At 64.3% G+C, this 47,608-nt stretch carries 51 protein-coding genes; 11 read left to right on the plus strand and 40 right to left on the minus strand.

The genetic code is table 11. The features are described from left to right. Positions 1-220: 220 nt before the first annotated feature. Both ABEA30_RS15605 and ABEA30_RS15610 read right to left on the minus strand, forming a co-directional pair. On the minus strand, positions 221-448 hold the full coding sequence (locus tag ABEA30_RS15605; RefSeq protein ID WP_345584496.1) for a hypothetical protein: 228 nt from the start codon (positions 446-448) through the stop codon (positions 221-223). 3 nt (positions 449-451) lie between these two features. Next, positions 452-1,456, minus strand: a complete 1,005-nt coding sequence (locus ABEA30_RS15610; RefSeq protein ID WP_345584498.1) for a DUF932 domain-containing protein — start codon at positions 1,454-1,456, stop codon at positions 452-454. A 234-nt stretch (positions 1,457-1,690) separates the two neighbouring features. Between ABEA30_RS15610 and ABEA30_RS15615 the strand changes: the two genes are divergently transcribed. Further along, positions 1,691-2,104, plus strand: a complete 414-nt coding sequence (locus ABEA30_RS15615) for a hypothetical protein (protein ID WP_345584500.1) — start codon at positions 1,691-1,693, stop codon at positions 2,102-2,104. A 123-nt stretch (positions 2,105-2,227) separates the two neighbouring features. Here ABEA30_RS15615 and ABEA30_RS15620 read toward each other — a convergent pair whose 3' ends face one another. Continuing rightward, positions 2,228-2,863 carry a CpaE-like family protein gene (locus ABEA30_RS15620; protein ID WP_345584502.1) on the minus strand — a complete coding sequence of 212 codons (636 nt, stop codon included), beginning with the start codon at positions 2,861-2,863 and terminating at the stop codon, positions 2,228-2,230. A 459-nt stretch (positions 2,864-3,322) separates the two neighbouring features. Here ABEA30_RS15620 and ABEA30_RS15625 point away from each other — a divergent pair, with 459 nt between their 5' ends. Next, the gene (locus ABEA30_RS15625) at positions 3,323-3,766 is read left to right on the plus strand and encodes a hypothetical protein (RefSeq protein WP_345584504.1); all 444 of its coding nucleotides are present in this window, start codon (positions 3,323-3,325) and stop codon (positions 3,764-3,766) included. 7 nt (positions 3,767-3,773) lie between these two features. Here ABEA30_RS15625 and ABEA30_RS15630 read toward each other — a convergent pair whose 3' ends face one another. The 8 genes from ABEA30_RS15630 to ABEA30_RS15665 form a co-directional block, all read right to left on the minus strand. Next, positions 3,774-4,265, minus strand: a complete 492-nt coding sequence (locus tag ABEA30_RS15630; protein WP_345584506.1) for a hypothetical protein — start codon at positions 4,263-4,265, stop codon at positions 3,774-3,776. Positions 4,266-4,336: 71 nt separating this feature from the next. After that, positions 4,337-5,059 (minus strand): helix-turn-helix domain-containing protein, encoded by a 723-nt coding sequence (locus tag ABEA30_RS15635; protein WP_345584508.1) that lies wholly within the window; start codon positions 5,057-5,059, stop codon positions 4,337-4,339. Positions 5,060-5,062: 3 nt separating this feature from the next. Further along, positions 5,063-6,700 (minus strand): hypothetical protein, encoded by a 1,638-nt coding sequence (locus ABEA30_RS15640; protein WP_345584510.1) that lies wholly within the window; start codon positions 6,698-6,700, stop codon positions 5,063-5,065. Further along, on the minus strand, positions 6,697-7,218 hold the full coding sequence (locus ABEA30_RS15645; protein WP_345584512.1) for a hypothetical protein: 522 nt from the start codon (positions 7,216-7,218) through the stop codon (positions 6,697-6,699). Before ABEA30_RS15645 ends, ABEA30_RS15640 begins: the two co-directional genes overlap by 4 nt. A gap of 239 nt (positions 7,219-7,457) precedes the next feature. Further along, the gene (locus tag ABEA30_RS15650) at positions 7,458-10,097 is read right to left on the minus strand and encodes a DEAD/DEAH box helicase family protein (RefSeq protein WP_345584514.1); all 2,640 of its coding nucleotides are present in this window, start codon (positions 10,095-10,097) and stop codon (positions 7,458-7,460) included. Positions 10,098-10,101: 4 nt separating this feature from the next. Then, positions 10,102-12,234: a site-specific DNA-methyltransferase gene (locus ABEA30_RS15655; protein WP_345584516.1), complete on the minus strand. Its 2,133-nt coding sequence runs from the start codon at positions 12,232-12,234 to the stop codon at positions 10,102-10,104. 163 nt (positions 12,235-12,397) lie between these two features. Beyond that, positions 12,398-12,769, minus strand: a complete 372-nt coding sequence (locus tag ABEA30_RS15660; protein WP_345584518.1) for a helix-turn-helix domain-containing protein — start codon at positions 12,767-12,769, stop codon at positions 12,398-12,400. A 257-nt stretch (positions 12,770-13,026) separates the two neighbouring features. Further along, a complete protein-coding gene (locus ABEA30_RS15665; protein ID WP_345584520.1) occupies positions 13,027-13,242 on the minus strand; it encodes a hypothetical protein in 216 nt (71 codons plus the stop codon). Here ABEA30_RS15665 and ABEA30_RS15670 point away from each other — a divergent pair. After that, positions 13,226-14,281, plus strand: a complete 1,056-nt coding sequence (locus ABEA30_RS15670; protein WP_345584522.1) for a hypothetical protein — start codon at positions 13,226-13,228, stop codon at positions 14,279-14,281. The genes ABEA30_RS15665 and ABEA30_RS15670 overlap by 17 nt on opposite strands. Here ABEA30_RS15670 and ABEA30_RS15675 read toward each other — a convergent pair. From ABEA30_RS15675 to ABEA30_RS15780, 22 genes are all read right to left on the minus strand, one after another. Then, a complete protein-coding gene (locus ABEA30_RS15675; protein WP_345584526.1) occupies positions 14,244-14,825 on the minus strand; it encodes a hypothetical protein in 582 nt (193 codons plus the stop codon). The two genes, ABEA30_RS15670 and ABEA30_RS15675, sit on opposite strands and share 38 nt — an antisense overlap. After that, the gene (locus ABEA30_RS15680) at positions 14,822-16,330 is read right to left on the minus strand and encodes a M23 family metallopeptidase (protein WP_345584528.1); all 1,509 of its coding nucleotides are present in this window, start codon (positions 16,328-16,330) and stop codon (positions 14,822-14,824) included. Before ABEA30_RS15680 ends, ABEA30_RS15675 begins: the two co-directional genes overlap by 4 nt. Then, positions 16,327-18,285, minus strand: a complete 1,959-nt coding sequence (locus tag ABEA30_RS15685) for a hypothetical protein (protein WP_345584530.1) — start codon at positions 18,283-18,285, stop codon at positions 16,327-16,329. The genes ABEA30_RS15680 and ABEA30_RS15685 overlap by 4 nt, the downstream gene beginning before the upstream one ends. Beyond that, positions 18,282-20,795, minus strand: a complete 2,514-nt coding sequence (locus ABEA30_RS15690; protein ID WP_345584532.1) for an ATP-binding protein — start codon at positions 20,793-20,795, stop codon at positions 18,282-18,284. The genes ABEA30_RS15685 and ABEA30_RS15690 overlap by 4 nt, the downstream gene beginning before the upstream one ends. Beyond that, a complete protein-coding gene (locus tag ABEA30_RS15695; RefSeq protein ID WP_345584534.1) occupies positions 20,792-21,310 on the minus strand; it encodes a hypothetical protein in 519 nt (172 codons plus the stop codon). Before ABEA30_RS15695 ends, ABEA30_RS15690 begins: the two co-directional genes overlap by 4 nt. A gap of 12 nt (positions 21,311-21,322) precedes the next feature. Next, positions 21,323-21,562 (minus strand): hypothetical protein, encoded by a 240-nt coding sequence (locus ABEA30_RS15700; RefSeq protein ID WP_345584536.1) that lies wholly within the window; start codon positions 21,560-21,562, stop codon positions 21,323-21,325. Between the two features lie 35 nt (positions 21,563-21,597). After that, positions 21,598-22,617, minus strand: coding sequence for a conjugal transfer protein (locus tag ABEA30_RS15705; protein ID WP_345584538.1), 1,020 nt, complete (start codon positions 22,615-22,617; stop codon positions 21,598-21,600). Positions 22,618-22,876: 259 nt separating this feature from the next. Beyond that, positions 22,877-23,581, minus strand: coding sequence for a hypothetical protein (locus ABEA30_RS15710; RefSeq protein ID WP_345584540.1), 705 nt, complete (start codon positions 23,579-23,581; stop codon positions 22,877-22,879). A 223-nt stretch (positions 23,582-23,804) separates the two neighbouring features. Then, positions 23,805-24,371 carry a hypothetical protein gene (locus ABEA30_RS15715; protein WP_345584542.1) on the minus strand — a complete coding sequence of 189 codons (567 nt, stop codon included), beginning with the start codon at positions 24,369-24,371 and terminating at the stop codon, positions 23,805-23,807. A gap of 359 nt (positions 24,372-24,730) precedes the next feature. Then, positions 24,731-25,381: a hypothetical protein gene (locus tag ABEA30_RS15720; protein ID WP_345584544.1), complete on the minus strand. Its 651-nt coding sequence runs from the start codon at positions 25,379-25,381 to the stop codon at positions 24,731-24,733. After that, positions 25,382-28,621, minus strand: coding sequence for a LysM peptidoglycan-binding domain-containing protein (locus ABEA30_RS15725; protein ID WP_345584546.1), 3,240 nt, complete (start codon positions 28,619-28,621; stop codon positions 25,382-25,384). Further along, entirely contained in the window at positions 28,618-29,031 is a 414-nt protein-coding gene (locus tag ABEA30_RS15730; RefSeq protein ID WP_345584548.1) for a TadE family protein, read from the minus strand. The genes ABEA30_RS15725 and ABEA30_RS15730 overlap by 4 nt, the downstream gene beginning before the upstream one ends. Beyond that, positions 29,028-29,447 (minus strand): TadE/TadG family type IV pilus assembly protein, encoded by a 420-nt coding sequence (locus ABEA30_RS15735; protein WP_345584550.1) that lies wholly within the window; start codon positions 29,445-29,447, stop codon positions 29,028-29,030. The genes ABEA30_RS15730 and ABEA30_RS15735 overlap by 4 nt, the downstream gene beginning before the upstream one ends. Next, a complete protein-coding gene (locus tag ABEA30_RS15740) occupies positions 29,447-29,830 on the minus strand; it encodes a TadE/TadG family type IV pilus assembly protein (protein WP_345584552.1) in 384 nt (127 codons plus the stop codon). The genes ABEA30_RS15735 and ABEA30_RS15740 overlap by 1 nt, the downstream gene beginning before the upstream one ends. An 11-nt stretch (positions 29,831-29,841) precedes the next feature. After that, the gene (locus ABEA30_RS15745) at positions 29,842-30,030 is read right to left on the minus strand and encodes a hypothetical protein (RefSeq protein WP_345584554.1); all 189 of its coding nucleotides are present in this window, start codon (positions 30,028-30,030) and stop codon (positions 29,842-29,844) included. A 149-nt stretch (positions 30,031-30,179) separates the two neighbouring features. Then, positions 30,180-31,076, minus strand: a complete 897-nt coding sequence (locus ABEA30_RS15750; protein WP_345584596.1) for a type II secretion system F family protein — start codon at positions 31,074-31,076, stop codon at positions 30,180-30,182. 5 nt (positions 31,077-31,081) lie between these two features. Then, positions 31,082-31,921, minus strand: coding sequence for a type II secretion system F family protein (locus ABEA30_RS15755; protein ID WP_345584556.1), 840 nt, complete (start codon positions 31,919-31,921; stop codon positions 31,082-31,084). 8 nt (positions 31,922-31,929) lie between these two features. After that, positions 31,930-33,483, minus strand: a complete 1,554-nt coding sequence (locus ABEA30_RS15760; RefSeq protein ID WP_345584558.1) for a CpaF family protein — start codon at positions 33,481-33,483, stop codon at positions 31,930-31,932. Next, positions 33,480-34,130, minus strand: a complete 651-nt coding sequence (locus tag ABEA30_RS15765) for a hypothetical protein (RefSeq protein ID WP_345584560.1) — start codon at positions 34,128-34,130, stop codon at positions 33,480-33,482. The genes ABEA30_RS15760 and ABEA30_RS15765 overlap by 4 nt, the downstream gene beginning before the upstream one ends. Positions 34,131-34,260: 130 nt before the next feature. After that, the gene (locus tag ABEA30_RS15770) at positions 34,261-34,914 is read right to left on the minus strand and encodes an SAF domain-containing protein (RefSeq protein WP_345584562.1); all 654 of its coding nucleotides are present in this window, start codon (positions 34,912-34,914) and stop codon (positions 34,261-34,263) included. A gap of 3 nt (positions 34,915-34,917) precedes the next feature. Beyond that, positions 34,918-35,238, minus strand: coding sequence for a hypothetical protein (locus ABEA30_RS15775; protein WP_345584564.1), 321 nt, complete (start codon positions 35,236-35,238; stop codon positions 34,918-34,920). A 308-nt stretch (positions 35,239-35,546) separates the two neighbouring features. After that, complete coding sequence (locus tag ABEA30_RS15780) at positions 35,547-36,467, minus strand: ParA family protein (protein ID WP_345584566.1); 921 nt, start codon at positions 36,465-36,467, stop codon at positions 35,547-35,549. A 376-nt stretch (positions 36,468-36,843) separates the two neighbouring features. On the opposite strand from ABEA30_RS15780, the gene ABEA30_RS15785 reads away from it, so the two are divergent. From ABEA30_RS15785 to ABEA30_RS15800, 5 genes are all read left to right on the plus strand, one after another. Further along, positions 36,844-37,689, plus strand: a complete 846-nt coding sequence (locus ABEA30_RS15785) for a hypothetical protein (RefSeq protein ID WP_345584568.1) — start codon at positions 36,844-36,846, stop codon at positions 37,687-37,689. A 4-nt stretch (positions 37,690-37,693) separates the two neighbouring features. Beyond that, entirely contained in the window at positions 37,694-37,870 is a 177-nt protein-coding gene (locus ABEA30_RS15790; RefSeq protein ID WP_345584570.1) for a hypothetical protein, read from the plus strand. Next, a complete protein-coding gene (locus ABEA30_RS15795; protein WP_345584572.1) occupies positions 37,867-38,487 on the plus strand; it encodes a prepilin peptidase in 621 nt (206 codons plus the stop codon). Before ABEA30_RS15790 ends, ABEA30_RS15795 begins: the two co-directional genes overlap by 4 nt. Before the next feature lie 85 nt (positions 38,488-38,572). After that, entirely contained in the window at positions 38,573-38,965 is a 393-nt protein-coding gene (locus ABEA30_RS16010; protein ID WP_386084605.1) for a WhiB family transcriptional regulator, read from the plus strand. Positions 38,966-38,969: 4 nt separating this feature from the next. Beyond that, positions 38,970-39,593 carry a hypothetical protein gene (locus ABEA30_RS15800; protein WP_345584574.1) on the plus strand — a complete coding sequence of 208 codons (624 nt, stop codon included), beginning with the start codon at positions 38,970-38,972 and terminating at the stop codon, positions 39,591-39,593. On the opposite strand, the gene ABEA30_RS15805 is transcribed toward ABEA30_RS15800, so the two are convergent. The 6 genes from ABEA30_RS15805 to ABEA30_RS15830 form a co-directional block, all read right to left on the minus strand. Beyond that, a complete protein-coding gene (locus tag ABEA30_RS15805; protein WP_345584576.1) occupies positions 39,590-40,390 on the minus strand; it encodes a phosphoadenosine phosphosulfate reductase family protein in 801 nt (266 codons plus the stop codon). The genes ABEA30_RS15800 and ABEA30_RS15805 overlap by 4 nt on opposite strands. Continuing rightward, the gene (locus ABEA30_RS15810) at positions 40,362-41,081 is read right to left on the minus strand and encodes a hypothetical protein (protein ID WP_345584578.1); all 720 of its coding nucleotides are present in this window, start codon (positions 41,079-41,081) and stop codon (positions 40,362-40,364) included. Before ABEA30_RS15810 ends, ABEA30_RS15805 begins: the two co-directional genes overlap by 29 nt. Then, positions 41,078-41,767, minus strand: a complete 690-nt coding sequence (locus tag ABEA30_RS15815) for a hypothetical protein (protein WP_345584580.1) — start codon at positions 41,765-41,767, stop codon at positions 41,078-41,080. Before ABEA30_RS15815 ends, ABEA30_RS15810 begins: the two co-directional genes overlap by 4 nt. Positions 41,768-41,883: 116 nt before the next feature. After that, positions 41,884-42,291 carry a hypothetical protein gene (locus ABEA30_RS15820; protein WP_345584582.1) on the minus strand — a complete coding sequence of 136 codons (408 nt, stop codon included), beginning with the start codon at positions 42,289-42,291 and terminating at the stop codon, positions 41,884-41,886. 172 nt (positions 42,292-42,463) lie between these two features. Further along, a complete protein-coding gene (locus ABEA30_RS15825; protein ID WP_345584584.1) occupies positions 42,464-42,700 on the minus strand; it encodes a hypothetical protein in 237 nt (78 codons plus the stop codon). Further along, positions 42,697-43,197: a hypothetical protein gene (locus tag ABEA30_RS15830; RefSeq protein ID WP_345584586.1), complete on the minus strand. Its 501-nt coding sequence runs from the start codon at positions 43,195-43,197 to the stop codon at positions 42,697-42,699. Before ABEA30_RS15830 ends, ABEA30_RS15825 begins: the two co-directional genes overlap by 4 nt. 472 nt (positions 43,198-43,669) lie before the next feature. On the opposite strand from ABEA30_RS15830, the gene ABEA30_RS15835 reads away from it, so the two are divergent. The 3 genes from ABEA30_RS15835 (at position 43,670) to ABEA30_RS15845 (ending at position 46,594) form a co-directional block, all read left to right on the plus strand. Further along, entirely contained in the window at positions 43,670-43,834 is a 165-nt protein-coding gene (locus tag ABEA30_RS15835; RefSeq protein WP_345584588.1) for a hypothetical protein, read from the plus strand. 268 nt (positions 43,835-44,102) lie between these two features. Beyond that, positions 44,103-45,476 carry a replicative DNA helicase gene (dnaB, locus tag ABEA30_RS15840; RefSeq protein WP_345584590.1) on the plus strand — a complete coding sequence of 458 codons (1,374 nt, stop codon included), beginning with the start codon at positions 44,103-44,105 and terminating at the stop codon, positions 45,474-45,476. Between the two features lie 128 nt (positions 45,477-45,604). After that, on the plus strand, positions 45,605-46,594 hold the full coding sequence (locus ABEA30_RS15845) for a hypothetical protein (protein ID WP_345584592.1): 990 nt from the start codon (positions 45,605-45,607) through the stop codon (positions 46,592-46,594). Positions 46,595-46,950: 356 nt separating this feature from the next. On the opposite strand, the gene ABEA30_RS15850 is transcribed toward ABEA30_RS15845, so the two are convergent. Next, on the minus strand, positions 46,951-47,608 hold a 658-nt coding region (locus ABEA30_RS15850), incomplete at its 5' end, for a hypothetical protein (RefSeq protein WP_345584594.1).

A 47,608-nucleotide genomic window follows, 5' to 3' on the forward strand; every position in this document is an offset into this window, starting at 1 on the left:
CGGGGGGGGCAGGTGGCGCGCAAGCGCGCCACCGTGCGGGCCGCAAGCGGCCCGCTGTCGAGGCGCGGCCTAAAGGCCGCTTGACTAGTCTTTACGGCTGCCGGTTGGGTGGTGGGGTGTCGGCCCTTCGGGCCTCCCGCGAGGGGCCGGCCCGGCCCGCAAGCGGGCCGAACCGGTCTTATGGTTGCGTGTGTACGCGTATATGGTGCACGCAAGCGCGCTACTGTTGCGCTGTTATGCGGTGGTGTGTGTCGGCGGTCGTGTGGCCGGCGACGGCGTCGAGGTAGGCCACCAGCTCGGCGGGTGGGTGGCCGCCGCGAGCGGCGATCAACTCCCGCAGCCCCTGGGTGGCTTCTGCGATGCGGTCCAGCCGCTCCCGGGCCGCGAGCCCGTAGAACTGCTCAGCAGAGCGGTAGCCGGCCCTGTAGCCCTCCTGATAGGTGTCCACGGTTCAGACCGTCGCGAGGAGCTCGAGGGTGCCGGCATCGAGGGTGTTGTAGCGGCCGTGCACCATGAACTCGGCGTTGCGGGTGACGCGGTCGGCGCCCCTGATCGGCGCTTCGTGCTGGGTGTAGGTGTTCACGCCAGCCACCACGCCCCACGCGGTGCCGCGCCACGGGGCAACGCGCTCATCGGTGCGCCACAGGCCGCGCAGCGCGTCGCGCTTCCCCTCCGCCAGCGTCTGCGCCCGCTTGCTGTCGCTCTTGGTGTCAGTCCACGCGGTGAGGAACTTCTCGAACCGGGCCTCGCTGACAGGCTGGGCGATCAGCTCGCGCACCTGAGCGTTGAACGCATCGCCAGCGCTGAGCACGAGCTGCAGCGCCTCGCGCACGTCCCCGAGCCTGCCCAGCGACTTCGACGAGTGCCGCACCTTCACCGAGTTCACGAACGAGCCGAGCGCCACGCTGAGCGTGTTGTCGCACACCACAACCTGAGTGCCCACGCCGTAGGTGGTGGCGATGGATCCGTCCATCGACGTGGCGGCCGTCAGGAACGGGCGGTGCAGGACGCCCTCAACGCTCTGGGTGGCCTCGGTCTCGATCTGCACCCAGCCCTGAGCGCCACCGCGCAGCAGACCGGCAGAACCGATCTGCAGGTCATCATCATCGAGGATGATTTCCACGTTGCGCACAAGCCATTCGTCGTAGCCGTGCACCTGATAACCCGACTTGAACACCCCCAGCACCGCACCCGTGTTCGGGTGCACAATCTGCTTGCGCGTCTCATCCACGATGGTCTGCACACCCTCATCAGTCATCACGATCGCCGCCGACATCGCTTCGACCGGCTCCCACCCGAACAGCCGACGCCGCACATCCTCCACCGGAATCGCGCCGATGTAGTGGTTGGGCTCATCGCCCTGCATCTCCTCGCGGTAATGCCACGCCTCACCGCGCTTGTCGGTAAAGCCAATCAGGGTATTGGCGTTCAGATCCTCGAGAGTTTCACGAGACATTTCGACCCCTTCCAGGTCTAGCGGGGAGCTGGTCGGGCTCCCCTTGTTTGGATAGCTCCATCATACCGCCAGACAGCCACAAAACCCCCAGCCAAAACCCATTTCCCCACCGGCACGACCCGGTTAGGGGTCGTGCCGGTGGGGAATGAAGAAGCGAATAGGCGCTCGCCTTTGTTGCCACCGAGGCGTCTTGGGCACAGTTGGAAGAGCCAACCAAGGAGTAGAGACTGAATCATGCACACTCCCAACCCTGACGAACGCCTTCCCGCAAAGACCAGCCCCTATCTGGACTCACTCGGGCCCACCATCGATCCCAGTCTCAGGAAATGGGTAGAGCGGGTGGACAAGAAGCTGTTCAAAGAATGGGAAACGGAAGGTATCGCTGATCGGACAGAGTTCCGCATCGCCCGCGCCACAGCCTTGAAGGTGCACGGGCCTTCATTCATCTCTCTCATCAGCTCGCTGGGGCCGGCGGTGGCTTTCTTCATCCTCGCTTTCACTGGCGCGCTCGAGTGGGGGCCGTCAGTAGCGGCTGGACTCGTGGCAGCTCTGTTTCCGCTGGTAGCCAAGGGGCTCATCTACTTTGAAGACCTCAGCGAGGCCGCGGCCGCGGCCATCATCGCCCATCGCGCAGCCCGCGACGACTGATTATCCCTGTGGGGGCGCGGTCAGGGGACCAACCCTTTCCGCGCCTCCACACGTCGCTCGGCCGACGACATCCCTGCCGTGGTTGCTCCGAGGACGCTGGGGGCCTTTCGGCCGTCTCTCATGTTAGATCAGAAGTTCCTCGCGAAGCCACTGCGCGGCCTCTGGCCACACCAGGACGCTGTCGATCGGGGGCCGGTGGCTGTTGGATCGCTTGATCGTGTCGACGGCCAGCTCCGGTTCGACGATCACGTAGAGGCGGGGCCGTGCCAGCAGCTCTGGCAGCTCGGGCAGCGCCGCGGGGGTCACGATCACGACACGGGCCGTGGTCCAGCGCGCCGCGAGATCCTCGAGGTCCGCGATCCGTTCGACACCGTCCAGGTCGGCCGGCCACCAGCTGCCGGCCGGTGCGTAGCCGATCGCTTCTTCCGTGGGCCTGGTCCAGACCCACGGCGACAGTTCGTAGCCAGGGATCCTCATCGCGGCAGCTTTCGCGACGGCGTCGACGACGCGCTGTTCGTTCGAGCCCACCCACAGCCTGGTGTCCCGGTAGGCGAACTGGGCAGCGTGGCAGGCCTTCATCACGTCGCGCACGTCCAGGGGCCCTTCGACGGACCGGTAGCGGTACCCGCCTGGCTCCACGAGCTGGTTCCGCAGGAACAACCCCGTACCGAGGCGTTGGGCCATGGCAGTGACGACTTGCTGCGGCCGCGGCGTGCCGGGAGGTGCGCTGATCACACCGAACGAGATCGCGGAAGTCATGATCAGATCGATGTGATCGGCCGGCAGAGATCGGAGCTGGTTGAGGTTCATCGACGTTTCCTTCGATGTGGGGAGCTGGTCAGACTCCCGTGGTGGATGAAGATGTCTCCATCCTAGATCCTCGCGGTTTCGGTGTAGCGCAACGCCATATAGGGCCCCATATAGGGGGTTGCCGAAGCCCTGGTCAGGCCGATCACTATTGCATCCTGCAATAGTGGACCTTGGCTCGATGGCGGGCGCACAGCAGAGAAGCTCTTCACAGAGGTGAGTGGATCAGGGATCTGAACCCGCCCGCGTCGAGTAGGCATCTGGTGATGTAGTTGACGATGCTGCGGAGCCCTCGGCTGTGCCTCGCAGGTGTTCGAGTAGGCCGTAGCCTCCGTGACCACCGATCTGGGATTCGGTCTCTGCTAAAGGGACATACATGTCAGCGTTGGGTGGGTTCATCTGGGGGGTGAAATGTTCGCCGGCGGTCTCGTTACTGGCCGTGGAGAACCGGAAGATGAGGTGCTCGAACACCTGCCCCATCGCCATGTTGTCGACCACATCGGGGTGCAGGTCGGTGACCCGAGGATGGTGCTGTTGGCGGAACTGATCGAACGGCTCAACGAGCAGTTCGCTGGTGAGGATTTCCGCAACGACCAGATCCAGTCGTGGGCCTCCTCCCTAGTCGAAGCCATGAAGGTCGATGACGACCTACGCGCACAAGCTGAGGCCAACAGCATCGAACAGTTCCTCGCCTCACCTACCTTGAAGGACGCACTGCTGCTGGCCGTCGCCGAAACCGACGACGCCCACTCCCGCATGACGCAACTGTTCAACGAGAAGGGTTCAATCGAGAAAGCGATGCTTGAGCTGCTTGGTCGCCTGCTCTACATCGAGATGCGCGACACGGAGCGGTGATGTCAGGCTAACCGGGGTCGCGCACCAGTCTGATCACGCCGCCAGCTTCGTCTTCGACGTGTAGTCCGGGCATGTCCCGCAGATATTGGTTTGCCAAGGCCGGCACTTTCGTAGCTGTACGGACAACAACCCCCGCACGGTCCGCCTCGCGCGCCAGGTGGGGCCACACCACGGCACGCAGCTGCGCTCCCCAACCGGGGCCGCGGCGCCGAGCATGATGCTCACTCAGCACCCACTGGCCGTTGTCAGGGTGCACGAGCTGGGAAGCATGTGCGGTGAAGTAGCCCACCAGCCAGCCGGATCGTTTCCAGCGGCGCAGCGTGGCCAGGTGCGCCGCGATGGTGCCGGCAGCAACCAGCAGGTAGAACACGGCCAGCCCTGCGACCAGCAGCGCGATCACCGGGGCGCTTCCGAGCGGCCACGCGACCGTAGCGATCGCTGCAGCGGTGGCGGCAGCGAGGAGGGAGGTCGACGGCTTCTTGAGGTGTTCTCGGGTCACCCACCATGCCAGCTGCGCCCCGGTTCGCCGGTTGTAGGGCTGCGTGCCAGGGCAGGGAGCAGGTTGAGCGATCACCACACGTCCAGGTCGAACCCGACCACTGTGAAGCCACCCTCGAACTCGGGGTAGCGTCCTTGGATCTGACCATCGACCCACTCGAAGGAGTCGTCTGGGTTGGCACTGATGGAGTCGTAGATCGATTGGGCGGAGTAGCCGCCGTGCCCACCGATCTGCACCGGGATTCGGTCTCTACTGCCGTCCTTGCGGCGGATCTCGGCCCACACGGTGCCGGAGATCCGCCGGCCGGCGGCCGCAGCCCTACCCACCACATCGGTGATGATCTTCGAGCCTTCCGACCTGTTGCTCGCCCGGTCTGATTTCGGCACCGTGACTCGGTGCAGCTCGCGCCCGTTGGGCAGCGTGTTGGCCTGATGGGACAACCGGTTGCGTTGGCCGCGCGGCTGCTTCTTCGGCAGCGCGGCGGGTTGGGCGGTGGATTTCGTGACGGTACGGACACGCTGGCCCCGCGGGACCGGGGGGACAACAGCGTCGTGGCCCTTGGTTGCACGGACCCTGGCCAGGGTGCCATCGGAGGTTGTGCGGCGGAAGGGCGGCGTTTTGACCTCGCCTCCGGTGACAAGCTCAGTCAGTGCCTGCTGCAGGTTGCGGCCGGGTTTGGATCCTCTGGCGATCTGTCCGATCAGGGAGCTGTCGCGCCCGAGCCGGCGGCCGATCTCGGCGTTGCTGAACCCTTGGGCGCGGAGTTCGGAGATCAGCTCTTTAGACGTTGCCATGGGCTACTCCCAGCCTTCCACTTCTGCCCTGTTGGACAGCTCTTGGCGGGCGTCAACGGTGGCCGGTGCGGTGATCGGCCCCGGCAGGTAGCCCTTGAGCCGGATACGGCCGTTGGCGCCGTCGTCAGCACCTCCGCGGTCTTCGGGGAGCGTCCACGGCTGGATCTCGGTGGTGTAGATCGCATCGCCTTGGATCCCGACCAGTTGGGCCGGTTCGATCTGCAGCGCCCCAAAGAGCACTTTGGTCTTGGTCGGGCGCGCGTCGCGCAGCACGCGGGTTCGTGCTGCTCCCCACACCAGTGCGGCGATCTCGGGGTGCCAGGTCTCGGCGTCGTCGGGGCGCGGGTTGGAGGGCACCTGGTAGACGAATCCCCCGTTCGCGGCTGGCTGTACACGACCGACCGCGTTGGAGGCGACTTGCTCGAAGGTTGCCGCGAAGCGGGTGGTGTTGCGGCTGCGGCGGGAGAACGAGCCGATCGTGACACGGAACATATGTTTCAGAGCTGACGATGCTGCCGCGTGGGCGCCTGGGCCGATCGCTCCGCGTTCCAGGCCTGTGTCGAGCATGGAGATCATGGAGCCGGTGGCGTTGGCGAAGGGTTCGATGGCGTTGGATTTCTTGGTGAAGGCGATGCCTTCGAGGATCTCGATGGTCCAGTCGCTTTCGATGGTGGCGGTTCGCAGCTCCACGGAGTTGATCCACGTCTCGCCGGTGAAGCCTGGGCGGTTGGGCCAGTGCCAGCCGCGGCCGGCACCGTCGAGTTTGATGGGGAACAAGCCGATGTGGTCCCACCAGTCGGAGACCCTGTAGCGGATCTTGTAGCGGGCTGGATGGTAGGGGTCTCGTGCGAACAGCTCTTGGGCTTGGCCGGCGGTGAGCATGGTGGCCGGCGCTGAGCCTCGCAGCCCTCTGCATACTCCGTGGTACATGAACCTGCCGTCAGCGTAGGCGAAGCCAGGAAGCTCTGTCCCAGCGGCCACGAGTGCCACGCAGTCACCGCAGTCGCATAGTCCGGGGCCGTCGACGTAGTGTTCGAACCGGTGCTGCGGCTCAGTGGCTTGGATGAGGTGGCCGATGTCGGGGTCGATTGGTTCCATCAGGAAGTCGCGCACGCCGTCGAAGCGCTGCTTCCAGATGTTCAGTCCCGTGGCTGAAGGGCTGCGCATCAGTCCCCAGTCGGGCTTGTTGAGGGTGTGGGCGATCACCCGGGTCAGGGTCTTGTAGGCGAACTCGGCTTCGATGGGCGACAAGACGCGGTCACCGAACCATTCGGCCGTGGTGGTTACGGTGATCCGGTGCTGGGTGTCGGTGTGTATGAACCGGCCGCGGGGTGGGTCACCGAGGTAGTGGCCCACATCGGTCCAGCCAGGGGTCGGGTCGATGTGCTTGGCGATCTGGGTTTCGGTGGGTAGCAGCCAGGTGTAGCCGGCAGGCACCCCGCCACACAGCATGATTCGGGTGGCACGGGCGAAGCGAGCGGTCTCGAGGAGGTCGAACAGGGTGGGCTTCTTGCGTCGCCCGCCGAGGATGGGTGAGATGGCCTGGCCGGCCGGGTCGAGGCCTTGGCCGGTGTGGAAGTCGAGCCAGATGATGGCTTCGTCGGGGGGCCTGACGGGAGTGGGCCGCTGGGGTCCGCTCACGGGGTTTCTCCCTTGCTGCCGGCGGCGTTGCGGATCTCGGTGAGCAGAGCGGTGTCGTCAGCGCCGAGGTCGTCGGTGCGCATCCTGTAGATCGCGTGGCGGCCGCGGCCGGAGATCTCGGCCAGCTCTTGGATCCGCATCCCTCCGGTGGTGCCGGCGGCGTTGATCGCCAACCGCCAGGCGCGGTCGACGGCAGCAGCATGGCGGAGGGTGTCCTCGCGCAGCGCGGTGGCGTCTCGGATGATGCGTTCCCAGTCGTAGGGGAACAGGTCGTGGAGGACGAGGGTGCCGTCTTTGCGGGCACGGGGCCATCGTTCGGTGGAGGTGATCCAGCCGTGGGCGCGGGCCGATTCGGTGATGGCTTGCTTGCGGTGCCGGGGCTCAGGGGCCGGCTCGTGCCAGCGTTGCGTGGGCAGCCAGTCATCGCCGAGCTGGTGCTCGATGGTCAAAGTCAGCTCGTCGTGCCCGGTGACGACCAGGCGCCAGCCCAGTCCGTCGTGTTCGACTGTCTCTGTCATGGGTCCACTCTAGGCCGAGTGTTGCGTGCTAGCGACAGGTTGTAGCGCAGGCGGGTTGATTGGGGAACTCGCCTCACCACCCCTGGCCAGCAGGGTTGGTCTCGTTCGCTGGACCGACTGAGACGACATCCCACGGCACCCGTGCCCAAATCCCATCGCGGGGAAACGCGGAGCGCCGAACTCGTGAAGCGCGGTCAGCGGTCACCGATGGTCTGGACGCCGCGGTCCTCGTCCGGTGCTCACCCGTACTTCTTGGCGTGCTTCGACTTGAAGAGCACCTTGGCGTCGTCGTGGGTACGGATCGCCTCTCTGACCTCGGCCGACTTCAGGTTGAGGTAGACGTACCCACCATCCATATCCGTCACTGCCTCGATCCGGGGGAACACGTCGGCGTACTCCTCGGCGAAGCGAGCCAGACCCACGAGCTTAGGCATCGAGTCCGACAGTTGGGCGCCGTGTGGGTCGACGATCGCGGGTACGACCTTGCCGTCCTTGTCGAAGAAGAAGATGAAGTCGGGGTGCATGTGGCTGTAGCGGTCGCCACGCTGGTAGACGATCCGCAGCGCCTCTTTCACGCCACGGGAGGGGTTGCGGTACCAGGCCAGGAACCCGGTGCGCTTCTGCTCGGTCGCAAGGACGAACTTCTCCGCGTTGTTCGCCTCCCACGGGTACTTCCCGTCGGCCATGGCGAGGACGTGGTGCTCGAAGGTGTCGATCGGCGTCTTCATCTCGCCGACCTGGATCATCGTGGGCTCCTCGGCGCTGACAACCTCGCCGATGCTCGATGCCTGGATCTCCTTGCTCTGGGTCTTGATGTCCGTGTAGACCTGCTCACGGGCAGCGGGGAGCATCGCGATGTCGGCCTCGTGCTCGTCCAGCCACTTGGCCACGAGCTTCTCCGCGGACTCCTCCAGCTCGGTCACCAGGTCAGGCTGTCGACCGATGGCCGCCACCTTCGTGCGGATCGACGCAAGGGCGGGGATCTTCTCGTCCTCGGGCAGCTTCTGCAGAAGGTACGTGACGTGGGAGTCGGCAGTGGAGGTGCCCAGGTTGCGCCGGGCGACCGAGAATGCGTCGTTGAGGGTCTTCGCGTCGGCCTTGACCGTCGCACCCTCGGACTTCAGGTCGTCGATACTCCCGCCCATCCTGGCGGTGACCTCGATGAGCTCGACGTTCTCGATGTCGTGCACGGCGTCGTCGATCGCCTCGTCGTTCTTGACCGCCAGCGCCTCGATCTCCTTGTTGATCAGCAGCGTGCTGGCCTTGACTCCGTCCTGGACCAGCTCGTCGCGGGAGAGTTCCTTGGCCAGGGCCAGGAACCTCGGGATCGGGCGCAGCGCGCGTGCCGGTGCGTGCTCGGACGGTACGTCCGCCAGAGCCTGGAACACCTCGTCCAGCTTCTCCGCGCCGAGCTGCTCTTCGAGCTTCGGGTTGCGGACCACGTCGGCGGGGTCCACGAGCACGCGCCCGATCGGCAGCGGGTCCTCACCCTCGATGCCCTGTGTGATCAGCTTGACGACCTTCTCGACGGTATCCTGGTTGAACTCGGGAAGCGCACAGAACACCGCGTTGAGCATCCCGTGGCCGGCGATACGCCGCCGCAGAGGACTGCGGACCAGGCGGCCCAGGAGCTGCGTGATCGTGACCGGTTCCTTCACGCCACGGAACGAGACCATGACCTCGGCGCGGGGACAGTCCCAACCGGTCGAGATCGCGTCCTTGGCCAGCAGCACACGCACCTTCTCCGTGTCCTGCACGTCTTCCGGTGAGATGTAGGGGATAACCAGGTCGCCGAGGACGAGGTCGCCGTGGTCGCCGCCGAAGACGTGCGCGAAGTTCTCCGGCTGCAGGTCCGGCCACTCCTCCAGAACCGTGTTGACCCACGAGGTGACGTTCTTCGTCCAGGTCCCGGCCTGGGACTCCTTCGTCGGCGTGTTGGGCACCTGCAGCACCATCAGCGGCGTGACGGATCGGTCGCCCTGGCCGGTCGTGTACTTCTCCCACGCCTCACTCATCTCACGCAGGCGCTGGACACCGCGACGGAGCAGGACGGTGTCGTACTTGCCCTTCTCGTCCAACCCGGTGAGGATCACGTCGTCCTTGACGAGCCCGGAGTCGAGGACCGCCTGGCGGTCGACCTCCACATCGTCCAGCGGCATGCGGTTCTTGGAGCCCTCCATGACGTTCTGGAACCGCTCGATGGTCGCGCTGATCCCGAAGACGACGGGCACGGGCGGCACGTCGCCGTGTCCGTTGATGAGCCGGCGGATGATGGTCGGCTGGTCCTCACGGTCCGACTTGCTGCGGTTGCCGCCCATCCCCTGGTGCGCCTCGTCGACGATCAGGTAGAGCCGACGGTCGGGGTCGTTGATGGTGTTCCGAATCGTGTCCCAGATCGTGTAGCGGCGAGCATCCGGACGAGCCTTACGGTCCAGTCCCGGGAGCTCGTTCCCGGTGTCTTCGACCTCGTGACCACGGACGAGGGTGGAGTGCTTCGAGAACTTACCGGTGTTGATGAAGAAGACCTTGCCGGCGTCGAACTTCTCCGCGACGAAGGTGTTCTCGATGATGACCATGCGGTTGCCGGTGACCAGGTCAGACGCTTCCCCGATCCTGTGCTTGGTCTGCCTGTTGAGAACGGGGTCCTGGGAGAACCACAGGACCACGGCCTTGTCGTCGGCGTCGAACTTGTTCTGCTCGTCGCCGAAGAAGAGCGCCTCGATCACGGCCGCGGCGATGACGGTCTTGCCGGCTCCGGTGGGCGCAGTCAGTCCGAACGAGGAGGGGAAGTTGTTGTCGAGGGCCTGTCGGGCCCGGCCCATGCTGGTGAGGACGTCACGGACTGCGTCAGTCTGGTAGCCGGTGAGGGTGTATTCCACGATTTCACTCCGAGTTCGAGATGCGGAAGTTGGTGAGGTACGAGCGGTAGAGCATGACCTTGTCGAAGCCGCTGGGGAATCGCTTGGCGACCTGCTGGAAGTTGTACTGATCGCTGGTCACGACGTAGATCGCACGGACCCCCTCGGCTGACTCCACAGCCTTCACGAACGCGTTCTCCTGGTCGATGTCGAACAGGATCGCGTAGGAGTCGGCCACCTCCCACCCCTTGTTGGGGATGTCAGTGATGATCCGTCCGACCGAGCCGGCCCGCATCCACAGCAGGGGAGCGATGCGTCCGAACGCGAGGTTCTGGTCGACGACATCCTCGCGCTCGTAGGTCAGCGTGAAGAAGCGCGCGTTCGCCTCGAAGCCATCACTCATCGGGAACTCACCGGTGAACTTGTAGTCGCCCTTGATCGGTGCCCCGTCAGGGGTACGCCCTGTGATCGCTGCGGTGATGCGGGGCTTGGTGATGTAGTCACAGATGCCGAACTTCTCCCAGTCGGGGTCACCCGGGCGCAGGTTCTGCTTGACCAGACTGGCCTCGACGTCTCCGACCTCGTTGTTCGTGACCGAGATGCACTGACGTCGCCCTCCGTCCTGCTTGTTGAGGCGCATGACCGCATGCGCTGTGGTGCCAGACCCAGAAAAAAAGTCTAGGACGACCGCGTCGGGCTTACCCTTGACGAAAAAGCGAAGGGTGTCTTCGACAGCGTACAGAGACTTCGGGAACGGAAAGTCGCGGCCAGGCAGAAACTCGTTCAGCAAGTCGGTCCCGTAGGTTCCAGCATTGTGTGACTTGAGATACCACACTGTCTTGGGGGTGCGACCTCGAGGATTGTCCTTGTCGTTCGACAAGATTAGAGCACCCCGCGGGTCTTTACCTTCAACGACGATCTCCCCGGTCTTAATGCGCTGAATCGTTCCAGTCCGAATGTAAGTGATCGGCCAGCGTCCATCTTTCCCCTGGCGCCCAACCCTGATGTAGCCTTCGGACAGCCGGGACAGAAACTCTGGCCGGGCCATCTGCCATCGTCCCTCGGACCCCGCCTTGCTCATGGGCCACACGGCGTCGCACCCGGTGGGAACGGGATCGGTTTCGCTCGGGTGGCGGTCCGCGGGAATGGGGTGGCCGACGCTGTCGATAGCACCTGTTTCGCGGTTAATATACACGGGGAAAAAGCTTTCATTGGACTTCGACCTCACGCCCGACTTGCCACCGCGAATCAGGGGAAACCAGATGCGCTCTGCCCCCACCTGAGACTGGTTGTCGTCTGACAGGAGTGTCTCAATGGGTGCCGGCACGGGCCGAGCAGCTCCAAAGTAGGCGAAGTAGATGTACTCATCCACTCTGGACATAGCGTTCTTGCGTGCGGAGCCCTGACCGTTGATCACGACGCTGACCATCTGGATCCGTGCCTCAGGGAACATCTGGTCGAGCAACATCCCGAGCCGGAGGTACTCCTTCTCGTCGATCGTGACGATGAGGACCGAGTCGTCAGGGTTGAGCAGCTGCCTGGCCACGCCGAGACGACGCTCCATCATCGCGAGCCACTTGCTGTGACGGTACGCGTCCTCCTTGTCGACGTAGTCGTTGTTGTACTTCCAGTCCTTGTCGCGAGTGTTGTACGGCGGGTCGATGTAGATCGCGTCGACCTTGCCCGCGTGGGTGTACGTGAGGGCCTTCAGGACGTGGTAGTTCTCACCGTTGATGACCGTGTGGAAGGGTGCGTTGTCGGGCCCGTTGACGACCTCGCCGGTCTGGACGAGGCCCGGGTAGATGTCGTCACGGAACTCGGCGACGACGACCAGGTCCTCGACCTTCGCGGTCTGCTCTACCGGTTCACCGTGGGCACGGTCACGGATCAGTTTGGCGGTGTCGCCTGCGATCGACACGACGTGCCACAGCACGGGGTTCGCCGTGACGGTGCTCTTCCCGCGTGGTGGCAGCAGGTGGACCTTGTCGCCGACCAGGACCGGCTGGCCGAAGAGGCGCACGGACTCGGGACGGTGGCGCTCGAAGTGGAGGCCGAAGGGGACGTCGCGCTTCAGTGCATTGACGTGCTTGGCGAGGTCGGAGCCGAGGCTGGGGTTGAGCTCGCTCACCTGTCGAAGGAGCTGGCTGAGCGTGGACATCAGCACCACGTCCCGTTGTGCGTGCTCAGTCTAAACCCTGCCTGAACCATCCTGTCGCCCTGCTTCCTCGCACCGTCATCTGTCTATTTCGACAGTCATCTGCAACCTACATGCCGCGATGGTTGCCCTCACCATGAACATGCCGCGATTCGGGGAGGTGAGCTCAGGACGGGCCGGCGGCGCTCTTCTGGTCGTCCTCGGACCGGGCGAAGGCTGGGACTAGTCGGCCCTGGTCCGTCTGGGAGGTGAGTGCACGCAGGTGTGAGACGAGGTTCACGCGCAGCGCCTGTGAGATGACGATCGCGTCGTGCAGCTCCATCCAGGACCGACCGTGCAGGAGCCGGGAAAGCGTCTTCGGGTGTATGCCTACGTCCCGCGCCAACGCGGCCTGGCTCTTCCGCATCACCGCCATCCGACGAAAGATGGCTCTGGCGATGTCCGACTGGGCCGTGGCGGCACGAGCGTCCTCGTCACGCCAGTCGGCGTCACGCTCCTCGGCCCGCACCAGCGCGACGGGTCCCGTACCGAACAGCATCGGCTCATGCAGTCACGGGGGTGGGGGAGCCTGCGCGTGTTACGTGGTGGCACGTCTGGGAACGTAGGCCAGCCTCACGCGCGGTCGCCCCAGGCACGCGAATCGAGGACCGAAAGGGGGCACACATGTCTGATGGGATCACACCTGTCCTCATCTGACGTGTGGTGACTCGAATCGACCGACTCGGCTCCACCTGAGCGGTCACAGGGACGGGTGTGAGCGAGAACTCTGTCTGGACCCCGCAGGACCGTGTCGCCCTACGTGGTGCCCCGCCCCGCGGCCGAGCCGTCACCGTCACCGACCTGCTCGGTTCCTTCGCCGACTACTACGTCCGGCGTGGCGGCGACATGCGTCCCGGCAGCCCTCACGACGGGCCACAGGCTCGCTTCCAGCCCACGCTCCAGGCGGGCCAGGGTTCGGGTGTCCGGCCACGAGGCACCGGCCAGTACCTTGCCGATGGCTGCGTGGTTCACACCGGTCACTTCGGACAAGGCGATCCTGGGCAAGCCGGCGCTGGTCACCGCCACCCGCGACTACCGGGTGGGTGACGAGACCGGGAAGCGCATCACCCGCGACGTCTGGTACGAACGCATCGTCGCGCGAGCCAAGTACCTGCTGCAGCCCCGCACCAGCATGGCCCGGGACGGCTCCCAACAGGTTCGCTGCCCGGCGACCGGGCCGAACCCCACCCTGGCCTGCCCGCTGCGCCCCGGAGCCTCCGCCCAGCCAAGCCTGATGCCCGTCGCCCGCCGGTCCCTGCCGCTGGTCGACCTGCGCGGGTCGGTCTGCAACAACGCCGGCGGAACGCAGGTCCTCGACGGGGAGCACTGGAACCGTCACGCGATGGGGATGCAGTTCGGCACCGACCGCTGGGCCCGGCACTACACCTCGCTGCGCCAGACCGTCGAGTCGTTCAACCGCTACGTGAAGGACTCCGCGTTCGTCGGCCTCGCCAACCCTGACCGTCGCCGGGTCCGCGGGTTCGCCTCGTGCTTCCTGCTGGTCACGACCCTCCTCATGGCCGGCAACACCCGCAAGGCGTCACGCTGGCTGTCCAAGCCGGTCAAGGTAGACAGCCGTGGCCGCGGCCCGCTGAAGCGTCGTGCGGACGAGGAGGCGACCCCGAGGCGACGTGACCTGACCTACGGACGGGAACGCCGAGCGCCGGGACGACCACCACCGATCTCGCCAGATGCGCCGGCACCCTTGCCGTGGGTGTCACCGGCAGCTGAACCAGCACCACAACATCACCGAGCAAGACCGAAGGCCCTGCCCCGAGACGGGCAGCCGGGGCCTTCTGCTGCCCTCTCGGTCGCTGTTGATGTCCGTCAAGTCTCCGTAAGGGGTGTATCTGACCCCTCCGACGGCGTTCATCGTCCCCTTGGCCTGTCCGGGACCGCGGGACCGTCGCCGCGGTCCAGTTTCCGAATCAAGATGAGCGAGTTCGCCAATCAACCCCAGGCATTCGCAGTCACTATTGGGGTTTCAATGGTGCGGGGGCGATGTCGGTGACGATCCAGCCGGTGGAGCTGCCCGGTTCGACGATGAGCAGCAGGTCAATCGCTCGGCCGTCAGCAAACGTTTGGCGCAGCATGGCGTTGGTGGAGACCAGTTCCATGATGAGCGGGGGTCCTTGGGGGGTGGTGGCCCAGATCCTCAGATCGGGAGCTGCCAGCTCAGCGACCAGCGCTTCGGCCGCGACGGATTGGATCTGCTGGGTGCGCTGGGTGGGGTCAGGGTTGAGCCAGCCGGCGATGAAGGTTTCGGCGGTGTCAATGGCATGGTTCCGTTCGGCCGGCGGGACGGTCCAGTCTGGGTCTTCTCCCCCGTCGTAACTGGGAGTAATCACTACGGGCGCCTCTGGTCCATGGTCGCCTTCATCGGCCTCCTCGTGGGTGTGGGGTGGGGTGGGGTGCTGGTGGGCGCTGGGTGTGTGCATGGCGGTGCTAGGGGTGGGGGTGGCTGTCGGGGTGTCGTCGGGGTTGATCCGGCCTCCGAGCAGGATTCCGACGGCGACGATGACGACCACGCCGATGGCTGCGGTTTTGAGGTTCATGGTGCAACTCCTCGTGTGGTGAGCCAGGTTTCCGGGTTGGTGTGGCGGCCGCCGATGCGTACTTCGAGGTGGAGGTGTGCGCCGAAGCTGTTGCCGGTGTTGCCGACGGTGCCGATGAGTTCGCCGGCGGTGACCTTCTGGCCGAGTGTGACGTAGCGGCGGGCTTGGTGGGCGTAGTAGAAGACGGTTCCGTCGTCGGCGGTGATCGTGGTGAGGTTGCCGTAGGCGGAATGCCAGGAGGTGTCGGTGACGGTGCCGGCGGTGATGGATCGTAGGGGTGTTCCTTCGGGGGCGGCGAAGTCGAGTCCTGTGTGGTACCCCGATGACCAGTTGCTGCCCTTCTGGTTGTAGCGGGCGGTGAGTCGGTAGCTGCCGCGAGCAATTGGCAGTGACACTTCCCCGGATGAGCTGGCTGCCCCGGTGGCGGGGATTCCGGTGCCCATGGCGCCGAGGAAGCTCAGGTGGAGGTGATCGAGGTGGGCGGCGCTGGGGTCAGAGCCGGAGTAGCACGATGCGGCATCGGTTCCGCATGTGCGCCATCCTTCTGAGGCTCGTTCCACCGACCAGATCTGCTTTCGCCAAATGACGTACTTGATGCCGAGACCTTCGGCGTTGGCCCTGGCCCATTCTGCGATCTCTGTGCCCAGGGCGATGCCGGTGGCGCTGGTGTAGTTGGGGATCATTGGGTCGAGCGCGTCACCTGTGTGGTGGTCGGAGTCGGGGTCGTTGCGGACGCCGCCGATCACGTCGATCTGGGGCCAGAACTGTTTGATGCATCTGAGCCCGCGCAGCGCGTCGGCGTTGAGTCCGGCTTCGCTGCTCAGCCCGCTGGCTGGGCAGTCCAGTGATCCGCCGACTGCGCCGGCGCACAGGATCTGGCCGGCTTCCCCTTCCCCGAGTCGTTGGACCAGGGCTCGGGCGAGGGCTTCGTGATCGGCGTAGGCGTATGGGAACGCGGAGCGCTGCACGGATTGTGCTGCTTCGGTCACCGCCATCTCGCGCCAGCCGTCGATGTCGGTCAGGCCAGGGATGTGGGATCCGTCGAGGGAGTCGTTGCCGAGGAAGAAGGTGCGCGCCGCATAGGCGTGGTCGTTGAGGGTGGTGATGTTCTCTTCTTGGGTGGCGCCGTTGGCGTACCAGCCGACCAGGCTGCGCTGCTGGAACAGTCCGACGTCACCGTCGCTGTTGGGGGTTCGGCTGTAGGGATTTGCACCGAGGTCGGACTCTTGCAAGGCGGTGGCGATGCCCACGATCGCACCTTCGGGGCCTGCCCCGGTTTCGATGGCGGCCGCGTAGATGGTGGCAGCTGCGTCGAGCTGGGAACCGGTGAGATCGCGTTCGGTGATGCTGTCGCCCTGCCAGCTGGCTGTGCAGAGGGATGCGTGGGTGGAGCTGACTTGCTGCTGCGAACCACCGACAGCGGTCATGATCATCATCAGCATGACCACTGGGACCGCCAGGGACGCCAGAGCTGCCACCGCGGCGATCGCGATCCACTTCTTCATCGTGTCCTTCTACCGGGTCGTGACCCTGGGCGGGTGGGTGCGAGGCGTCCTCTCTGAGGGGTGCTGCGGGGCGGCGGTTCGTTCTGGGGGCGGCGCGTGGTGCGCGGCGGGCCGCTGTTGGGTGAGGGCCGTGAGGGCTTGGGCCGCGTCGGTGGTGTGCCCGGTTCGGGCGGCGGCGGAAGCTGTGGGCGGGGTTCGCTGGGCCTCAGACGATGGGGACGTGCGGGAGGCGCTGCCAGCACCCTGGTCCTGCGCATGGGCAGCCGCGGGTACTCGTCGGGTTCAACGACCGTGCCGTGGAGGACAACCGTGTCGTCGTCGGTGTTGCTGCGGTGCCGTGGCCTGCTCGTAGCTGGAGGGGCTGCAGAGCTCTGTTGGGGACGTGCAGCTTCCCCGGAGAACACTGTGCGACTGGTGCCACCCCCACCGGCGGCCGCGGGAGAAGCCGCAGGCTTTGGGCCGATCGCTCGACCAGCGAGATTCTTGGCTCGCTTCGCGGTTGCGCTGTTGAGCAGCACACGGCCAGCCAGGGCCGGGTTGCCGGTTAGCGCCGCTGCCCCGACCACAGCAGTGTTCTTCAGAGCGGCGCGGCCTTGCGGTGAAGACAACACCCGGCCAGCACCGTAGAGTCCTGCCGCCTTCATCAGGTGAGAGCCTTGGCCTGGAGGTGCCAGTGGGCGGGGGGCGGGCCCGCCAGGGGGTTTGGACATCCAGTCGGTGAGTCGGGTGGTAGCTGCCTTGAGGGATTTGCGGTAGCGCACGAAGGCGATCAGCCCCAGGATCATGACGATGAGCATGATGACGAAGGCTTTGGAGGGCTGGCCTTCATGGGCGCGGAACACCGCTTGGATCACCATGAGATAGACGGCTAGGAAGAACATCGCGAAAATGAACACCGCGATGCCGATGAACACTTCTGCGAAGGAGTGCGCCAGGGGCCGTCTGGCGCCGCCTGGGAGGACCGCAAGGACCAGGTTGATGATGGTTTTCAGCGCGGCCAGCACGGTGGCCACTAGGGCGAGCATGACGGTGCCGCCGATCAGGATCGCCATCACCAGGACCATGATTCCGGCGGGGGCCTGGATGAGCGCCGAGGTCACCATTCCCCCATTGGGGGTGTCTGCGTAGCTACTAGCGGCTTTATTGCAGTCGCTGACTGCATCCCGAATGTCTGATTCGTAGCCGTAGGGGCCGGCGCTGACTGCTGTGTCGTAGGCCTCTTCGCAGTCGCCGCCGTCGAGGATCTGACCAAACGAGACCAGCTGGGCGGGCTGGCGGACGAAGGTGGTGATCAGCTCCGAGGTGATCGCGTTCTGGTCAGACTGGGCCTGATCGCCCATGGCAGCGACCAGCTCCAAGGTGTGGTCGCGGGCTTGGTAGATCCAGCCGTCGGGGCCCGCGACCAGTTCTAAGGGGTTGGCGAACGCGGTCACCGACAGCGCCACGATGAAGCATGACATCAACATCTCGTAGACGCCTCGGGCGATTTTGCCTCGCAGGATGAACACGGCGCCGACCAGGCCGGCCACCATCAAGAATGCTGGTGCCAGGCCGAACTGCGTGATGATGTTGCGGATCGCGTCTCCGACAGCGGTCAGTGGCGCGATGATGACGGTGAGCCAGTCGAACGACAGCACCCAGTCGACGAACCAGATCGCCAAGGCGGTCAGGCCGAGATATCCCTTCCACAGGAACTCGGTGAGCATTGCCGACACCGACGCTCCTGGGTCGAAGATGTCGCTTTTGAAGTTGATGGCCAGCTCGTAGTTCCACAGGTTGATGCCCTTGGCGTCAGCGAGCTGCACCCAGGACAGCGCGGGGATGGTTTGCCCCATCGAGGCGCCACTTTCGTCGGCGACCACGAACGCGACGTTGCCGATGAGCGTCAAGATGGCAGCACCGATCAGGGTGCGGATGAGGATCCGCACCCAGCGTGGTGGCTGCCTGTTGTTCACGCGGCTCGGTCCTTCCTGCCGCCGGTGCGGGCGGCCTGGTCTCGGCTGGTCAGGGCCGGCGGCAGGATTCGGGCTCGGCCCACCGCTCCGGAAGCGTCACGGATGAGACATTCGCCGCGCCGTTGCACGGGCACGTCGTCTCCGAGCTGGGGTGAGGTGTCCTTGGTGACCAGCTCGATCAGGTCTTGGTCGGTGTGGTCGAGGTCGAGCCAGCGCAGCCCGTTCTGGGCCAGGGTCTTGTCCTTGTGGCGCATCAATACGCGGAACGGGATCAGTCCACGCATCGTTTCGGAAGGGAAGTCTTCGTCGGGGTCGTGGGATCCGAGGTAGACCACGGCACGGTGCTTGCGGCCGTCGCGGATGAAGTCGACCAGCTCGTTGGTTCCTTCGGTGGAGCTGGTCACTGCGTGGGCTTCGTCGACGACGAACGCGGCCAGCTGGTCCCGGTTGGAGAAGCACTCATGCTTGGCGATCGAGGTGATCAGCGCGAACACTGCGCGGCCAAACAGTTTCTCGAGCCCCATCTGGCGGAAGAGGTGTTCGTGGTCGAGTTCGGATCGCTTGGGCAGTGTCAGTTGGTGGGTGCGCACCACGATGATCGGGTGGTCCAGGTTGAGCGCAGGCAGCTGCTCGTCGAACACGACCCTGCCAAGATCCTTGCGGCTGAACACGCGGATGAGGCGGGCCAGCTCCTTGGCCCCTGCAATGGTGCAGTCGTCGGCCAGATGGTTGACCAGGGATCCGAATCCGGTGATTCCGTGAGTCTTGAGGTAGTCGGTTTCGAGGACTTCGGACAGCAGCACGCCCTGGGCTGAGGTGGGGGCGATGTCGAGCAGAGGGGTGAGGAACGACTGCGCCACCCGCGATCCGGTTGCGGGGTCGAAGATCCGCAGCGGATCCAGCGACCACTGGGGTTGGGACACATCGACGATGCGGGGGTCGGCCAAAGCGTCGGCCCACACAGCCCACTCCCCCATGTTGGTGCGATCGGTGACGATGACTCGGCCGCCGCGATCGAGGATGGCGCCGGCTTCCTTCTTGAGGGCGAAGCTTTTTCCGGATCCGAGGTCTCCGATGTAGGCCGTGGATCCCGACACGTTGCGGTCGGTGGAGCCATCGGGGTCGTGGAAGATCAGCGGGGAGGAACCGCACGGGGTGTGCTCGTCGAGCATGGGGCCGTTGTTGATGGAAATGGCCAGCAGGGTGCCCGCGTTGTCACCGACGTGGGCGGTGGACAGGGGCACCATCGCGGAGAGAGCTTCCGAGGTGGTCAGCTGGGCGTACTCACGAGTCATTGCCGAGGTGGGCACACCGGGGTGGCACTGCCACCACATTTCCTGCTGGTAGCCCACCGGCTGCGACAGTTTGTAGCCGGCCTCGCTGAACCAGCCAGCCAAGGCCCTGGCCTGGGCGCGCACGTCGTCGGGGTCAGCTGCCGCGACGCTGAGGATGAAGGTGGCCTGGCATTCGACTTCGAGCTTGTTGCTTTCCATCAATGCGGCGTACTCGGACAGGTCGGAGGCATGACGGTCGAGCGCGGAGACCCCGTGCGACAGTTCGCCTTCACGCTGATTGAACTGCTCGTTCAATGTCTCTAGGGCGCGTTGGTTGGATCGCAGCACTTCGCTCGATGAGCGCACAGTCAGGCGCATGGCCCAGTCGACTGACAGGCCGCACTCATCGAGACGGCCAAGCATCTCCCCACCGGGGAACGGCAGTTCCCCATCGGGGACGTCTGAGACCATGAGCATGGCCTGATAGGACGCGGCGTCCTCATCGCCTGGCGCTGGGGACTGGATCTTGAGGTAGCGCCTCTTAAGCGGGTGGAAGGAGGTCTTCTTCTCGTCGTCGGTGCGGCCACCTTCGTCGAGCAGTGGCGCCTGCAGAGCGCTGCGGCCCTTGGGGAGGTTTGAGGGTCCGCTCTGGGGCAGCAGTCCGTCGAGGTAGAGGCCGCGGTCGATCATGTGTTGGTGAAGCCACACCATCTGCGCCGGCGTGGCCGGGGTAGGACGGAAGGGCGCGGGGATCTCTTCGGATATCTGCTTGGCCTTCATCGCCGCGGCCTTGAGCTGCTGAGTCGAGGGCTTGACCACTGGCAGCCCCAGCGCCGATTCGATGTTGGTACGGGCGGCCTTGAAGGTTGTAGACATCGTCGATCCTTCGTTCGACAGTGGCACCGACAGCCAGAAGATCCGGTAGCCCGGCCGTAGGGTCTCGATGGTGTCCAAGGTGGCTTCGCACTCAGCCACCCAGTCGGGGCACTGCTCCGGATCGAGACCGTCGAGCATCCTGTCGACGACCTGGTGTGGGTCCAGGGTTGAGCACAGCCCTAGCATCAGCGATTCACCAGGAAGCGAGCGGAACAGTGCCTGGTGCAGCAGCCGTACCCGTTCCTTCTCGTCAGGTGCCCTGAGCCCATAGTTGACGCCGGTGAGCAGAAAGTCAGCCCACACCTGGCCGGAGGCGGTGAACCTCAGATTGTCGTAGAGGGCGATGGTGGGGATCTTCATGATGCTTCTCCTAGAAGGAGTCGCTGGACCCCAGTCAGTGCGGGCATGGGGCGCTGAACGAGGTCAGGCTGCGAATGAATCAGGATCTTGTCCTCGTCGGGTGCAGCTGAGACGGGGACGGAGGAGGATGTGGGGACCGGCTCGAACACAGTCACCGGGCCTGCCGCCGTGGAGGTGTGAGGTTTGGGGGCTTTCACTGAGGCACCGTTGAGCCGGTAACCGCGGTTGAGAAGGTTGAGCGCACCGGAGGCCAGCACCACCGGGTTTCGCATACCCGGTGGCAACTTCCCTGACGCGATCACCGCTCCGACTGTGAGTCCGATGAAGATGGTGGCGTTGAAGATCAGGCTGCCGTGGGCCCAGAGCCATGTGGTCTGGGACAGCACGAGCGCGGTCACCACCCCGGCGGCCACCTGGGTGTAGGTGTAGGGGCCGCCGGGGATGCGGGTGCCGTCGGGTGTGCGGCCGATCAGCTGAGGGAACTTCCTCGCCCTCGTGTACCACTTCAACGCCATCGCGAGCTTTTCCTACGGGGAGGTCAGCTCGGAGGTGAACATGCCGGCGAGGATGTCGATGCCCAAGACGCCGGCGATGAGGATGCCTGCCGTGACCAGGGCGCCAACGATCTTGGCCACCGACAGCTTCGATGCAACCGCGTTGACCACGATGAACGTGATCGCCAGCGCGACGACTGCCACCGTGATGGTGGCCTTGAGATCAGCGGCTAGGCCGTTGACGAAATCAAAAACGCCTTCCAGAGGAACCATGAGAGTTGAACCCTTCGTGAAATGAAACCTGATAGTTAGGGATTGGTGTTGCTAGTCGGGATAGGACTGGGGTCGGGGTCAGCGACGGGCACCTCCTCTCCCCCCAGCAGCGGAGATCCTTTGATCTCGGTGATCTCCCACCTCGATGAGCGCAGCGACATCGCAAGCACGTAGTCGAAACGGGTGGCTGATTCGGTGGCATCGAGCGCACGAGTGCGCACCATCACCACCACGGAATCCCCCTCAGCAGGGCTGGTGGCCGGTGCATGGTCAGCCATGACCGACTCCACAGTCAGGAACACGTAGGGCGCTGGCGTCACGGCTCGGATCCCCGATTCCGGTGAGATGTAGCGCGTGATGTCACCACCGCCTGCCAACAGCGCGGTGAGGAAATCGACGGCGGCAACAGCCACCGGATGGGTTGATGGAACCGTAGAGCGGAACCCTGCCCCAGATGAGGGAGCTGCCGTGGTGGGCCCTGCGACCTCGGCGGGCAGCATGAGAACGCTGAGGATCCCATCAGCGTCCACAGCTACCGGCACCTGGAAGAACCGTCGCTGCACCGTCTGGGTGGTGGCGCCCTGATCGGTCGGAACATCGCTGGTGACGGTCACCCCCACTGTCACGATCCACGCGCTGCCATCCCATACCGAGTCAACGGCGCTAGGGGCAGATACGTTCAGGCCCTTGGCCGGCAGATCGGCAGAGGGCAGCAGCCCCGACACTTGGTGCTCAGAGCCGCGACTGGCGCCTAGCCATGCCATCACGGCGTGTTCAGCCATCCCGGTGGCTTGGAGCCGGCCGGGGGGTTCGGTGGGTGCTGCTGCGATCGTGGACTGTGGTGCTGGTCGAGCTGCTGCGCTCAAGGCGACGGCGCCGACGCCGAGTGCGAGGGGGGCACAAGCGACCATCCCCCACAGCACGACTCGGGTGGCGGTGGTGGCGAGCTGCTGGCCGCGGGTCCAGTTGGCGGCTGCGATCTTCGCGGGGGGCGCCTGATCTTCGTCAATCGGTGCAGCGTCGGCCGGCTGGCGGCGCTTGTTGAGCAGCTTCATGCTGTGGCCTTTCGTGCTGTCCGGCGGGACCGGGATCGAGCGGTCCCGCCAGACGCGGTTGAGGCCTTCCGGCGAGCGGCAGCGATGACGGCTCGAATCTCGGCTGCCACAGCAATATCGAGGGGGCATGATGCCAACTCCCCCACTCGACATTGGGTAGCGCGGTCGATGCCTGACATCTCCACTTCCTCTCCTTAACCTCTACCTACGAAAGCCATCGGGATCAGACGTATGTGACAGCTCTCTGGGGATCTTTTTCTTAGACGTCGGCCGCGTCAGCGGCCACCGCTGCGAGCCGAGCACGGGTGCGTGAACACCTCTGGCGGATCACGTCAGCTTTGACGTGTCGACGCTCGGCGGCTTCGATCGCGCTGTAGCCCTGGATGTAGATCTCGTGCAGCAGCTCGATGTCGTGTGCGGCGATACGGCCTTCGGTCAGCGCTGAGTGAACCAGCAGCTTCAACTCATGCTCGGGGCCCGATTCGTGGTATCCCGGATCGAAGTCGCCCAGGGGACCACAGCGATCGTCGTCGTCCTCGAATCCCCGGCGGCGGGTCAGGTTGAGGGCCACGTACTTGGTGCTGTGTGCGGGGTAGTCGGCAATGGCTGTCCACACATCACCGATCAGGGTCTGGAGATGATCCTCCAGGGTGCCCGAATACTGCACCCGAGTGATCGCGTTGTTGAGCACTCGGGGCAGGACAGCCTGCAGCACCATCCGCGACGCGAGGTAGCTGTCGTGGGTCACCAGCTGGTAGAGCAGCTCGTTCGCGGTGGCGGAATCGGAACGGTCGATCAGGTCGAGAACATCACCGGGACGGGTGCAGCCGGTGAACCCCATCTGGCTGACTTGGCGGTGGTATTCGGCGGTGGCGTTGATCGCCACCCATTCCTGCGCAAGACCTTCCAACGTTGGTGAGGTGATGGTCTCGGGAACGGTGTCGTGGGAGCGGAAGACCTGCATGGAAGGCCCCTTTCGGTGAGTTGGCACCACCTACTCAACTCAGACCCCCTTGCCCGAACCCTTGCCCAATCCGGCAAGACCCGAAAAAAGTTCTACAACCGCTCTGACTAGGCCTTTCACAGAGGACCTTCGTGCGGCGTCATGCACTTGCCCTCCCGCCATGGGCATGAAAAAGCACTGCGGAGACATCTCTCGGGGCGTCTCCGCAGTGCTCTGCCAGGGGCTAGCTGTCGGTCACCACGACCTGGATCTCACCGATCCTGACGCTTCCACTGGTGTCGGTCTGGAAGGGAATCACTCCTGAGCGGCCGATCCCGTTCCAGGTCACTTCCCAGTTGGAGGTCGCCGTGATCGTGTACTCGCCCTGCTGGTCATAGCCGGCCTGCCGGCCACATGCGACCGGGGTCTGCGGCCCCATCGAGGCCGGGTCGAAGCGTTGCCCGATCCCGCACTCAATAGCTGCTGAGCCATCGCCCAAGTCCCAGGTGATGTTCTTCAACCGGGCGGTGATGTTGACGGTGTAGCCGCGTTCGGATGCCGAGTTAGAGATCGGGCCGGTGGTGTTGGGGCTCGTGGTGTCGGCCCACAGCCACACTGGCAGACCCACCGCGCCGAGTGAGCTGGGGTTCGCTGCAAGCGGCTCGGGTGCGATGCCCATGTCGATGGGTTGGAGGTTCACGGCCGCCAGGGCACGCCATGCCAGCACTTCCGGATCCGGGGGTGGTAGCTCCGGCGACGCGGGAAGCCATCGCTGGAACGACAGCCCGAAGTCGGGGTCGAAGATGTTCACTCGCGGCGGCGTGCAGGTGTAGACGTTTCCTTCTGTCCTGCCACCCCAGATTGCATCGGTGGCCGGCGGCTGTGGTTCGGTGGCCTTGCACCAAGCCCCGACTGCGCTGCTCCACGTACCTGCGGTCGTGGCACAGGAAACTTCGGTGCTCCCGTAGAAACATGTGGTTGCCTTCTCTCCCCCGCGACCAGGGCTGGTGGAGCCTCCCCCGCCGCCACCGGAGCCTCCCCCACCGGGGCTGCATTCCTCAATCCAGCAGTTACCCTGATCATCACACTTCTGGGTAGGGCAGGCGGATGCGGTCGGTGCCCACACCACCCCGAGAAGGATGATCAGGGAGGCGACGACGAGCAGGCGCCTCAGCACGGGGCCAACTCTGTCTCAGACAGCGCTGCCCGCCACGATCCATCAGGCAGCTGCTCCATCAGCACCGTGACCTTCATCGTCTGATCCGGCTGGAGGGCGTTCTCTCCACCTTGCTCGCCGGTATCGATGTCGACGGTCTGCAGATGGGCCGGGTCGAAGCAGTAGTTGACGGCCGATGTCATGACACCATCAGTGTTGGCCTCCGGTTCAGAGATCTCAGCATCACGAAGGACCAGATCTCCCTTCCGCATCAGGTTGTTCTCACGGAGCCGCATGATCGAAGCGACCGCGTCGGTGGCGAGCTGTCCCGTGGTGACGTACTGGATCTCGGTCAGGTCGTTCAGCTCCGGATCCCGAGCGAACTTGTCCGTGACGTTGATATAGGCCTGCCAGCCGGCGCGCACCTCAGCCTGAGCAGGAGAATCCCCAGTCACATCATCCGGGAACGACTCGACTGCCGTGGGCGTCGGGGACGGGGACACCGTCGTCGGCGTCGGCGTGGGCGTCGGCGTGGGCATCGGCGCAGCGCTGCTGGTTGTCGGCGTCGGAGTGGGGCTCGAGGTTGGTTCGGTTTCGGGTGTGCAGCCGGCCAGGAGCGCGCCGATGGTCAGCGTCGCCACGGCGATCGTGAGGCGGGTGTTCATCTAGATCATCTCCATCAGGTCGGTCACGGTTGCACCTTCGTCCAGATGGCGAAGGAAGTCAGTGGTTTCGGGTTCGGGCGGGCAGTCGAAGCCTTCGAGCTGCGCGAACAGCCGACTGGTGGCTTCCTCCACTGCCTCCCGGTTGTGGCGAGCGTAGGCAGCCAGGATCCTCATTCGCCAGAGCTGCTCGTCGCCTGGTTCGATGTCGATACCAGTGGCGAGGGTGGCCTCACAGGCGAGCCATTCTTCGTCGACCAGCTGCCTCAGCGCCAGCTCGTAGCAGACATCAACAATCCGCGAGATCATCGCCTGCTGGATCGGCTCGGCCCAGGAGTAGTAGCGGTTCCTCACCGCAGCGCTCTTGAACGGAGTGCCCCTCACCAACCGCACTGCGGCGGCGAGCTGCTCCGTCGAGACCCCCGTCAGAGGGCCTCGGGTAGCGGCCTCGAACTGATACCAGTCGCAGTCGATGCCGGTCAGCTCAAACGTGTTCACGTCGAGCCGCAGCTGACCATCCTCGTCGGTGCCCAGCCACTTGCGTAGCCGTGACGTGGCCGGGTCCCTGGTCGTGGCGTTGTTCTCCTTCTTCCGGTTCGGCCAGATCGCATCATCAATGGATCGGGCCGTGACCGTGTCTTCGGTCAACGCCAGATAGGCCAGGTACTCAGTCAGACGGGCTGCACGATTGGGCTCCACCACACCGCCAGCGCCTTCCAGCTCGACCGTGCCCAGAACACGCAGGTACGGCACACCCTCTGTGGGTCCGAAGGTTGCGGACAGCTTCTCGGGCTCCTCACCCTGCTCGGCTTCCTCAACCGACTCCGACACGTCCAGATCCTCGGGCTCCTCAACAGAAGCATCAACTTCAGCCAGCTGCGCGGATTGCAGGGCCTCAACATCTTCCACGTCGACTGCGATGGCGACGGGCTCCCCCTCATCAGGGAGGTCATCCTCGCGCCCGGTGTGGGCGTTGAGCCAGTCGGTGGCGTCGTCGACCAGGGTGTCGATGATGTCGGGGTGGGTTTCGTTGTAGATCGGCTGCCCGTGGTTGGCGACGTCGACCACCTCGAGAACGCGGCGGTATCCCTCGGTCGAGATCCGCTGGGGGATGATGGTCAGTCCGAGCGGTTCGAGGATGACGTTGTCGCCGCTTGTGGTGTTGATCGTCCAGTCTGCGGGCGAGCTGTCGATTGCAACCGATGCGATCGCGACTCGGGGCAGTTCGGTCAGGAGCCGCTCCAGCTGGTTCTGCTGGGTGTCGGTCAACGGCTGGGTGAGCATGATGACTTCGGGGAACCAGGTGGAGGGTGCCACCGCACTGACGCGAGCGTGGTGGAGATCAGGGGCGTCGTCAAGCTGCAGCGCCAGGCGGTCGTTGTCTGCACGTCGTTGCAGCTCGTCAAAGAGCCGGCCCACGGTGGGAAGATAGCGGATGCGCCCGGTCTGGAGTACGTCTTCCATTTCGGGGAACGCCCCCACCACGGTGACGGTCAGGTCGTCGGCCCAGCTCGACGTGGCCAGTTCGATGGCCATGGCGGCGAGGATCTCCTCGGCATCGTTCTTGTCGGCATCGATGTTGATCGACCCGACGGTTTCGAGGTCGGCCAGCACATGCGCGTCTTCGAGATCCTGTCCCAGGCAGACCAGGGCGGGGAAAGGTGCGGGGATTTCGGATAGGGCGTCGCGGTCGAGTTGATCGGTGTCGTCGGCGTGATAGGACCACAGCATCCCAGAGGCTGTTCCGATCCACGGTGCTGGCAGGGTTTCTGCCTCGGTGGTGTAGATCTCGAAGGTGGTTCCGGTCAGGCGAGCGACGCGAATCTCGGGCAGTGGTGTGTTGGTGTCGCGGCAGTGTTTGGCCAAGCCTCGCAGGGCGAGGTCGACTTCTTCGATGGCCAGCGGGTTAGCGACGGCGCGGAGTTCTCGTTCGACGACGGCGGCCGCACCGGTGGGCATCGCGAGTTGCGCGCCGCGGGCCCGCTGCCGGCGCTGGTAGAAGCGCCGCGACGCGATCAGCCCGACGACGCCGCTGGCAGCCAGCGCTCCAACGCCGATGGGGGCACGCACCCCGATGTCGTCGGAGTCGTCCTCGGAGACGGTGTCGTGGATGATCGGCTGCGACGCCGACGACTGGGAGCTGCCGATCTCTGCGCGGGCTGGCTGCGGCGTGGGGGCGGGTTCTGGGGTGGGGGGCGCTTGGGTGGCAGCCGGCTGCTGTTTGCTGGGGGCGGCTGTTTCTGGCTCCTGGGGCTCTTCTGCTGTTTCCACCTGAGATGGCTTGGGCTGGTCCGTGGTGGGGGTTGCAGCGGCCGGCGCGGCTGCGGGGGTGTCGAGGGTGATGGTCAGTTCGGTGCCGCTGATGATCAGATCGGGATCGGTCAGCTTTGACCCGTTGGCCTGCACCACTCCCCTGTTGGCCTCGAAGATCTCCATGTACCGATCACCATCATCGAGATGGTCCTCGGCCAGCTCGTAGAGGGTGTCTCCGGGTTCGACGGTGTGGTCGATGGTGGCGCGCTTGGCGGCAGCTGCCTGGGGGGCGGCTGCGGGGGTGTCGAGGGTGATGGTCAGTTCGGTGCCGCTGACGATCAGATCGGGATCGGTCAGCTTTGACCCGTTGGCCTGCACCACTCCCCTGTTGGCCTCGAAGATCTCCATGTACCGATCACCATCGTCCAGGTAGGTGGCGGCGAGGCTGTAGAGCGAATCCTGGGGGCCCACGACGTGGGTTGTGGTTGCGCGCTCCCGTGTGGGCGCCTGCATCGTGGTGTCACGGGAGCTGCTGGTGTCCTCTGCGGCCGGGGTGGTGGAAATGGTGGTGGCGCTGACGGTTTGTGCTGGCGGGGAGACAGTGGTGGTGTCGGCGTTCGCAGTGCCTGCCAGGGCGGGGCCGGCGATGAAGGCAAGCATGGCGGCTCCGACGAGTTTTCGGGCAGCACCTTGGGGGAGGGAGAAGCCAGGCATCCGCGGTGCCGGCACTCGACGGATCGCGGCCCAGATCTCCACGAGGAGGGCGATTGCCAAGTAGAGCCACGCTAACCACGCGACGACGAGGAGGACGACCGCGATGAGTGTTCCGTCGTCGCGTGAGGTGAGAGCGTCGAGGATCTGGCTGCCGGTGGGGATGGCGTCGGGAAGGAGTGGCCCGGTGAGCCACCACAGCACCACGGGGACGCCGGCGAGAAGAACTGCGACGAAGAGCAGAGCGAGCACGCCCAAGATTCGGCGGGTGAAGTTCATCGTGGCGCTCCTTGGTAGACCTGCTTCGTTTCGGCTTGTGCGCTGCCGGTGACGGTGACGCTGCCCACGCCGATGGCGGACAGAATCACGGGGCTCCAGCTCACCCGGGTGTCGACGGTGATGGTGGTGCCTTCGACGTGGACATCTCCAGCTACGCCGGCGGCGCTGAGATAAGCGGCTGCAGCTTGGCGGCCGCGGGAGACATCAACCAGACCGGGACGGCCCAAGATCGGGTCGCCGGAGATCGCTTGGCCTGCAGCGCGGGCAGCTTCGCGAGCGACCTGGTCAGCTCGTTGCGTGGCGCGGAGCTGGGAGCCGCCGTCGACGACCAGGCCCACGATCATCAGCACTGCGGTCGTGATGATCACGGCCCACAAAGTGACTGATCCTCGTTCGTTGCGGCGCATCATCGTTCCCGGTAGGTGTCGATGGGGCTGGTGGCTTCTGCGGTCAAGGTGACCGATCCGGGAACACCGGGCAGGGAAAGGTCGCCCAGGCGAACGGTGCAGGACACATCGGCGGTCACCGTCGCGTTCTGGCCGACGGCGGCGGCGAAACCGGCTGTGTTGACGTTGGTGCTGGTGCTCAGGCACGACAGTCCGTTGGACGCCAGCGAGAACGCGGCGACATGGTTGGCTGTGCTGGTGGCCTCGCCTGCGTTGCGAGCCACTGACGCAGCTCGTGCGGCGTCGTAGGCCACTGCCTGAATGGCTTGATGTGCCAAGGCGAGGCGGCCGCCCATGATGACCAGGCTGATCAGCAACAGCGTGGCTGGGATGACGATGACGAGTTCGAGTGTGGCTGATCCCCGCTCGGCGCTGCGCATCAGGAGATCCTTTCAAGAGGCATGGTTGCGCTCTGGTGGATCGGCATCTGAGGGATCAGGAACGGGAGAAGGTTCGGGGATTCGACGCTGACGATCGCTGTGGTCGTTGTACCGGTCGACGACACTGACACCGATATGCCTTGGGCTCCTGCTTCTGCAGCGAACGCTTCGGCAGCCGCCGCGCCCTTCCCTGTCGATGATTCGTAGCTGGCTGAGACCCTGGCGCCCTCTTGGGCTGCGGACATTGCCACGTTGCGGGCGTGGAAATACAACCCGGCCTGGACTGCGGCGAACAGCATGATCAGCAGCACGGGGAACAAGATCACCATCTCGATGGTGACTGACCCGCGCTGCCGATCACGCGCTGAACGTCGTAGAGCCACGAAACTTGGTTCTACTGGGGGATCTTGGCGACGTAGCCGTTGATGATGGCCACGATCGCGGCGATGACGGCGACTGCAGCCACGGCGATGCCGGCAGCCCAGATCACCTGCTGCAGCGTGATGTCGCCGCGTTCCTTCTTCTCCCGCAGCAGGGCGGGGGCTGCGACAAAAATGCCGATCAGCCAGTGGAGTGCGTTCATTGGACAGCGGTTCCTTCCTAGTTGTCTGACTTCCTCACTTTGAGGAAAGCCAGTCTCGAGACCTGAACGTGACAGGTTTCTGACGATAAATGGCATTCTGCCTTGTCATCAGGCCAGAAACTACGAGGCGTAGCGTCCCTGTAACGCCGTCACATCATCGTGATCATGGACAGCAGCGCCGGAACGACCAGTAACGCCAGGAACACCAGGCCCAGCACCGCCACCGGCGCGCTGCGCTTGGTCGATGTTTCATTGGCTGCAGACAGCTCCCGCGCCAAATGCGCCTTCCGCATGGCCTTTGAACGCTGTTTCAGGGTCTCGTAGACCCCAGCGTTCTCGTTGCCAGCGATCCTCATGATGTGAGCAAGCTCGGTCAGTTCGTTGACCATGTAGCGCTCCCCCAGCTGCCCCAGCCGCTCCCACGGGGGGATGCCAGACAGCCGTGAGTGAGTCAGCTCCTCAGCTAGGCGCCTGAACACCCACGAGTCAGCGACCTCTGCGGCATCTTCCAGCGCCTGCCGCGGTGAGGTGCCAGCCCGCCGTTCCATCGCGACGAGATCCATGTACGAGCCCAACACATAGGTGAACTCGGCCCGAGCCTTCTTCGCGTTGTCACGCACGTTGTAGTCGGGGATGAAGCTCAACACCACGGCGAGCAGGATGCTCCCGATCACAGGAATCGCGATGGGCATCGGCACCCCGAGCACGTACAGCAGCGCCGACATCACCGACGGCAATGCCAATCCGACAGCCGCGAAGGTGACCTTCTGGGCCAAGAAGCGATGGGGTGGGATGCGCAGGATCTCCAACTCCACTTCTGGAACCTGGAACCTGTTGCCCAAGCGTCGCTGCAGCCAGTAGCCGATCCGATCGTCCAGCGACGTGGGAACTCCCGTTCCCTCCCCCGCGGTGGCGGTCATGATTCCAGCGCTGCCGCTCGACGCATCGAGGTAGGCGCCTAGTGCGGGGTGCCGAGGGGCGTATCGCATGATCAGAAGAACCGGCCCAGTTGCGATCAGGATTCCAGCGACGAGCGCCAGCTGCATTTCTGTCACGATGCCACCCTCTCCAACAGACGGGGCAGGGGTTCAGCCCGGTTCATCCTTCGCAGCCACACCAGAACACCCACGTAGGCAGCCAGGAGGACAGCCAGGATGGGCTGGCCAACGGTGGTGCCGTAGGGCGCCACGTAGGAGCCGCCAAACAACAGGAAGCCTCCAAACACGACCACTGTGATCAGGGTGACGTATCTCACCGTGGTGGTCTGGCGTGTGCGCTCGGCCTGCACCATGCGGCGTGACGAGACATCCTCTGCTACCGATTCTGCTAGATCCTCGAGGATCTGGGTCAGGCCAATGTTGCGACGGCGTGCGCCCAGAATCAGGGCGCACACGATCTTGTCAGCTGTGGTGTCGCCCAGATCATCGGCAAACCGCCGTAGGGCCTCTTCACTACTCATCCGTGACCGCAGCCGCGCTACCAGGGCGTTGACCTCTGTTTGGATGGCGGCCGGGGCCGAAGCCTGTGAGGTGGCGATCGCCTGCTCCAAGCTCACGCCGGCGCCCAGGACACCCGACAGTGAGCGGGTCCACTCTTCGAGTGCATCGAGCTTCTTAATTCCGGACAGGTCACTTCCAGCGCCCAAGAGGTACGGCAAACCTACGATCGCAGCTGGAACCAGCAGGATCAGGATCACCCATCCGGTGACCAACCCGGCGGCCAACCCGAGAAGGGCTCCGATTCCGAGCTTGATCCGTGTGGCGCGGCTGATCTTCTGTGCATGTCCGTTGGTGCGCTGGGGCTTCGATGTCGACTCAGCCACTGGCATGAAACCGAGTACCGCCACGACGATGCCGACCCCGACTAGGGCCGCAGCAACGACGGCGATCACGGCCGGATTCATGACAGCTCCCGTTCTCGCACGAACCCGTCATAGTCGAAGCCGGCTTCAACCAGATCCTCGACGTAGGGCGGCACTGTGTGGGCACGGGCCACGCCGGTGCCGTCGTCTTTGAAGATGTCACTGAACGAGACGCCATCGGCGGTCAGTTCGATCGCGATGATCTCAGTCACCCGGCGCACCCGCTTGACCCGTTCACCCTTTGCTGCAACGTTCACCTTCTTGATGAACGCCACGTAGTTGATCGCGGACGCGATGGTCCTAGTGGCGTAGACCTCCGAGACTCCCGGCACCTCAAGGCAGCATGTCACCAGCTTGTTGTAGGTGTCCCGAGCCGAACGGGCGTGCGTGGTCGAGATCGACCCGCGACCACCCTGCATCGCCTGGATCATCGCCATGATTTCGCCGCCGCGCACCTCGCCCACCAGCAGGCGGTCTGCGTTGTGGCGCAGTGAGCCGATCAGCGCCTCAGACAGCTCGAACCGGCCCGCCTCGCGGCCATCGGGTCGGAACTCGCCTTGACCCTGCCGCGCCTCGATTCCAAACACGCGGGGATGCTTGTTGGGCATCTGCTCGAGGTGCAGCTCACGGTCGGTCTCGAACGTGATGATGCGTTCGCTGGGGGGAAGAGCCGCGCACAGTGCACGACACAAGGTGGTCTTGCCTGCGCCTTGGGCTCCCGACACCACGATAGTTTCGCCAGCTCGCACGACGGCGGTCAGGAAGTTGGCTGCCAGTGGAGTGAGGGTTTCCTTCGCGATGAGGTCATCAAAATCGACATCGACCATGCCGTGGAGGCGGATCGTCACCATGGGCCTCAAGGTGACCCATGCGAAGGCTGCCAGACGAGCTGACTCGCCCAGGGGCAGGTTCATTTCGGGCGTTGCGGGGCTGAACGGTCGAGGGTGCTCTCGTGACCGCGAGGCCCAGAACTGCAGATCAGCGATCAGTTCTTCATCGCTGTCAGCCACGGCTGGGCCATCGCACATCGTGCCGTCTTTGAGTTCGACGTGAACCACGTCGCAGCCGTGCATTTCGATGTTCTCGATCCACTTGGAATCGACTAGGGGCTGCAGCCGGCCCAGGCCGAACAGCGCATCGAACACGGCGCGGCGGATCTTTCCGGCTTTCACGTCGTCGGCCTGCTGCCCTCTGCTCATCTCGTCAGCGATCAGACGGTCGACCAAGTCCGCGATCACACGACGGCCTAGCGCGTGTTCCTCTTCCTCCGTGAAGTTCGGGGTGCGCTGTTCGGCAATCGCGTTGGTCGCGGCCACTCGCAGGGCTTTGATCTGTGACCAGTCCAGGTCCGACTGGTCCCACACCTCATCGACGTAGGCCGGAGGCGGCCCAAAGGTGTGCTGAGGCCTCTTCGCTCCTCGTTTGGGTGCTTGCGTCCAGGTCGGGGGAAGCTCGTGAACAGTTACTCGGGCCAGCGGGGTGAGGTTCTCCTCCCCCGGCACTGCGGCGGGGAGAGGGCCGGTAGCGCGGTCGAGACGGTTCCAGTCGTCACGAAAGAACTCGAAGTCCTCCAAGGGGATGGGCTGAGTCATGCGTTGTCTCCTCTCAGAAGTCGGCGCGAGGCTTCGAGTTGGGCCTGAATGGCTGCTGCAGATGGTGGGAGCGACCGGTACAGAGGGCTTCTGTCGAACCGTCGGCCAGGCTTCGCGCCGAGATGGAACACATCAGCCGTGGTCGGATCGTCGGGCAACGTGGTGATCACAGGCAACTTGAGTTGCTTGGAGACATCCTCAGCTGAATAGGGGTGGCCAGGACCCACGAGCAGCAGCCCCGCCCGCCCCGAGTCAGCACCGACGGTTTCGCTGAGCTGGTCTGCCCAGTAGCGGGCCGGCACGAGAGCTGGCAGGGTGCTGCGGGTCACTAGGATGGCGAGATCGGAGCTGTTGAGAACCGCAGAGGGGCTAGCCGTCATGCCCAGTCGGCCGAGATCGACGATCACGTCAATGCCTGCCCCATCGAGCTTTCGCAGCTCCGCTACGAGAGCCTGCCAAGCGTCATTGATCACTGCCGCGTGCGCTGGTGACCGGGGGCCGGAGAGCAATCTAATGTCGGTGTTGGGAACCACAGTGGCGGCGTCCATCAAAGGAGGCACCGAACCGGTCTGGCGGTAGCGGACGGCCAGGTCGAAGACCGATACCACGCCGTTCGGCGCGTATTGGCGCATATAGCCGGTGAGCATGGCTGAGGATCCAGTGGGATCGGCTTCAAGGAGCACGCAGGGCCGCGGCCACGCGAGAGCGAGCCCAATCGTCGTCGTCGAGACCCCCGGCGATCCGGAGGCCGAGCACAAGGAGATGATGGCCATCAGATCAGATTCCCTTCACGATCAGCGCCAGGCGGCCGGTGGCTGAGAGGGTGGCCACGAGCGGGGCTTGGGCGGCATCGACGGTGACATTGACCACAGTGAGGTTCGTGTCGACGACCACCTCAGTGGTGACGATGACAGCCTCAACATCAATGACCGGGGAGTCTGTGGTGACGTCGTCGCCTTGCCGTGGCGTGGAGATCAGTTGGACGATTTGGCCCGGTTTGAGGCCCCCGGCGGGCATCTGCGGTGGCGTCAGTGCAACGCCCACGAGGGCTTGTCCTTCGACGGGGGCGATCTCTTCCCCAGTGGAGCCCGGAACGACCAGGGCGCCTTGGGGGAGATCCACCCTCACCGTCTCCCCCACGAGTCCGGCCATGTCGGCGCCGGGGACGGTGCGCAGAGCAGGGTCTGGGTGGACATCCACAGTGGTCAGATCCTCGGCCGTCAACTGCGCTCCGCGGGGCACATCGCGGGCAGCCACGACCACAGGCACGGTGTCCTTGACCATGTTGACCACCGTTCCGGCGAGGAGAGCTCCCAGGGCGATGAGCAGCGCCGACAGCCCCCACAACCACGGGCGCCGGCGCGGCTTGACGTGGGTCAGCGCAACGTCCTGCGGCACCTCGGCCTTCGTGTCTGCTGGGGTCTTCTTCATGGTTCAGTCCTTGATGTATTGGGTCAGGGCTTCTCGGATGAGGTGAGTGCGATCGCGTGCCCCGAACTTGTCTACGAGTTGATCGAGATAGTCGAAATCTGGCTGGGTCAGGCGGAAGGGGAAGAGCTTGGTGATCTCGTCCACGACTGGGGACTTCTTGGGTCGTGCAGAGAAACCCGAAGCGTGCTGCGCTTCCTGCTCCTCCCCCGTGCCGAACAGGGAGGGCAGTTGATCCATGTGCTGCTCGATCGCAGCCACGATCATGTCGCCAGCTGACATCCCGGTGCGTTCTCGGCGCTTGGCGATCGCTGCGACCAGGGCCACCGGGAGATTGGCCGAGGACGGACGGTGTAGGTCACGTTCGTCCTTCCTCCTGGCCCTCTCCCGCCGATTCTCTTCCACGACTGGTCCAGGGGCAGCTGGAATAGGATCCGAGGCTGTCTCCTCGACAGCTGCAGGAGGGGTCTTCTTCTTCCGTGCCAGCCCACGGACAGGGTTGGCTTCGGCAGGAGTCGAGACCGCTTCCGGCCGCTTCTCTGCAGGTCGGGCCTTGAGGAAGTCTGGAAGCGCACCGAGATCCTCCACGTCTTCGGGGCGGGAGAGCCTGGCTCGAGCGGGATACGTGTACCCGCTCATAACTGAGCTTCCTCGGCTTTGAGGATGCGCGACGCAACTTCGGCCGCCAGTTCGGCATAGTCCCCCGCCATCGAGGTAGATGACTTCGGCAGCGACTCGGGCACGCTGATGGTGGGGTCGGAGCGTCGTGCCCGCAGAGCCTTGAATCGTTCGCTGGGATCGGCACTGGCGCGATCAACCAGCTCTCGCACGAGCAGGCCTTGGAGGCGGCACTCCTGGGCTGTCTTCTCCGAGGCCCTGATCGAGGTCTCGAACAACGCGATGGAATCGTGCTCGTCGCCGGCGAGATTCTCGAGGACGTTCTGACGGACGCGGGTGGCAGTGCTCTGGTGGCCGAACAGGACCATCCCGAGCCATTGCAGCTCAGGGTTGTCTCGGCGTGCATGTGCAACCAGAGGGCCCAGCACCTGGAGACCTTCCCAGGACGCTGGATCGCTCTTCATTGGGACCAGGATCCATCGGGCGGCTGTGAGCGCCATCTGCTGCAGTTCCCGATTCCCAGGTGGCGTGTCGACCAGGACCATGTCGTAGTCGCCGGCGGCGATGGCGGTGCCCAACGCTTTGCGCCAGCCCTCCCCCACTGACCCTGCCGGGATGCCGGGGCCAGCTCCATACGTCATGGGGAGGAGCCAGTTGAGACGCGGACCTCCCGGCACCCAGTCGATCCCCGGCCGAACGTCCTTGATGATGTGCAGTGGTTCTTCATCGACGATCGCGTCAACAATCCCTTTGCCGGCGTCATCGCCAGCGTGGTCGACCAACCCAAGATCCAGTTTCAGGTTGCCCGAGATGTCAAGGTCGACGACCAGAACACGCGATCCTTCGCGCGCGAACTCCCCGGCAAGGTTGGCGGTCAGGCTGGTCTTGCCGACACCGCCCTTGCCATTGGCGAGTGCAACCACTCGTGATAGGTCCATCGTTCGATCCCTTTCCGGCTAGACAAAGCCGCAGCTGAGCACCGAATGTGACAGCTCATTTTCTGCGAGCCGGGCGTTTGCCCAGCATCCTGTTCCATCCTCCGGTGATCGCGCTACAAGATGTAGCGCAACACACCGGTCGCGACCCAGAATCTCACCACGAACCCGAAATATAGGGGGCATATAGGGCCTATATAGGGCCTATACAGCGGTCCGGCCGACCGGCAGGGTCAATCGTGCCCCGCAATATAGGCGATGTATAGGGCTCTATGTTGCGCGCTGTATAGGGGCCTATATAGCGGTTGGTGCGTGGGGAGGTTCGCTTGTCACAAACCGCCCCGCGAAGTGGCGTTCTCTAGCTGGAAAGGAGTTACCCATGGCTCGACGCAAGAGTGCTGTCCTTGAGTTGGACGCAGGTGCAGGTTCTCGTCCTGGTCTGAGCATGTCTGCAACGACATCCCTGGCAGATTTTGAGGCGCGGGAGGAGAACCGCGAGGGCTTGGCAGAGCTGGACCGCATGACGGAGGCAAGCGACCGCCTGACCCGAGCGCAGAAGGACCGTGAGCGCATCATCCCTCGCGACGCTTCAGGATCACTGAATCCTGCCACTAAGGCACGGGTTCCCGAGTTCGACGAGATCCGCGCACCCATTTCGGGTCGCCAGATGAAGGAACGCTCGAAGACGAGCCGGGCCGCTCAGACCCGTTGGACGAAAGCGCAGCGCCGCTCGCTCAATGAAGCGATGGCGTCACCGGAGAGCTGGCAAGCACTGACGGACCATCTAGCGCAGACCCAAGGCGACCCTGACGAACTCAGCACACGCAAGCAGCAGGCTGTCCAACGCATCGACCGCGCCATCCGCCAGTACGAGGAGAGCAACGATCGGCAGCACCACATTTACGCCAATGTGCAGATCCCGGCGGGCTTCGATGTGAACAAGCTCGAAACGTACCCGGCGGTCCATCTGGATCGTTGGACTGCCGGCAGCCACAACCTCCACGAGCTCCGCCAGGAGGATGCAAACACCTACGTTGTGGAGGTCAGCACCAGGCGAGGCATGTACCTCGGTCACTCAGACGGCGGCAGAAATGCTGCACACCTCCTGCCTCGCGGCATGAGTTTCACCGTCGAGAAGGTCTACACCGCTCGATGGAAGGGCCCAGACGGGTCCACCGGAACCAGGCGTGTGATCCGCCTCCAAGAGATCCATCAGGAAGGATAAACCCATGACCGACAACACTCCCAAGAAGAAAGCCACCGCGGCGCCGAAGAAGCCACGCCGGCAGCTCCTGCCCAACGGTGAGGAGCAGCTCTTCATGCCTGACTGGCTGATGCAGGGCACTTTCAACGCTGTGCGGATCGAGGAGCAGCCTGAGCCGTCTCCTAAGCGCAAGACGAAGTGATTTCCGCGTTGGTGGCCGCTGGCGCGCTGTCGGGGGGCGCGCTGGGTTTTGTGCTGCGCGGCCGGCGCTACCTCGAACAACCAAGCTCCCCGCTGAGTTGGTGGTTTGTGGCGGCTGCAGCTGCGGCAAGCGCAGCAGCGATGGGCACCTTGGCCTGGCGCGTCGTTGATCCCGTGCTGTTGGCGGCGGGGTGCTTGTTTGTCGCTGGGGGAGTGGTAGCTGTCTGGACGGATCTAGATGCTCACCTCCTCCTCGATGTTCTGACTCTGCCGTTGGCTGGGACGATTCTGGTGTTGCTCACAGGAGCGGCCGTTTCAACGGGGGAGTGGGGCAGATGGTGGTCGGCCGTTGGGGCAGCAGTAGTGGTGTCTGTGGTGCTGCTGCTGTGGGCGATCTTCGGTTCGCTGGGCTTTGGTGATGTGAAGCTCAGCCTCGCAGTGGGTTTGGTGCTCGGCTACGCCGGCGGGTGGGCGATGACTATTCGCGGCGTCCTTTTCTCGTTGTTGTTGGCTGCGGTCTTCGCTGTTGTGCTCCTGATGGCTGGCCGTTCCCGTAAGTCTCACCTTCCGCTCGGGCCGGCACTGGTGCTTGGCGTTTTTGCTTGCCTGGCGGTGTGAGTCAGGGTTACTCTTGGGGTTAGCGGATATCTACCGCTGCCACACAGGTGTCTGACCAACACCACCTACGCAGAAGGGCGTTTCGATGTATTCTCAGATCACTGCAGTTAACCAGGTCGCGTTGGAGGGTTCTCCCTCCAACGCGCCTTCGCTTTCAGGGGCCGCTTGCGCTGGCGACACCCAGTTCGACTGGATCCCCGCGGCTGAGACCGACACTGTGCCGGCAGGTATGGCTGCTCTGTGCAACGCCTGCCCTGCCCGCAGCGAGTGTCTCGCGTGGGCTGTGTCGTGGGATGCCGAAGGTTACTGGGGTGGAACCACCACCGCTCAGCGCCGTGGCCGCGGCCGCGATGATCAGGAGCCCACCCACGAGGGACCGGGATCTCCATCGCTTTACCGGCGCGGCTGCCGCTGCCGCGGCTGCAAGGACGCTCAGGCTGATCGCATCAGGCAGCAGCGAGCACGAAACAGAGGATGAACAAGTGACCATTGAGGCGCCATGGGAACGTCACGAGCCGTATCCCATCCCTGACCCCTGCACCGCCACCGTCCTTCGTCTCCTGCCTGACGAGTCGTTCGATGCCGTTGTGCGCTCCAACTTGTTGCCAGGCAAGGATCGTGCTGCGTTCGAGGAGTTCTGGACGCTCCTCGCGTTCAATGACGACCTGGCAGAGCGATGCTTCGACACTTTGGAGGAGTGGCTGGATCGGTGCGAGGCCCAGTCCGACGAGGGCGACGAGTCTGCTCGGGTGAGGAAGTTTCGCCGCATCTGCGATGACGCTTGGAACCGGTTGACGAAGATCCGGGATCTGGATGTTGCCCAACGGCGGGTCGTGCCAGCTCCGCACACCATCGCCGGAACGTTCGCCGCGGCGATCGCTACGCATCGCCAGACGCTGACCGAGTCCACTGATCTCGATAGCGCCTTGTGGGCTGCTGTGCGTCATTCCAGGGACCGCGCGCGGCGATCACCGGAGACAACGAAGGCGTGGCTGTCTGCCCCTGTGTTGACCACCCAGTTGATCGACGCCGTCGCAGAGCATCGCCGTCTCAACGACACGGTTCGCGACGCCGACGTCACGTTGTACTCGCTGCTGCAGGACTAGGCGAACTCTGCGGCTCGAGGGAGCGCGTCGACGATGCTCTGGTAGAGGCTGGGCCAGCCTCGGTTGAGCCACACGAGCCTGCCGTTTTCCAACTGTTTGGTGTCGATGAGGCTGGCCACTCTGATCGCCACCGGAGGGGCTCCTAGGCTGATCAGCTTGTCGTAGACGGGGTTGACTGGCAGCTGGCGGCGGGCGATGTGTCCCCAGATGTCGGTGTCGGTGAAGTTCCACACCGGCGAGAAGGTCACCGTCCCATCCTTGAGGCGATACGTTCCGCCTGCTGGGTCTTGTCGCAGTGCCATCGCGAACATCACTCGACGCGCACTGGATTCTTGTCTGCGCAGTCCCCAGAGCTGGCCGGCCCCGTAGCGGGCGTGGGCGGTGGAGGCGGGGATGGTGATGATGTTGTTGAACAGGCTCGGGTTGGCTGAGACGGTGCGGTGGTGCGACCACGTTCCGTTCGCGACGAAGATCTCCAAGGCGTTACGGGGAGCTGGGATGACATCAATGTTCAGGTTCCAGCTGTCGGCCAGGTCTGCGATGTAGCGCAGGGTTTCGGGGTATTCGAGGCCGGAATCGAAGAAGCACACTGGGACATTCGGATCGGCCTGTCGGGCGAGGTCCAGGGTGACCAAGGAGTCTTTCCCTCCTGAGAACGCCACGTATCCGTCGTGGGCATCGAGGTGCTCCGCTACGCGGTCGATCAGGTCGGTGATGTTGTGTGGGCTGCGGCGTAGGCCAGCTAGATGGCGCAGGTCGAGACCTGGATCAGCTGCAGCTGGCAGGGAGTCTGACATCGGTCCTCCTCGAGTAGTGCATGTGGGGTGGTCTGATGCCGGCGTAGCCGTCGCCGCCGTCGACGATGGCGGGGTGATTGGCCAGGCAGGCGGTGGGGGTGGGTCGAGCGAGCACTCCGGTGGGGGAGAGGTGGCTCGCAGTGAAGCCGTCGAGGGTGTCGTCGCGCTCGACGAGCCAGGAACTGACTCGTCCCTCGCCCTGGGATCTTTTCTTCCCGATCGCCGTGATGGGCTCTAGAAGCCGCTGGACAGCCTCAGCGTCGCCCACGGCGTGCCAGGTGAGACTGTGGGCCACGGTGACGGGCAGAGGCATCCAGTAGGCCTTCCAGCGCCCTTGGCTGTCGGAGACGATCTGGGGGAGGGGTGCGGCGGTGGTGTGCTCGGCGTGACGGTGATCGAGTCGTGTTTGCCAGTACCGGATCTCTGGGTTCGGGGAGGGGTGGTTGGGCCACCCGCAGGTGGCTGCCCAATGCCACCAGATGGGATCGGCGGTGCACTTGGCCAGGGGGAGGTCCATGTCGGGCGGGTTGGCTTGGTCGAGTGCGGCTGGTCCTGGCGGCTGGGACTGTTTGTGCTGAGCCCACAGCTGGGAGGCCAGGAGCCCATCGAGTGCCACCGTCCACGGTGAGGCGTGGGCGATCCCATGACGCAGGATGGCCGTGACGCGGAGGGGCTGGAATCGGTCGGTCATAGCTGGTTGAGCGCCTCGATGGCTTCGGCGCTGTTGGCGGCGATCTCAGCCTGCCAGTCGATGGTGGGAGGGGGCGTGGGGGAGGACACGTCCAACCTCAGCCGGCCGTGGCCGATCGCGCTTCTGCCGGCGATGGTGGCGGTGTGACTGTACCGGTCCAACACCGCGGCGAAGAACGCCGCTTCGAGGTCGGTGGGGGAGGTGAGGTTGAGCCAGACATCGAAGGTGGTCCCGGCGCGGAAGGTTTCCAATCGGTACTGCAGTTGGCTGCCGGCGGCGTCGTCGGCCGTGGCGGCTGCGTCATGGCGGTGGGCGTCGTCGACGCGGCTGTAGGTCTCGATCTGGGTGAGGTCTTGCACGGACAGGGGTGCATCGTGACCGAGAAGGTGAGCAGTTTCCGTGGCGTAGGGGACGAGTTTGCCGACCTGGAGGCAGCCGTCGATGATTCGGCCGGCGCCGGCAGTCCCGAAGATCCCGATCAGGGGGATGAGTTCGCGCAACCGGGCGAGTCTGGATCCGGAGATCGGGGCTGCGTTGGTCTTGACCAGCGATCCGCCACTGCGGAGAGCTGCTGCTGCAGCGAGGGTGAGGCGCCCGCGGTACTGCAGGATCTCTGAAAGCTGCTGTTCTGCGACTCGGCGTAGCCGGCCGCGAAAGGCGTTGCCGGAGATCAGCGGGATCGTCACTGGCTCGTAGTTGGGGCCGATGATGGTCTCGCGTCGGAGCATGGTGATCAGGCCGCGGGTCTCACTTCCATGGCTGACCGACGATGTCGCTGTGGCGGTTCCAGTCCAGGTGATGTTCATCGTTGTTTCCGGCTTTCCGCGACGATTCTGGTTCGCAGGACGAGGGCCAAGGTTTCTTGGCGAAGAGTGCGAAGGACAGCTGTCGCATCTGGATCGTCGAGCAGCTGCGCGAGTTCGTTGCGGGCTTCGGGCGTGATCGGGAATGCCTGGAGTTCGTCGGCTAGGGATGTCCACCACTGGCGCAGGTTGGACGCTTGCTGTGATGCGACCAAGATTCGGTCGGGGAGCAGCTTGTCCCAGTACGTCGTGCGGTAGCCGGCCACCCAGCTGTTGTCCCAGTCGATGCTGTAGTGCAGCATCAGCAAAAGCCGCTCGGCAGTTCCAGCTGGCCCTTGGAGGGGCGGCATGAAGCTCTGGGTCGCCGCCAACCACTTGCAGGTCGGTCGTGTGTCGGTGATCGTCATCGTTTGTGCCTCAGCATCTGTGCCGCGGCTCGGGGGAGCCATTCGTTGAGTTGCCGCTGATCGTCAGCGGCCACCGCGGTTCTGATCGTGGCTGCAGCGCGTGGAGGGACACCGCGGAATCGGTGCTTGCGCATCAAAGCAACCAGGTCATCTTGGAAGCTTCGTGGCTCGCTCATGGCAGTTGGGCCTCGCTCCAGCTGGGAAGATCCCAGTAGGGCTGGGACGCCAGGAGGCAGTCGCCGCACTCGACATCGAGGACCGCAGCAGTGCTGTCGGACGCGAACGCAGCTCCGCACAGAACATCTCGATCTGTGTGCTTGGAGCCGGTGATCGCTGGCGACGAACCGACGAGGTGTGTGGTGCCGGCGTCGTCGGTGACGACGAGCAGCGAAGCGGTGATGTAGCTCACAGGCGGTTTCCTTTCAGGTGGTGGGTCGCTTTGATGGCGAGATCCAGATGGGGGGTCGAGCGCCAGGGATCCAACTCGCGCCATTGACGATGGGTGGCTTCCCACAGCTCGCGTGGTTGCGAGGACAGCCACTTCCACGGAGGTGCCGGCTCAGCGAGGGTGGGGGCGGAAGCTCCACGCTCACGCAGCTCCGCGACGAGCTTGAGCCGGCCCACGTCGCTGGCCCGCCACACGATGTTGATGTCGTCGATGCGCACGGTTCCCCATCGTGCGTAGGGCAGCACATGCTTGCGGCCGCTCAGCGGCACCACCAAGGCCGCGGAGTGGCTGGGGCGCAACAGGCGGTCGTACAAGGAGGGGGTGTCGAGCAGGGTGGAGCCCTTCGGGGTGATGTTCAAGGTGAGGCGTCGAGCAGCAGTGCTGAAAGCCCAGGCGCAGCTGATGCACAGCCCTTGGCCCGTCTGGAACTCATCGAATCCCGTGAACTTGGCTGACACGACGCTGCGTGTAGGCACTAGGCGGCGTGACATGCCACATCGACAGCACAGCCCATCGGTCAAGGATTTCTGGGGCGTTGTGGTGCCGTGCTGGCGGTATGCCACCGCTACAGGGTCGAGCATGGTGTTCACTGAGACCTCCTCACACATAGGAAGCCCCCGAAAGGACCACAATGTGACGGCCCATCGGCCGAAAGGTCGGTGGTGGCTGATCGCGGCCCAGAAAATGATCCGCGACAGCTGTCACATCAGCGCCCGAAGAAATGCTTACTCGCGAGAGAAGCAACAGGGAAGGGAGGCGACATCGTCTATGTATGTGTCCTACGAAACTGCGGCGTGTCTCCCAGAGCGAGTTCGGCTGGTGCGCGACGATGTCAGCATGTCAGCACGCAGAGCACCTGGCCCCGGCCGTCCCCCCCGTGGCGGCATCTTGCGCACTCGCACCACGGTGCGTCTAGTCCCAGAGGACAAGATGCGCTTTGAAGCACTCGCAGACGAGTTGGGTTTGAGCCTGACTGACACCCTCGCCTACTACGCCGCCCTCGGCGCTGGGCTTGAGGTTCCCGTAGACATCAAGCAGCTCATCGACGAAGAGGCGATGAAGCGCTCCAACCAGCCCAGCTTGGTGGCGTCGTGAGCAGCGAATCGGCTTCGAGGAGGCCTATGGCATAAGAAAACCGGCCCTGACGGGCCGGCTTCCTGGGTAGAAACGTTCACCCCTTGAGTTGGCGCTCAGGGTGAACGAAGAGAAACATCAAGTTCTTCTCTGATTCTACCCCCTATATCTGGCATGTCTAGTGGCACGCCTGATTGAGTGCACCCTTTTTCAGGGGATGTAGGGAACCGCCGACCCGTCTGTCGCATGAGCAACCCCGCTTTGACAAGGACAGATAGGACTCCTCCCCATGTCGGCACCCCGCAACACTTCTACCCCCTATACGCCCCCTATATCGCCGGATGCTCCGGCGGGTCGCGAGTTCCACTTGCGGACCCCTCCGCATGACAAGGACGCCGAACAGGCGGTCCTGGGGGGAATGATGATGGCCGCCTCTGTCGTCGACGATGTCACCGAGATCTTGATGGGGGAGGACTTCTACGAGCCGCGGCACGAGATGATCTTCTCTGCGATCATCTCCTTGGTCCACGGCGGCCGGCCCGCTGACCCGATCGCGTTGGCCGATGCCCTCGAAAAGCGAGGCAGTCTCACCACAATCGGCGGGGCGCCCTATCTCCACGAGATCCTCGCAGCGAGCCCCGTCGCCACCAACGCCACCCACTACGCCGAGATCGTGCGTGACCATTCGCTGCGTCGCAAGATCATTTCGGCTGGTATGAAGGCCACCCAGCTTGGTTTCGATGCCCACGGGGAAGCAGCTGACGTTGCTGACGAGGCCCAGCAGGCGATCTACGCCGCAACCGAGAACAGCCGCCGCGAAACCACCCCGCTGGCCGGTGACCTGTTGGCCGAAACGTTCGACTGGCTCGAATCAGACCAAGAGCCGGGTCTCAAGACCGGCTTCCATGATGTCGATCGACTGATCGGGGGGATGCAGCCGGGAAACATGATCATCGTCGCTGCCCGTCCAGGCGTGGGTAAGTCCACCTTCGCAATGGACATCGCCCGCCACAACGCCATCCGCAACAACGTCCCCACGCTGTTCGTGTCGTTGGAGATGTCGAGGCAGGAACTGATGCAGCGGTTGTTGGCGGCCGAGTCGACGGTGCCACTGCAGGCATTCAAGAACAGACAGCTCAACGATCGGCAGTGGGATTCGATCACGAAGCACTCTGCGGCGATCCAAGATGCGCCGTTGTGGCTCGAGGATCGGCCGGGTGTCACGCCGCTGGAACTGCGGTCGAAGGCTCGACAGCTCAAGCGGCAGGGCCTGGGCCTGATCGTGCTCGACTACCTGCAGCTGCTCAGCTCCGGCCGGCGGGTCGAGTCCCGTCAGGTGGAGGTCTCGGAGTTCTCGCGCCAGATCAAGCTGCTGGCCAAGGAGTTGGGGATCCCCGTCCTCGCGTTGTCCCAGTTGAACCGTTCAGCTGAAACCAGAGCTGACCGGATGCCGGCACTATCTGACCTGCGTGAATCTGGCTCACTTGAGCAGGACGCCGACATCGTGATGCTGTTGCACCGCGAGGAACTCAACGACCCCCAGACCTCGCGCCTTGGGGAAGCCGACGTGTTCATCCCCAAGGACCGCAACGGAGAAACGGGCAACGCAACGTTGGCGTTCCAAGGCCAGTTCTCCCGGTTCGCGAACTTCGCCAGGCCATGACCCTCACCGCGCTCCTCGGAGACCTGATAGGGCAGCTGCAGCCGCCGGCCCCCGCGGCGGCTGCAGCGCCCGTCAAGACGCCCCCCACGCCGGAGTGGGTGACCCGCCACATCACCAGCGTCCCCGGAATGTTGATCTTGAACAGAGTCGGTCTGGCCGACCAAGTCGAGACGGTTATCCAGATCGCCGGCGTCCTCGCACGCACGGGCCGCTGGTCGACCGCGACGATCGCGAAGAAGCACGGCTGGACGGTGCCACTGGTGATGCGCACCCGTCGAGCTTTGGCACAGATCGCCGGATTGGAGCAGCTGGGCCGTTCATGGGCTCCTGACCCAATCGGCAAGGTCGCGGTCATCCCTGTGTGGAATGGCCGGGTCCGTTGGTTGATGGGCGTCTCGATCGAGCTTCACAGCGCCAAGGGCAAGGCCGCCATCGACCATCACAAGTCGAGCAGGCCCCTGGTGATGAAGGTTGCCCGAGCAGACGCCAAGACCGCTGACGGCCGCACGGGACGAGGAGTTCGCACATCACATGAGACAGTTGCCCGGAAGCTCGGAGTGAGCCGTGACGCCGTGCGCCATGCCCGCTACGTCCTCGAAGCGATCGGCATGTCTGTCACCGTCGTGCAGGGCCGGTACCTGACCGCTGGGGAACGGGCAACCGCCCACGCCCACCACGGCGGCAGACAGCGTCGAATCGCCTCCACACGGCACCTCACCATGCCCCGCGGGATGGCTCAGATCGTGGCCCGCCACCTACCACGTAGTGGTTCAGGTAAACCTACTTCTCTAGAGAGTTCTAACTCACCTAGACGCGCAGGAAGCTCGAAAAAGCGACACCACCTTGCCCCTATCCCGCTGCCATGGCAGAAACTCGCTGGGCAAGTGGTCTCAGAGCTCCCCCACCTGGGGGATCGGCACATCGGAAACCTCAGCCGCGGCCTCATGAGGCTCCCCATCAACCCCTCCAACTGGACCGGCCGACGCCTAGTGCGACTGATCGAGCTGTCCAACCGCCAGCGTCGAATGACCCAACCCCAGTTCACGCGCAGCGACCTCGGACTGTTCTTCCACCAGATCCGAACTGCTCTGGCTACGCCAGCCCTAGTAACGAAGTGAGGACCCCCCTGCAGGAACAGGGGCGCCCTCGATGAACTGCTCAACTCATGAATTGAGTTCTTGTGTCCCGGCGGTGGTGGTGAAGTTCCTGTAGGTTCTCGGCCGATCTGTCGGGGGAGCAGGTGCGTGACCTGCGGACCGACATGTTGATGAGACGCCGGCGGTCTCGCTAACTTGTCGGAAACCTCAGCCGATGACCTCCGAGCGGGGGCTGGGACGGTCACGTGGTGCTGATGGTCGTGACAGCACTCTCACGCCGAGTTGAGGACGTGCGGATCTGCCGATGAGCGTGCGCGTCTTTCCGCCCAGAATGACGCGAGGCCGTTCCTGCGACTGTCGCAGCCACAACCTTTTGACTACCTCGAATGCGACGGGATAGTGCGGCTGCCTGGGATGGCGACGAGCAGCATATGCCGAGGCACCGGGTCACCGTCGATCGGAAATGCAGTGTGTGTGATGAGTGCCTTGATGTGAGGCGGAGGCCCCGTGGGATCGAAGGCCTTATGCCGGAGAGCGACTAGAAACCCTATGCGGATGTCGTTGCCCTGGTAAGTGGCGGCCTGCTTGAGGTACGCGGTCCGGTCCTCCATTGGGAGATGGGTGCTGTCGACCTTCATCTCGATGTGGAGGGCGAACTTGTCGAACTTCAATCGGATGTCGACGCGGCCTCCGCCGACGTGCGAGACCTCATACTCCGCGCGGTCGCCGAGGATTCCGACGAGGTAGTTGTACAGGTCCTCATGGATGGCGTTCTCGTTGGCCGCGGGGTCGAACAGATACTTGTAGTGGTTGGATTGGCCTCCGCCCCGACTGGCCACGAAGTTGATGATGAGGACCAGGATCTCGTCGAGGACGGCGATGACGTCGCCCCTATAGTCCGGGCTGCTTGCGAGCTGCTTGCGCAGGTCATCGAACAGTTCCGCATGCACGAGGTTGAGATGGCGCCGCGCGGCGGCCACGTGGTCGAGTCGTTCCTCGATCGCGGCGAGCGTGGCGGGCGCTATATGCCTGATG

This window comes from Tessaracoccus lubricantis (assembly GCF_039544535.1).
GTDB classification, from domain to species: domain Bacteria; phylum Actinomycetota; class Actinomycetes; order Propionibacteriales; family Propionibacteriaceae; genus Arachnia; species Arachnia lubricantis.

Bases quoted from the DNA above. Each gene is read 5' to 3' on its own strand.
- dnaB (WP_345584590.1), top strand. From the start codon at position 44,103: ATGTCGGCACCCCGCAACACTTCTACCCCCTATACGCCCCCTATATCG.
- ABEA30_RS15700 (WP_345584536.1), bottom strand. From the start codon at position 21,562: ATGGTTCCTCTGGAAGGCGTTTTTGATTTCGTCAACGGCCTAGCCGCT.
- ABEA30_RS15735 (WP_345584550.1), bottom strand. From the start codon at position 29,447: ATGCGCAGCGCCGAGCGGGGATCAGCCACACTCGAACTCGTCATCGTC.
- ABEA30_RS15615 (WP_345584500.1), top strand. From the start codon at position 1,691: ATGCACACTCCCAACCCTGACGAACGCCTTCCCGCAAAGACCAGCCCC.
- ABEA30_RS15625 (WP_345584504.1), top strand. From the start codon at position 3,323: ATGTTCGCCGGCGGTCTCGTTACTGGCCGTGGAGAACCGGAAGATGAG.
- ABEA30_RS15675 (WP_345584526.1), bottom strand. From the start codon at position 14,825: ATGAACCTCAAAACCGCAGCCATCGGCGTGGTCGTCATCGTCGCCGTC.
- ABEA30_RS15620 (WP_345584502.1), bottom strand. From the start codon at position 2,863: ATGACTTCCGCGATCTCGTTCGGTGTGATCAGCGCACCTCCCGGCACG.
- ABEA30_RS15655 (WP_345584516.1), bottom strand. From the start codon at position 12,234: ATGTCCACGCTCAGCCAGCTCCTTCGACAGGTGAGCGAGCTCAACCCC.
- ABEA30_RS15845 (WP_345584592.1), top strand. From the start codon at position 45,605: ATGTTGATCTTGAACAGAGTCGGTCTGGCCGACCAAGTCGAGACGGTT.
- ABEA30_RS15785 (WP_345584568.1), top strand. From the start codon at position 36,844: ATGGCTCGACGCAAGAGTGCTGTCCTTGAGTTGGACGCAGGTGCAGGT.
- ABEA30_RS15745 (WP_345584554.1), bottom strand. From the start codon at position 30,030: ATGAACGCACTCCACTGGCTGATCGGCATTTTTGTCGCAGCCCCCGCC.
- ABEA30_RS15810 (WP_345584578.1), bottom strand. From the start codon at position 41,081: ATGACCGACCGATTCCAGCCCCTCCGCGTCACGGCCATCCTGCGTCAT.
- ABEA30_RS15680 (WP_345584528.1), bottom strand. From the start codon at position 16,330: ATGAAGAAGTGGATCGCGATCGCCGCGGTGGCAGCTCTGGCGTCCCTG.
- ABEA30_RS15820 (WP_345584582.1), bottom strand. From the start codon at position 42,291: ATGACGATCACCGACACACGACCGACCTGCAAGTGGTTGGCGGCGACC.
- ABEA30_RS15805 (WP_345584576.1), bottom strand. From the start codon at position 40,390: ATGTCAGACTCCCTGCCAGCTGCAGCTGATCCAGGTCTCGACCTGCGC.
- ABEA30_RS15760 (WP_345584558.1), bottom strand. From the start codon at position 33,483: ATGACTCAGCCCATCCCCTTGGAGGACTTCGAGTTCTTTCGTGACGAC.
- ABEA30_RS15765 (WP_345584560.1), bottom strand. From the start codon at position 34,130: ATGCTCACCGGCTATATGCGCCAATACGCGCCGAACGGCGTGGTATCG.
- ABEA30_RS15660 (WP_345584518.1), bottom strand. From the start codon at position 12,769: ATGCTGTTCGGTACGGGACCCGTCGCGCTGGTGCGGGCCGAGGAGCGT.
- ABEA30_RS15835 (WP_345584588.1), top strand. From the start codon at position 43,670: ATGCGCTTTGAAGCACTCGCAGACGAGTTGGGTTTGAGCCTGACTGAC.
- ABEA30_RS15770 (WP_345584562.1), bottom strand. From the start codon at position 34,914: ATGAAGAAGACCCCAGCAGACACGAAGGCCGAGGTGCCGCAGGACGTT.
- ABEA30_RS15610 (WP_345584498.1), bottom strand. From the start codon at position 1,456: ATGTCTCGTGAAACTCTCGAGGATCTGAACGCCAATACCCTGATTGGC.
- ABEA30_RS15750 (WP_345584596.1), bottom strand. From the start codon at position 31,076: ATGCAGCTGGCGCTCGTCGCTGGAATCCTGATCGCAACTGGGCCGGTT.
- ABEA30_RS15720 (WP_345584544.1), bottom strand. From the start codon at position 25,381: ATGAACACCCGCCTCACGATCGCCGTGGCGACGCTGACCATCGGCGCG.
- ABEA30_RS15670 (WP_345584522.1), top strand. From the start codon at position 13,226: ATGGCTGCGTGGTTCACACCGGTCACTTCGGACAAGGCGATCCTGGGC.
- ABEA30_RS15690 (WP_345584532.1), bottom strand. From the start codon at position 20,795: ATGAAGATCCCCACCATCGCCCTCTACGACAATCTGAGGTTCACCGCC.
- ABEA30_RS15790 (WP_345584570.1), top strand. From the start codon at position 37,694: ATGACCGACAACACTCCCAAGAAGAAAGCCACCGCGGCGCCGAAGAAG.
- ABEA30_RS15635 (WP_345584508.1), bottom strand. From the start codon at position 5,059: ATGGCAACGTCTAAAGAGCTGATCTCCGAACTCCGCGCCCAAGGGTTC.
- ABEA30_RS15695 (WP_345584534.1), bottom strand. From the start codon at position 21,310: ATGGCGTTGAAGTGGTACACGAGGGCGAGGAAGTTCCCTCAGCTGATC.
- ABEA30_RS15730 (WP_345584548.1), bottom strand. From the start codon at position 29,031: ATGATGCGCCGCAACGAACGAGGATCAGTCACTTTGTGGGCCGTGATC.
- ABEA30_RS15710 (WP_345584540.1), bottom strand. From the start codon at position 23,581: ATGCAGGTCTTCCGCTCCCACGACACCGTTCCCGAGACCATCACCTCA.
- ABEA30_RS15705 (WP_345584538.1), bottom strand. From the start codon at position 22,617: ATGAAGCTGCTCAACAAGCGCCGCCAGCCGGCCGACGCTGCACCGATT.
- ABEA30_RS16010 (WP_386084605.1), top strand. From the start codon at position 38,573: ATGTATTCTCAGATCACTGCAGTTAACCAGGTCGCGTTGGAGGGTTCT.
- ABEA30_RS15645 (WP_345584512.1), bottom strand. From the start codon at position 7,218: ATGACAGAGACAGTCGAACACGACGGACTGGGCTGGCGCCTGGTCGTC.
- ABEA30_RS15780 (WP_345584566.1), bottom strand. From the start codon at position 36,467: ATGGACCTATCACGAGTGGTTGCACTCGCCAATGGCAAGGGCGGTGTC.
- ABEA30_RS15725 (WP_345584546.1), bottom strand. From the start codon at position 28,621: ATGAACTTCACCCGCCGAATCTTGGGCGTGCTCGCTCTGCTCTTCGTC.